General features: G+C 39.0%; 40 protein-coding genes. 8 read left to right on the top strand and 32 right to left on the bottom strand.

Annotation, left to right across the window (positions count from 1 at the left end; genetic code table 11):
• Positions 1–281: 281 nt before the first annotated feature.
• From D2910_RS15610 to D2910_RS15640, 7 genes are all read right to left on the bottom strand, one after another.
• A complete protein-coding gene (locus D2910_RS15610; RefSeq protein WP_117314136.1) occupies positions 282–899 on the bottom strand; it encodes a sugar transferase in 618 nt (205 codons plus the stop codon).
• A gap of 59 nt (positions 900–958) precedes the next feature.
• A complete protein-coding gene (locus tag D2910_RS15615) occupies positions 959–2,233 on the bottom strand; it encodes an aminotransferase class I/II-fold pyridoxal phosphate-dependent enzyme (RefSeq protein WP_205854619.1) in 1,275 nt (424 codons plus the stop codon).
• Positions 2,234–2,535: 302 nt separating this feature from the next.
• Complete coding sequence (gene murJ, locus D2910_RS15620) at positions 2,536–3,792, bottom strand: murein biosynthesis integral membrane protein MurJ (RefSeq protein WP_117314138.1); 1,257 nt, start codon at positions 3,790–3,792, stop codon at positions 2,536–2,538.
• A complete protein-coding gene (locus D2910_RS15625) occupies positions 3,789–4,814 on the bottom strand; it encodes a glycosyltransferase (protein WP_165850199.1) in 1,026 nt (341 codons plus the stop codon). The genes murJ and D2910_RS15625 overlap by 4 nt, the downstream gene beginning before the upstream one ends.
• Positions 4,815–4,822: 8 nt before the next feature.
• A complete protein-coding gene (locus D2910_RS15630; protein WP_117314140.1) occupies positions 4,823–6,121 on the bottom strand; it encodes an O-antigen ligase family protein in 1,299 nt (432 codons plus the stop codon).
• 4 nt (positions 6,122–6,125) lie between these two features.
• Entirely contained in the window at positions 6,126–7,292 is a 1,167-nt protein-coding gene (locus D2910_RS15635) for a glycosyltransferase (RefSeq protein ID WP_117314141.1), read from the bottom strand.
• 20 nt (positions 7,293–7,312) lie between these two features.
• On the bottom strand, positions 7,313–8,713 hold the full coding sequence (locus D2910_RS15640; RefSeq protein WP_117314142.1) for a nucleotide sugar dehydrogenase: 1,401 nt from the start codon (positions 8,711–8,713) through the stop codon (positions 7,313–7,315).
• Between the two features lie 712 nt (positions 8,714–9,425).
• Between D2910_RS15640 and D2910_RS15645 the strand changes: the two genes are divergently transcribed.
• Positions 9,426–10,025: a DsbA family oxidoreductase gene (locus D2910_RS15645; RefSeq protein WP_276310426.1), complete on the top strand. Its 600-nt coding sequence runs from the start codon at positions 9,426–9,428 to the stop codon at positions 10,023–10,025.
• A gap of 483 nt (positions 10,026–10,508) precedes the next feature.
• Here the strand turns inward: D2910_RS15645 and D2910_RS15650 are convergent, their stop codons facing one another.
• Positions 10,509–12,077, bottom strand: a complete 1,569-nt coding sequence (locus D2910_RS15650; RefSeq protein ID WP_117314143.1) for an Ig-like domain-containing protein — start codon at positions 12,075–12,077, stop codon at positions 10,509–10,511.
• A gap of 317 nt (positions 12,078–12,394) precedes the next feature.
• On the opposite strand from D2910_RS15650, the gene D2910_RS15655 reads away from it, so the two are divergent.
• Both D2910_RS15655 and D2910_RS15660 read left to right on the top strand, forming a co-directional pair.
• Positions 12,395–13,756 carry a hypothetical protein gene (locus D2910_RS15655; RefSeq protein ID WP_240633636.1) on the top strand — a complete coding sequence of 454 codons (1,362 nt, stop codon included), beginning with the start codon at positions 12,395–12,397 and terminating at the stop codon, positions 13,754–13,756.
• Positions 13,757–13,780: 24 nt separating this feature from the next.
• Positions 13,781–14,077 carry a hypothetical protein gene (locus D2910_RS15660; protein WP_117314145.1) on the top strand — a complete coding sequence of 99 codons (297 nt, stop codon included), beginning with the start codon at positions 13,781–13,783 and terminating at the stop codon, positions 14,075–14,077.
• Positions 14,078–14,323: 246 nt separating this feature from the next.
• On the opposite strand, the gene D2910_RS15665 is transcribed toward D2910_RS15660, so the two are convergent.
• Entirely contained in the window at positions 14,324–14,809 is a 486-nt protein-coding gene (locus D2910_RS15665; protein ID WP_101802620.1) for a GyrI-like domain-containing protein, read from the bottom strand.
• Between the two features lie 215 nt (positions 14,810–15,024).
• On the opposite strand from D2910_RS15665, the gene D2910_RS16980 reads away from it, so the two are divergent.
• Both D2910_RS16980 and D2910_RS15670 read left to right on the top strand, forming a co-directional pair.
• A complete protein-coding gene (locus tag D2910_RS16980; RefSeq protein ID WP_165850202.1) occupies positions 15,025–15,186 on the top strand; it encodes a hypothetical protein in 162 nt (53 codons plus the stop codon).
• Positions 15,187–15,402: 216 nt separating this feature from the next.
• The gene (locus D2910_RS15670; RefSeq protein ID WP_117314146.1) at positions 15,403–15,801 is read left to right on the top strand and encodes a VOC family protein; all 399 of its coding nucleotides are present in this window, start codon (positions 15,403–15,405) and stop codon (positions 15,799–15,801) included.
• 110 nt (positions 15,802–15,911) lie between these two features.
• On the opposite strand, the gene D2910_RS15675 is transcribed toward D2910_RS15670, so the two are convergent.
• The 3 genes from D2910_RS15675 to D2910_RS15685 form a co-directional block, all read right to left on the bottom strand.
• Positions 15,912–16,226 (bottom strand): YrhK family protein, encoded by a 315-nt coding sequence (locus D2910_RS15675; protein WP_117314147.1) that lies wholly within the window; start codon positions 16,224–16,226, stop codon positions 15,912–15,914.
• Positions 16,227–16,469: 243 nt separating this feature from the next.
• Complete coding sequence (locus D2910_RS15680) at positions 16,470–17,153, bottom strand: alpha/beta hydrolase (RefSeq protein ID WP_117314148.1); 684 nt, start codon at positions 17,151–17,153, stop codon at positions 16,470–16,472.
• Between the two features lie 5 nt (positions 17,154–17,158).
• Complete coding sequence (locus tag D2910_RS15685) at positions 17,159–17,533, bottom strand: hypothetical protein (protein ID WP_117314149.1); 375 nt, start codon at positions 17,531–17,533, stop codon at positions 17,159–17,161.
• Between the two features lie 422 nt (positions 17,534–17,955).
• On the opposite strand from D2910_RS15685, the gene D2910_RS15690 reads away from it, so the two are divergent.
• Both D2910_RS15690 and D2910_RS15695 read left to right on the top strand, forming a co-directional pair.
• On the top strand, positions 17,956–18,177 hold the full coding sequence (locus D2910_RS15690) for a hypothetical protein (protein WP_117314150.1): 222 nt from the start codon (positions 17,956–17,958) through the stop codon (positions 18,175–18,177).
• Positions 18,152–18,661 (top strand): hypothetical protein, encoded by a 510-nt coding sequence (locus D2910_RS15695; protein ID WP_117314151.1) that lies wholly within the window; start codon positions 18,152–18,154, stop codon positions 18,659–18,661. The genes D2910_RS15690 and D2910_RS15695 overlap by 26 nt, the downstream gene beginning before the upstream one ends.
• A gap of 91 nt (positions 18,662–18,752) precedes the next feature.
• Here D2910_RS15695 and D2910_RS15700 read toward each other — a convergent pair whose 3' ends face one another.
• From D2910_RS15700 to D2910_RS15720, 5 genes are all read right to left on the bottom strand, one after another.
• Positions 18,753–19,322, bottom strand: a complete 570-nt coding sequence (locus D2910_RS15700) for a DUF7713 domain-containing protein (RefSeq protein ID WP_117314152.1) — start codon at positions 19,320–19,322, stop codon at positions 18,753–18,755.
• A gap of 401 nt (positions 19,323–19,723) precedes the next feature.
• Complete coding sequence (locus D2910_RS15705) at positions 19,724–20,620, bottom strand: DUF4839 domain-containing protein (RefSeq protein ID WP_165850203.1); 897 nt, start codon at positions 20,618–20,620, stop codon at positions 19,724–19,726.
• A 155-nt stretch (positions 20,621–20,775) separates the two neighbouring features.
• Positions 20,776–21,249: a hypothetical protein gene (locus D2910_RS15710; RefSeq protein ID WP_117314154.1), complete on the bottom strand. Its 474-nt coding sequence runs from the start codon at positions 21,247–21,249 to the stop codon at positions 20,776–20,778.
• Positions 21,246–21,929, bottom strand: a complete 684-nt coding sequence (locus tag D2910_RS15715) for a hypothetical protein (protein WP_117314155.1) — start codon at positions 21,927–21,929, stop codon at positions 21,246–21,248. The genes D2910_RS15710 and D2910_RS15715 overlap by 4 nt, the downstream gene beginning before the upstream one ends.
• Positions 21,930–22,233: 304 nt before the next feature.
• Positions 22,234–23,331: an acyltransferase family protein gene (locus D2910_RS15720; protein WP_117314156.1), complete on the bottom strand. Its 1,098-nt coding sequence runs from the start codon at positions 23,329–23,331 to the stop codon at positions 22,234–22,236.
• 487 nt (positions 23,332–23,818) lie between these two features.
• On the opposite strand from D2910_RS15720, the gene D2910_RS15725 reads away from it, so the two are divergent.
• Entirely contained in the window at positions 23,819–24,991 is a 1,173-nt protein-coding gene (locus D2910_RS15725; RefSeq protein ID WP_117314157.1) for an O-antigen ligase family protein, read from the top strand.
• 221 nt (positions 24,992–25,212) lie between these two features.
• On the opposite strand, the gene D2910_RS15730 is transcribed toward D2910_RS15725, so the two are convergent.
• The 15 genes from D2910_RS15730 to D2910_RS15800 form a co-directional block, all read right to left on the bottom strand.
• Complete coding sequence (locus tag D2910_RS15730) at positions 25,213–26,214, bottom strand: GNAT family N-acetyltransferase (RefSeq protein ID WP_117314158.1); 1,002 nt, start codon at positions 26,212–26,214, stop codon at positions 25,213–25,215.
• A 154-nt stretch (positions 26,215–26,368) separates the two neighbouring features.
• Complete coding sequence (locus tag D2910_RS15735; RefSeq protein WP_117314159.1) at positions 26,369–27,544, bottom strand: DegT/DnrJ/EryC1/StrS family aminotransferase; 1,176 nt, start codon at positions 27,542–27,544, stop codon at positions 26,369–26,371.
• Between the two features lie 18 nt (positions 27,545–27,562).
• Complete coding sequence (locus D2910_RS15740) at positions 27,563–28,213, bottom strand: acetyltransferase (protein WP_117314160.1); 651 nt, start codon at positions 28,211–28,213, stop codon at positions 27,563–27,565.
• A 1-nt stretch (position 28,214) separates the two neighbouring features.
• Positions 28,215–28,820 carry a sugar transferase gene (locus D2910_RS15745; protein WP_117314161.1) on the bottom strand — a complete coding sequence of 202 codons (606 nt, stop codon included), beginning with the start codon at positions 28,818–28,820 and terminating at the stop codon, positions 28,215–28,217.
• Positions 28,804–30,057: a glycosyltransferase family 4 protein gene (locus D2910_RS15750; protein WP_117314162.1), complete on the bottom strand. Its 1,254-nt coding sequence runs from the start codon at positions 30,055–30,057 to the stop codon at positions 28,804–28,806. The genes D2910_RS15745 and D2910_RS15750 overlap by 17 nt, the downstream gene beginning before the upstream one ends.
• Before the next feature lie 10 nt (positions 30,058–30,067).
• The gene (locus D2910_RS15755; protein WP_117314163.1) at positions 30,068–30,775 is read right to left on the bottom strand and encodes an N-acetyltransferase; all 708 of its coding nucleotides are present in this window, start codon (positions 30,773–30,775) and stop codon (positions 30,068–30,070) included.
• 50 nt (positions 30,776–30,825) lie between these two features.
• The gene (wecB, locus tag D2910_RS15760; protein ID WP_117314164.1) at positions 30,826–31,896 is read right to left on the bottom strand and encodes a non-hydrolyzing UDP-N-acetylglucosamine 2-epimerase; all 1,071 of its coding nucleotides are present in this window, start codon (positions 31,894–31,896) and stop codon (positions 30,826–30,828) included.
• Complete coding sequence (locus tag D2910_RS15765; protein ID WP_117314165.1) at positions 31,893–33,002, bottom strand: DegT/DnrJ/EryC1/StrS family aminotransferase; 1,110 nt, start codon at positions 33,000–33,002, stop codon at positions 31,893–31,895. The genes wecB and D2910_RS15765 overlap by 4 nt, the downstream gene beginning before the upstream one ends.
• A gap of 19 nt (positions 33,003–33,021) precedes the next feature.
• Complete coding sequence (locus D2910_RS15770) at positions 33,022–34,110, bottom strand: glycosyltransferase family 4 protein (protein WP_117314166.1); 1,089 nt, start codon at positions 34,108–34,110, stop codon at positions 33,022–33,024.
• A gap of 140 nt (positions 34,111–34,250) precedes the next feature.
• Positions 34,251–35,390, bottom strand: coding sequence for a hypothetical protein (locus D2910_RS15775; RefSeq protein ID WP_117314167.1), 1,140 nt, complete (start codon positions 35,388–35,390; stop codon positions 34,251–34,253).
• A 38-nt stretch (positions 35,391–35,428) separates the two neighbouring features.
• On the bottom strand, positions 35,429–36,757 hold the full coding sequence (locus tag D2910_RS15780) for a phenylacetate--CoA ligase family protein (protein WP_117314168.1): 1,329 nt from the start codon (positions 36,755–36,757) through the stop codon (positions 35,429–35,431).
• Positions 36,758–36,767: 10 nt separating this feature from the next.
• Positions 36,768–38,210: a lipopolysaccharide biosynthesis protein gene (locus D2910_RS15785; protein WP_165850204.1), complete on the bottom strand. Its 1,443-nt coding sequence runs from the start codon at positions 38,208–38,210 to the stop codon at positions 36,768–36,770.
• A 44-nt stretch (positions 38,211–38,254) separates the two neighbouring features.
• Positions 38,255–39,577 (bottom strand): nucleotide sugar dehydrogenase, encoded by a 1,323-nt coding sequence (locus D2910_RS15790; protein ID WP_117314170.1) that lies wholly within the window; start codon positions 39,575–39,577, stop codon positions 38,255–38,257.
• A 26-nt stretch (positions 39,578–39,603) separates the two neighbouring features.
• The gene (locus tag D2910_RS15795) at positions 39,604–40,614 is read right to left on the bottom strand and encodes a Gfo/Idh/MocA family protein (protein ID WP_117314171.1); all 1,011 of its coding nucleotides are present in this window, start codon (positions 40,612–40,614) and stop codon (positions 39,604–39,606) included.
• A 17-nt stretch (positions 40,615–40,631) separates the two neighbouring features.
• Positions 40,632–42,464: a nucleoside-diphosphate sugar epimerase/dehydratase gene (locus tag D2910_RS15800; RefSeq protein ID WP_117314172.1), complete on the bottom strand. Its 1,833-nt coding sequence runs from the start codon at positions 42,462–42,464 to the stop codon at positions 40,632–40,634.
• Between the last annotated feature and the right edge of the window lie 345 nt (positions 42,465–42,809).

Raw genomic sequence — 42,809 nt, forward strand, 5'->3', positions numbered from 1 at the left:
TCACCAAACGAAGTGCGGTAGGAATTTTAATGAGAATTTTATTAGAAACTACTGTCCACTTTCTTGACTAAAGTCCAAATATATCCGCGCTCAGGAAATTATATCCGCGTTCAGCGATTTATATCCGCGTTCGCCTTTTCCTCAACTCATCAATCTCTTTCTACACTTCTTCCACTAAAATACTAAAGCCGCGTCTTGTAACCTTTTCGGGTTACAAAACACGGCTCCTTTCACTTCCAAACAAAACAGTAATCTCAAACCACACAATTTTTCACTCCCCGTCACTTAAACAACATCACTACTGTCAGCAAAATCACTTTCAGGTTTCCCCACAGGGACCTTCTGGACATGTACTCCAGGTTTATTCTCAATTTGTCCCGCATCACTTCGTTGATGTAAATGTATTCCGGATCGCTGGCCTCGCCCAGTAAATCGCATTCTCTTCTGTATAAGATGGAGGCGTAGTCTGTTATTCCCGGGCGCACCGAAAAGATGTCATTTTCAGCGTCGAGATAATGCTTCACATATTCAGGCACTTCAGGACGCGGGCCGACTAAAGCCATGTCGCCTTTTATCACGTTGAACAATTGCGGCAGTTCGTCCATTTTAGTGGCCCGCAGAAATTTTCCGATTCGGGTCACGCGGCAGTCTGCGCCAACTGTTATTAATGTGCCGGCCGAATTATTCGTCATGGTCCTGAATTTCAAAATACGGAAATGCCTTTTATGAAGTCCGACTCTTTCTTGTTTGAATAAAACCGGATACCCGGAATCGAGAATAACCGCCAGGGCAATTAATAACAGAAGCGGCGACAGAATGATAATTCCGGCTATGGAGAGGAAAATGTCAAATACTCGGATCATAACTTCTTTCACGTATTCAGCAGGCTTTTTTCTCATGAGTACAACTCCTTTAAGAGCCACGATCTCATAAATCATTCACATGAAACTTCACAGCGTCAAGACACCAACCGATTCAGCAGCATTGAATTCAGGCTGTCACAAATATATAGAACATCTTCTTCGCTCAATAAGGTATGAACCGGCAACGAGATTTCATTGAGATACTGAAGATGGGCGTACGGGAAATCTTTGATATCAAATCCCATGTTTTTGTAAGCTGTCAGCATTGGCAGCGGTTTATAATGGATATTCGTAGAAATTCCTTTCTCAGCCATTGCCCGGATGATTTCACCGCGTTCGGCTTCAGACATGCCGGTCATGCGCACAAGATATAAATGGCCGCTGGATTCAGAAGCAACTGTGAAATGCTCCAAGATTGCTACATTGCTGTTCGCCAATGCCCGGTCATAGGTTTCAATGATCTCCCTTCTTTTCTTCAACAGTTCAGGGTATCTGCTGAATTGTGCCAAACCGATGGCCGCTGCAATGTCGGTCATATTGCATTTATAGCCCGGATAGATGATGTCATAATCGCAGGAGCCGGTCTGCGCTTTGGCCAATGCATCTTTCGACTGGCCGTGAAGTGACAGCAGCATGAAATGACGGTAGATTTCTTCATCCGGCACACTTGCAATGCTGTTCCACGTTACAGCTCCCCCTTCGCAGGTAGTCAAATTCTTCACTGCGTGGAAAGAGAAACAGGTAAAATCAGCGACTTCGCCGCTTTTCCGGCCATTGTAGCTGGCACCAAAAGAATGGGCGGCATCTGCAATAACCGTTATTCTTCCCATTGCCTGCTGCAGATCGCTCGCGGGAACGAAAAGATGTTTTTTATTGTTCACCGCTTCGAAGATCCTGTTGTAATCGCACATCACGCCTGCGATATCCACTGGCAGGATGGCCTTCGTCTTGCTTGTAATCGCCTGCTCCATCAAATCGTAATTCATCTCATAAGAATCAGGTGCCGTGTCAATGAGCACAATTTTGGCTCCGACATGCTGAATCACACTGGCGGTGGCTGTATAGGTATAAGCGGAGGTAATGACTTCGTCCCCTTCCCCGACACCCAAAATCCGTAAAGTCAGTTCCATGGCAGCTGTTCCTGAATTCAGGCAAACCGCTTTCGGCGTATTCACATACTCGGCAATCGTTTTTTCAAACAGTTTTGTCTTGGGTCCTGTGGTAATCCAGCCGGATCTGAGAACTTCTATAACAGCGTTGATTTCCGCTTCTGATATATCCGGTGGGGAAAATTGAATATTCATTTTTATGACCTCCTCTGATCCCAAGTCAATGTGAAGGCGCCGCTTCAATCTTCGATTTCTGTCCATTTCCATAATCAAAAAAATTGGGCATAAATTCCCAAAAATTCCGATTACACCAAAAATAAAACCATCAGAAAACTGCTCTGTTCTGCTGCTCTAACATCCTCCTCCTTCTGCTATAATCAGTGTTTTATCTTAGAAATATTCTATAATCCACAGGTTAAAATAAGGTTAAAAATAGGTTAAATAACGCTGATCCTTAAAAATGAAGCAATAGTTACATTAGGACTTTCAGTTCATGCTTAATATTGTTTATGTTTCTATATTTAATTTCCAAAAAACTTTACATCCTAAATGAAAAGCCGCTTTCACACTGCTGATGCTTTTTTATAATGATTCAGGAAGAGCCAGGAAACCAGCAGAAACGCAAGCCCGGTACCAAGCGGCAAGCCGTAAATATTCAAAAATACTGAAAAGAAAAATGAAAAGATGAGATTCGCAAAAGTGATGAGCAAGATCAGCAAATATATACTTTTCTTGTCACCTTTCATATAGAAAATCCGGCTGATGATTTCGTACAGGCACATGCCGATAACGAGCGGAAAATAGTAAATGACGATTTTCGCTAATTGCTGAATTTCTTCTGCCCTGAATTCACCCCGGTAGAAAAGCAGCCTGAGGACGGGCTCCACGAAAGGCAGCGCGAACAGCATCGCCACCGACAGGTAAAGCAAGTATTTATAACTTTTGCTGATGATTTTTGTAATGGTCCTGTTTTTCCTTCTTTGAATCAGTCTCGCCAATAAAGGGAAATAGACAGAGAAAATGTTTGTAATGATCAGGCCGAGCGGAATCGCAATCAGATTATTGGCGTAGTTGATCAGTGAAATGCTGCCTTCCCCGTAATAAGTGGCGAGCACTCTGTCAATGACCAGGTTCACCGGCAGAATGATGCTTCCGGCAACCACAAAAGGCACCAGTCTAAGAATAGCCAAGGTGTTATTCCCTTTGATTCTGAATCCGGCAATTTGAAATAAACCATGTTTTCTCGCTGCGGCATACAACCATAAGGTCTGGAACAGAACTCCCAATGCTGTACCGGCTGCGAGAAAGTAAATATGCTGATCGCTCCAATTGAACAAAATGGCAAATAGGATAATGAACAAATTATAAGGCAGCGCAACGAAATTCGACAGGTAAAAACGATTGTGGTAATGCAGCAAGCTTTTAAAATAACCATTGAAGACGAAAAATGTGACGGACGGCAACATGATGAGAAACAGCAAGAAAACAGGCATCGAAACAGCATCGCTGGCATACAGTATTAAGCCGGTTATTAAAGCGGCACTTGACAGGATCAGACTGAGAAAAATTAAGCTATTGAATAATTCCGTGCTCTGTTTCTTGGCTTCACCCGCTTTGGAGATGTGTTTTATTCCTACGATATTAATCGAAGATGCCAAAGATGACGCTAAAATGATCGGAAAAAGCGAAGCCAAGACGTACTGGTCCAACACTGCGCTGACGCCGAAATATTTCCCGATCACCACTTCCCGGAACAGGCCCGATACTTTTATCAGTAAAGAAATCGCCATCATCACCGCACTGATTTTCAGCAGTTTCATACAAGGGACCTTTTAAATAGCGCAAGGTATCCTGTGAAAGGAAAACCGAATTTGACGTATCCGGCGTAAGAGCCGATGATCCATGATGACTGGACAATAAATATAATCGTGAGGCCGATGGCGATGTCTTTGGGTTTAAAAAGAGCCATGCCGAGTGACAGCATATAAACGGCATATAACGAGATGCTCAGAATGGCAAAATAAAGGAAAAGCTCCGGATCCAAGACCAGCAAGCCGCCCGCTGCAAGCAGCCAGAATAAGACGAACAATGGCAGAATATGTGATAGCCGGATTGACTCCTGATGGGCATTTGCTGTTTTGATCCGCCAATACCCATAATTGAAATACTGTTTCACCAGACCGCCCATGGTATTGCGGGGAAAATAGAAAATCTCGATGCTCGGATTTAACATGATTTTTTTCAATGTCTCTTTTCTTAACCGGCAGTTCAGCTCGACGTCTTCATTGATTTTCCATTCTTCGTTCCAGCCGCCGACCAGCAACAGGTCCTGTTTGAGCCAGGCTCCCGGAAACAAAGTATCCACTTCTTCGACTTTGGAGCTGTAGCGAAACTTGGCGCCACCGATCACCCATTTATTCGATAAGGCTTTCGCGACAAGGGTTGAATACGGGTCATAGCCTTGAGTGACTGTCCGCCCGCCAACGTTGCAGTACTTCAAGGGCTCGCTTTGCAGCAAAAGGTAGATTTCAGACAAATAATTGACTGGAATTCTACTGTGGACATCCAGCCTGACGACATAGTCACCGGCACATTCTTTCAGGCCCACATTCAAAGAAGTCGCAATCATCCGCTTCGGATTGCTCAAAATTTTGATCGCCAAATTTTCGTTCCGCTCTTTGATCTTGTTCAGTTCCTCTAATGTATGATCTGTGGAATTTCCGTCGATGAAAATCACTTCGTAGCTGTCACTCGGCAAATCCTGCTCCTGTAAGAAGTCCCAGAACGCGTTTATAAATTTCTCTTCATTATATACAGGTATGAGTATACTGAGATTTATCATGGCTCTGATCATTCCTTTTTAGTATTCAATGACAAAAGGGATAAGAGTATACCGATAAAAGGTGTATATAAAAAATTGATGATTTCCGGTTCGGACAGCGACGCAATCGACAGACCGATGATAAAAGAAAAGAGGACAATTGCCAGATTGATTTGCTCTTTTGTGAAATCCGCTTTCCTGATCTGTTTCAAAAATAATTTATAGAATATGCTGGCCACTACAGCCAATATTATTCCAAAGCCGACAAACCCGGATTTGAACAGGAAGAAGTAGACGATATTATGGATATAATTTTTTGACACCATATGGCCGGCGCTGTGTGAAAACGACATGTACTCGGCACCGAGCCCACTGCCGAATAAGGCATTTTCTTTGACCAGTTTGCCCAGTTCTTTCATTTCCTCCATTCTGGTGAGTACAGAAGGATCCTGGAAGCTGGCTGCGAGATAGATCCTTTCAAAACCGTAATCCAGAAATTCCACATCATACACTAAAGTATAGAAATACAGCGCCACTGCACCTGCAGCCAGTCCGATATTCAATAAAATCCTTTTCGTGCTGATCGTGATGCCTTTAGTGGCGAGGAAATTCAGCAAATAGATCATAAACACGGTGGATACAAAGCCCAGCCAATAGGACCTGAAATGTGAAAGGTAGACAAAAAGCAGGAAAGGCAGAAGATAAATCAGCAGATGGAAATTTCTTTTATTGGTAAAAGCGAGCTCCTGGATGAGATAGGCGGCGATAAACCAGGAAAAAAGCGGCGCTGACAAAACGATCCTGAAATGCTCCATGGGGGTAAAAACCGTGGTCGGCGGAAAAATTCCAATAGCCACTAAGACAGCGCCGGCACAGACGGAAAACATCAAAACTCCCACAAACTTACGGATAAACTTCTGAAGGTCGATCCCATACAAAAGGTTATAAGTGATAAAGTAAAAAATCACGATTTCCGCAAAGATGAATAATTGCCCCAATGAGTTGGTGATGCTGTTCCCTCTGATGGTGCCGATTCCAAAGAAAAACACAGCGAACAGCAAGAGGAACAGCATTTCCTTTGCAAGGGGGCCTGTGCGGACCACCATGTCATCCGCCAGGAACCGCGGCAGATATTTCAGCACCAACACGAAAAACAGCAAGAGAATGATTCCCGTCTGATAATAATGTGTCAGTGAAGGCGTCGAAAATATCCGGTAATACGGTATCCAAGTCATCACAAACAAGCATATAAGGAATGTCTTTTCTTTGGTGACGGCCAAACTGGAAACGGCAAACATCAGCAAAACCGCAGATATCAAGATGAGCATATGATTACCCTCTTTTTTGGATCAATTCTTCCCACACTCCCACATATTTCGAGGCGATTTTATCCCACGTATAGTCCGTGTTCGCCTTTTCAAAAGCTTTTGCCTGTAAGATTTCATTCAATTGTTCATCGTCAATCAGCAGTTTCATCTTAGCTGCCAATTCTTTCGGATTTTTCTGCCGGAAAATCAATCCGGCATCTCCGATGACCTGGGGAATCCCGCCGCAAGTGGAGCCGATCACCACTTTTCTGCAGGCCATCGCTTCGACCAGCACCCTGCCAAACTGCTCTTTGACCAAATGCGGCTTGAATTTCGGCATGAACTTCAGTTTGTTTTTCCTTAAGTAATACGCTTCTTCGGAAGGCAGGATCAAAGCGTCGATCTGGTTCAGGAACTCGGGCAGCCGGGTTTGCGGTATCAAATCATGGACATGGATTTTATCCTGGATGTTCATTTTTTCCGCTTGTTGAAGAAATTGTTCTTTTTCGTTGCCTTTGGCAATCATCGTCAGTTTAAAATTTTCGTTCTCCAGGATTTTCAAAGCATTCAACAGGGTGTAGATCCCTTTATAATGTTCAAAATAGCCGACAAAGCCAAAATGATATGGCTCGTTCCGGACAGCCGTTTCACTCGGACGAAATAAATGATGGTCAAATCCATTGCCGATAAAATACGTTTTGCCCAGATACCCTTTTTGGCGCAGCACTTCTTCCTGATCTTTGAATAAAGGAATGATGGCGTCGAATTGCTGATAGCTGTATTCTTCTATTTTTTTGAATGGATAAGGGAAATGCTTCACGACATTCTGCGCCGCCCGTATCGTCGTGACAGTTTCCGGGGCCAGTTTCCGGATGCTTCTTAAAAACTGGTAAGTGCCGATATAAGAAGCTTCAGCGATAAAATGGACCGCATCAAAGCCGGAACGGATCAAATTGCCGATTCCTTTGCCGTAGACGGTACTGGCTTCAAAACCGGTCCATTTACCTGGTATGGACTTGAACATGACCGTTTTTATTCCGACATCATTGAGCTTTTGGATCCTGTCCATCGTGAAACTGTTGCCTTTTGTCGTAGCGACGGTCAATTCAACGCTGTCTTTCTCCCCTATGGCTTCGATGAAACTGGCCCACCGTTCCAGCCAGTCCCCGCTGCAGACGATTAACACTTTCATGCCCCATCATCCCTTTGCCTTTATTTTCTGATCTGATATGTTCGAAAATATCCTTTTCTATGGATGACCGCTGTTTTCACAATGAAATTCTTTTCAGCGTTATTGGTAGGAGCGCCCAGTTTTACGACATTGCTTTGATGTTCGAACGCATTTCTTGTATCGACGATTATCTTCGCTTTTTCTCCGATGATCCGGTAATCGTAATCGGAATGCTTTGTCAGCAGGAGGATGCAGTCATATGCGCCTATATGGGCATAGTCCAATTCCACAGATTCCACCTTATCCCCGTTTTTATCCTTGAAGCTCCGGGCATATGGATCGTTATAATCTAAAATTGCCCCGTACCCTTTCAGCAGTTCATAGATTTCCAGACCCGGCGACTCCCGGACATCGTCAATATCCGGTTTATAAGCCATACCGAGAATGAGGATCTGGGATCCCCTGATGGAGCGGCTGCGTAAATTCAGCGCTTCGCTCACTTTGCTGATAACGTAATTCGGCATCCCTTTATTGGTTTCTTGCGCGATTTCAATGAACTTACTGTAGAAATTGCTGGCTCTGGCTTTCCAGGATAAATACATCGGATCGAGCGGAATGCAATGGCCGCCAATTCCGGGACCCGGCGAGAATTTCATGAATCCGAAAGGCTTCGTATCAGCCGCTTCGATCGTTTCCCATATATCAATCCCGAGCTTATCGCTCATCATCGCCATTTCATTGATAAATGCTATGTTGATACTGCGGAAAGTGTTTTCCAGCAATTTCGTCATCTCCGCCACTTTCGGACAGGACACAGGAACGATCTGTTCAACTATTTGCTGATATAAAAAAACCCCATGTTCTGTACAGGAAGCTGTTGTTCCGCCCAGGACCTTGGGTGTGTTTCCAGTATGAAATACCGCGTTTCCAGGATCTATCCGTTCCGGTGAAAAGCACAGGAAATAATCTTTCCCGACGGCATACCCTTCTGCAGCAAGCTCTTTTTCAATCAATTCTTCCGTAGTCCCCGGATAAGTCGTGCTTTCCAATGTAATCAAAAAATCAGTATGCATATTTTTCTTGATATCGTTCACCGCTGAAATGATATAAGACATGTCCGGCTCATGGGATTTATTTAAAGGAGTCGGTACACAAATACTTACAGCATCCAGCAGCCGAATATCGGAAAAATCAGCAGTCGGCTTAAAATGCCCGCTCTCCACAATTGCAGCAACGTCTTCGTCTTTACTGTCGATGACATACGATTTACCGGCTTTCAAAGTTTTGATTTTTTCCGTGTCCACATCAAATCCATAGACGGTAAATCCTGCTTTCGCGAATGCAATAGCCAGCGGCAAACCCACATACCCCAGTCCGATCACTCCAATTACGGCCTTTTGCTGACGGATTTTTTCCATTAACCGAGTTGACTGTATTTCCATATTCCGTCCCCCCTTTATCTTCGTGCAAAATGTAAAAGCGGTTGATTTTACAGCAGTTACAGACAAAGCATCCATAAGCCGATCAGTTATTGAAATATGAAATAAATACAAGTTTGTCAATATCGATGGGAAGCCGTTCATACAGTGGATTTCCTGTGCAATCCAGCCATTCGTGTTCGTTTCGGCAAGCGTAGCCTATAAAGGTTAAAAAGCGGTTAAAAAAATGGGCGGATAGAATATTTACTGGTTAAAATAGCATAGAAAAAGCGAAGCATAACAGTTTGTTAAGCTTCGCTTTGCTTGGCCTTCATTTTATTGATTTTTTCCTTTCTTTTTCGCTTTTCGCCTGCGAAAAGCATCCATTCAGGTCTTTTGATCTTAAGATTTGAAGCATAGCCGGTTCTGCCAGTAAGTTGCTATCTTTTTTAACTTTCTCTTTTCGGAAATTAATGCGGATATCCGCATTCAGGGAAATATATCCGTGCTCAGAAAATTATATCCGCGTTCAGCAGTTTATATCCGCGCTCAGAAAATTATATCCGCATTCGCCAATTCCCCTCTCGTCCAGCTACTTATCGATGCAGTCATCCTCCAAATCTAATCACGTGTAATTCCCCCCAATTTCTTATATCCTATTATTTAACGACATTTTTGGAGGGATATGACCATGAAGATTGAAATGTGGACAGACTTTGCTTGACCATTCTGCTATATTGGCAAACGGCGTCTGGAAGACGCCATTCAGAAGATTGACCATCCGATCGAAGTGACGTACAGAAGCTTCGAGCTGGATCCGACGATAGAGCGGGATATCAAAGAAAATATGCACGAGAAACTTGCCAAGAAATACGGCATGACGATCGAGCAAGCGAAAGCGAATACAGAAAATATGGTCCAGATGGCGAAAGAGTCCGGCCTGGATTATAAAATGGATACACTGATTCTAACCAACACCTTCGACGCCCATCGCCTGACCATGTTCGCGAAAGAACACGGCTTGATGGCCGAAATGACCGAACGCATTCTCCATGCCTACTTCACGGAGTCCAAGCACATCGGCGATCACGAAACCTTGGCGGACCTCGCTGCCGAAGTTGGCCTCGACCGCGAAGCCGTCAAAGCGATGCTTGCCAGCGGCGACATGGCGGATGCCGTCCGCGCGGATGAAGAAGAAGGCCGTCAGATCGGCGTTAACGGTGTGCCATTTTATCTGATCAATAAAAAATATGCTCTCACTGGCGCACAGCCGACTGAGCTGTTCGTCCAGGCTTTGCAGCAAGTGATTGCTGAAGACGAAGCGGCTGACGCGTGACCAATAAAACAAGAAGAAGAGCTGTCGCCAGAAACCCTATGGGCTTTCTGGCGACAGCTTTTTCATATACGCAATTAGTATGGAAATTCTGCAATCGTTCTAAACTAGTATCTAAATCTTTTATCGCTTTTCGCCTGCGAAAAGCATCCATTCAGTCTTTTGAATTTGATATTTGAAGAAATGGCCACCTTAATGGGGCTAATTAGGGTTTTATACAGCATTTTTTCATATTAGCGTCTGAATATCAGGAGATATCTGTAATCTTGGCATTAATCGGGCGTTCAGAAAATTATTCAGGCGCTCAGCGAGTTATTCGGGCGTTCAGAAAATTATTCAGGCGTTCAGTGAGTTAATCGGGCGTTCAGGGAATTATATCAACGCTCAGCGAATTATATCAACGCTCAGGAAATTATATCACCGCTCAGAAGATTATATCGACGTTCGCCAATTTCCACCCAATATCCTCACCCCACCACCAACAACCTACCTCCCGCTAATCCCCAAATACTCCTCCAGCGTCAATCCGCTATTATAAACAGCCGTCGCGTTTTCGACGCCCAGGTAGCGGAAATGCCACGGCTCGTAAATGTAGCCGGTGATGGCTTCTTTGCCTTTCAGATAGCGCACAATAAAACCATATTCATGCGCATTCGAAGCGAGCCACTTGCCAGCCGGCGTATCGCCGAATGAACCGCTCAGCCAATCACCCTCGCTTTCGGTACCGCCGAGATCAAACGCCAGCCCCGTCTGGTGTTCACTGTGACCCGGCAGTGCCGCAAATCGCTTGGCCTGTTCCTCGCCATGCGTGGCTACATAGCGATTATATAAATCCTTCTGGTACGAATAAGACCGGTAAGAACTGATGATGCTCAATTCGTGGCCCGCTTTCGCCGCATCCGCAAGCATCCGATTCAACGCTGACTGGGCTGTCGGATCGACGCCTGGCGCATAGCTTGGCGGAAGACCGTATTTTTTATTGGCGACCAGAATGCCGTCGATATATGTCGGCTCAATCGCCGCTCCCTGGCTACTGCCCACTTTTACAGTCCGCGCACCGCTTTTATTGCCAGCCGCATCAGTGGCCGTAACCACCAGCTCCGTCCCGCTCGCCTGCTGAGTAATTTTAACCTCGAATAAACCATCGGCACCAGAAGTGGCCTCGCCTATTTTCTCATCCCCGGCAAAAACACGAACGACAGCTCCCGCCTCCGCTTTCCCGGAAACGGCCGTCGCTCCAGCTGCCACCGCATTGACTTCCGGTGCAGCCGGCGCGGTTCCATCTTTGACGGTCACAGTCACCGCCTCACTCTTATTGGCTGCCCCGTCCACGGCATACACCAGAATTTCCTTCCCGCCCTCTAATCGTTCGACCGGAGCAGAAAACTTCCCATCTTCCGCTTCCATCTCAGCAAGCTTGTCGTCACCCGCATAGATGAAAACGGTCGAACCAGCCTCCGCCTGTCCTTCAATCCGATCATCGCTGTCAGTGACTTCAGCCACTTGCGGCGCATCCGGTGCTGTGACGTCGCGCACTTCAACCTCAGTCATCGCACTTTGGTTTCCCGCTGAATCAATTGCCGCAATAAAAACTGCAGAACCCTCAGCAAGAGCAGCCAATGGCAAACTGAACCTGCCGTCATCATCCGACATCCCAACCGCCAGGAGTTCCTCATCCGACCACACTTTCACTTTGCTGTTCGGCTCAGCACTTCCTTCTATCGTTTCCGTCTTATCATCCACTTCACCGACAGCCGGCTTTTCCGGCGCCGTTTGGTCAATCGTAAATTCTTTCACAGCCGCATTTCCATTGTCGTCTGTCACTTCCAGCGTATAAGCGCCGTCTTCCGAGATGGCCGTACCGCTAGCGAACTCTTCACCATTCAACTCACCCGTACCTTCACCAAAAATCGGCGTAACCGGTTCATTATACAAATCCTTTTCAACGCCCTGCACTTCTGGCGGCGTGTTGTCCGCTTCCCTCGTCATCACTAGAACCGCATCGACAAGGATCAGCACCATTAATACGGAACCCATTAAAATTCGCTTTCCCAAAGGAGCCCTCCTAAATTATCAGAATTAATAACCCATTAAAATATCAATAATTATATCATAGTGATGATTTTGGTAAGAACAGCTTCTAAGGAGTGCTTATAAAGAAGAAAATAAAAGCTTATTATAAAGTAGGTATAAAGGTTCATAAAAAAATTCTAACAGTGCCTATTGTCATTGAAAATAGGCTATTTTACTGGATAAATTTAGTGGTTTGAATTCATTCAGATGGTATAATATTTGAGGGAATGAAACTTAAGAGACCCGAAATAGATAGAGAAAGTGGTTTATCATTACAAGGGGGAAGTCATCTAGTGACTATGCTGCGTGAAATTTCTTCAAGTACTACTGTATACAGTAGTGAAGGAGCTGGTATATACAAATCAAAACTCGAAAATTATGGCAGAGGTTTAAGGATAAAGTATCATCGCATTGAACAAGGATTATCTTTAAAAGAACTTGCTGCAGGAAACCTTTCGCAAGAAAATTTACGACTAGCCGAAATGGAACAATTTCCAGTAGAGGACAAAGTATATAAAAAGCTCTGTCTTCGATTAGGTATTCCTTTAGATCCTTTCGTACTGCCTTTAATGGAAAATGGTATTTTGGAGTTGAAGTCATTACTGACACACATTAAGAGCCGCTCGAAAATGATTGAAGCGTTCGATTATGTTCAAAATCAAAATAAAGAGCATTTGAAAGAAATTTACCGTGTTGAGTTATTGGTACATACAATCCGATACTATATCGTTACGGGCGATGTAAATGCGGCTTTAGAAACGTATGAACAGGCTTGTAAGTTTAAAGATTTGATGAATAGTCATCAGTTATTCTTCCTAAACAAATACAGAGGAAACATTTATTATTCTGAAGGTGATTATCAAGAGGCGATGAATATATATCAGGGCTGTTTGACATCCGCCCCTTTAGATTTGCCTTCGCCTGAAATGGCAGACCTTTATTATACGTTGGGTATTACATCCGGACAACTTGTAAAACCACGGGATGCGGTATATTTTGCGGAAAAAGCGCTTGAATTGTATCATAGTATGTTTTATCCAAAGAGAATAGCAGAATGTCATGTTTGTATTAGTTTGGCGGAACATAGAACACGTAATATCAAAAATGGTCTAAATCATTTACAAATGGCAGCGAAGGTAATTGAAGAGGTCAATCTGCCGGAACTTGAGTTTATTGTTGAGTACAACTTTGGTTATCTTTACTTTTTATCCCAAGATTTCGAAGCGACGATACGGCATACGGAAAAGTGTTTGAGAATTATCGAATCAGGGAGCATCATCGAGGAACTTCGTTGCTATACAACTCTGATTAAAGCCAACTGGGAATTGGGGAGGAAAGACAAAGCCTTGAAATGGTGTGAACGCGGTACGCAGACTACGTATGAAATGGAAGATAGTATTTTATCCAATCAGTTTGTCGCTGAAGTATTCAATCAATTCCACTTGATGAAGGCATTGTTGTATGAGAACCATGAACGCTTTGAATATCTTGCTGAAATGGAAGTGCTTCCACATATTTTTGCCAAAGGTTATGATATGGATCAAGCCTACTATTGCACACTTGTGGCTGACCATTACCGCAGTGTTGACCAAAAGGAAAAAGCAATGGAATTATATCGGAAAGCCGGAGCCATTTACAGAAAAGCAATATCTATTGATTAATCAAAAAACAGGGGGAATATCAACATGATAAGAAAAGTCGGTTTAACTTTAGCGGTAGTTACATTCGGATTGGTTGGCGTTCTAGCAAACGACGGGTTCACTACATATGAAGATAATAATACAGCTACAATTAAAGAAGTTTCTGGAGTGACAGTCGAAACAGCGAATCCTTGGTCTGTTAAACACGATGTAGCTATTCTTTGGCCGCAGCCTTGGTCTATTAAACATGACGTAGCTATTCTTTGGCCGCAGCCTTGGTCTGTTAAACATGATGTAGCTATTCTTTGGCCGCAGCCCTGGTCTGTGGGAATAAAAGCATAATATAATATAATTTACGATACACCCAGGAATCCAATCGATTCCCGGGTTTTCTTTTTATTTATTTATACTACTTCACTCTATGCAAAAGTTACGGTCATTGCCTGACCAGAAATTGATGGTTATGAGGCTCTTAACAATCCCGAAAAAAGAAAAGGCATCTCCTGTAATGTCGGCTACTACCAGCAGCTCGACGGGAGACGCCATCTCAAAAAAATATTTACTTTCACTATGACACTGTGGCACCATTCACTTCCTCACAACCGGCACATAAACCTCAAAATGCGGATCATCCGGATCCTGGTCCGCCGGATAATACTCATGCTTGATCGGCATATACGGATCCGAATAGTCTACACCAGCTTCCCTCAATGCCGTGTACTCGCTGTCGAACAGCCACTGATGCAAATCCGTATACGTCTGCTGGACATCTTCGCCTTTGGGATGCGCCGTCATCACATAAGTCCATTCCGGCACCCAGATCTCAACCATCCCCTCCGGTATCTCCTGCTCCTCACTCACTTCATACACCGCGTAATGCGCAAAACCATCCTCGACCACATGATACGATAAACCAAGCTGAACGCCGGGATTCACCTTATGCTCCAATTCATCAGCACGCTCTTTGGCCTGCCGAATAACATTCTTTAAATCCGGCACGATTTCAGCAAACGTTCCCTCCCATTTCAACCCCACTGCCCGATAGGACGGCAGCGTAACAATCTTGTAGCTCAATTAAATTCCTCCCTTTTATACACACTAATTTCGAATAAGCTTCGAAAGCCCTCACCTCTTAAAATAAATTCAACAATCAAGGAAATTATTCCTTCTCACACACGATCATTCATTACACACTCAGCATTTATCTCGCATCGCCGACGAACCGTTTATCTCATAACCTAAATGGGAAATAAAACACTAAACTCTATCAAACGAAAGGAGCTGCCAAAATGAGCGATAAGAAACAGTGGGATGAAGAGTTGACCGGAGACGAAATGGATGTCAACGCAGCTCAGCAGATCGCCGAAGGTGCAAAACAGGCTTTTTACAAAGAAGATTACAAGCCGAAAGATGATGAAGAAAGAGAACGGAAAAGCGAAGACGAAGAATAGATGACAGAAAGCATCCGCTCCTAACATTTCTTTACTCTTAGGAGTGGATGCTTTTGCAGTCCATCTTGGTTTATTTCCCAGGCAGGCAAACATATTTATATTTATTTCAGCTGAATTTAACAAGCCTTGTTGAACTAACGCGCAGTTTCAGTGTAGAAAGGATAGAATAGTTAAAGAGTAATATAAAATACGGATACTAAAAGGAGTGGATTGATAATGGAAAAAGTCACACCGTTTTTAATGTTTCAAGAGGGCAAAGCAGAAGAAGCAATGAATTTTTACACATCACTGATTGAGGATTCAGCAATTTCAAACCTCATTCGATATGGTCCAAATGAAGGGGGCGATGAAGGAACTGTTATGCAGGCAACTTTCACCCTGAAAGGCCAGGAATTCATGTGTATAGACAGCAATATAAAACACGAGTTCTCTTTCACACCTTCGTTCTCACTCTATGTCACTTGCAGCACGGAAGAAGAAATTGACAGCCTTTATCAAAAACTGAATGAAGGCGGACAAGCTCTTATGCCCATAGGTGATTATGGATTCAGTAAGAAATTCGGCTGGCTGAATGACCGTTATGGAGTTTCGTGGCAACTGAATTTACCCAAATAATAAGAAGAGCTTAATCCAGGCACTCCCTGTGTTTGGCGCAGGGAAGCGATTATTAAAAAACATCCGATGCCAAGAATGCAATACTCTTGGCGTCGGATGGTCATATGCTTTCAATCCCAATTCGCACCTTCCACTTCAATTCCCGGTTCATCAAAACTCTGCTGCTTCACTTCATGCTCCACCCGAATGTTTTCCCTGATGCTGTAGACGGCACGGGCGGCTAAAATCGAACTGCCGAGAAGATACAGCACATTGCCATAGAATTCCGCTGCTCCGAGAAAATTGAGCAAGCTGCCGAACACGAAGAAGATCCCGACGAGCAAATCATTGATCGTCCTTGTGAGTTTGCACTGTTTCGTAAAAATCACCCGCGAGGCTCCAGTTGTAAATTCGAGATAATCTCCTCTGTCTTTCATGCTCGGCATAAATAATCCTCCTCTATGTCCAAAATCTCCTGCTGCATAAGTCCAGTGGCTCCAAGGGTTCCAGCACCGAAAGATTGTAGTTTGTTTCTCCGTAAATAACCGATTCTCCTTCTTCTAAATCCTTTTTTACAGAAATAAAATAAAAGTAATATTGGGGAAATTAACTGCATAAAAATCAAAACTCCCCCACCCTGAACAAACAGTTCAAGGCGAGGGAGTTTTTTTATCCAAATTTATTAAAGTTTACCGCAGCTCCTCTAAAAAGTGGCTGGCAATTTCTTTTATAGCATCCGCTGCTTGAGGATAGTAGCCCAGCTTTCTGACGAAGGCGTGGTCCATTCCTTTGTATTCAATATGCCGTACCGGGACGCCGGCATTTACCAGCTGTGCTGAAAACTCTTCTCCCTGAATGCGCAGAAAATCGAATTCTGCCGTCACGAGCGTGATTGGCGGCAAGGTAGTTTTTACTTCACGCAGCAAAGGAGAAACGAGCGGCAGCAGCACATCTTCTAAATTTGTAAGATACAGCGACTGAATGAAAAGAAGCGAGTCCTTCATGGTCACAAGCTCCTGATATATCAAGTCGTAATCCTTTGTCGTGTCGTAGTGGTTGATATTCCAAGTATTCCGGGAGACGTCAGATAAATCCACAAGTGGACACAGCAACCCTATGTAACTTATCTTCCACTCTTCCTCTTCACTTAATTGATGCACGCCAAGTGCGAAATTACCCCCTACGCTATCTCCGACAAGACCGATTTTTTCAGCATCCACATTAAACTTTTCGGGGTTTTCATAAATATAGCGCACTGTTTCCAGACAGTCGTCCAACCCTTCCTGATAAGGATGCTCCGGGGCAAGGCGATAGTTTACACCTACTACTCCTGCATTGGCCTCTTGCGCCAACAGTTTGCATATATTTCCCATGACCTCTACATCCCGCTCAAAAAATCCGCCCCATGAAGATAAATAAGCACCGGCTTTTTTTCCTCTGTCTGGTTATAGATCCCTAAGGGAACTTCATGATCTGCATAAACAAACTTCGCAGTTTCCGAATGGATGCCTCGGCTTAAATCTTTGTTATTCACTTCTGTTTTGCTCCGAGTAACCTCCAGGTCATCGATTGTGAGGGGACGTCTTGCATTCGGGTCGACTTCGTTTGCCAGAAAGTTCCTCACCCTTGGATCCAAACCGCGGCTCTCTTCCTCAAAAGGAATTTCCTTATTAATAATATTCAAGCTGCCTTTTTTCGAATACATTACATTGTCTTTCAATCTGGCGGTGAGTTCTTCCTGCGTATGTTCCATAACGGACATCCCTCCTTGGCAAAAGCCGAACTATAAAAAAGAATTGTTAAAGATCGATAAGACCTGCCCTTTTATAACGGGGCTGTACAATAAAAAACTATTGCTTTTAATGAACAGCGCTCCCAAAAAATTATATATTTTACCAAATTCAATTTTGCATAGAAAAAATACCTATATACACTTATATTGACCTAAATATCTCCATATAAACCTACACCAATTTATAGTTTGGCGGCTCTATACCTCTATACAAAGAAGCTGCCTCCAAAACCATTAGGGTTTTTGGAGGCAGCTTCTTTTGCATACAATTGTCGTGAATAAACTGAGTTGTGTCTGACACAGGGGCGCGATTTTAACACCGAACTGCATACATATTGAATACCACAAAAATATGCTATTATAGAGGAAAGAGGTGATCGACCATGGGTTCAAAACGGAAACTCGAAATTGCCAGCATTGCAATGAAGAAACGTCGAAATTCCAAGTCGACGCTGCCGGATGATTTTCTAAAAACCTTAGAAGAAAGGACAGAAGAAGTTATTTCTGATCTAAAACCGGGCAGACAACGTCCCCGTTCTGAAGATGAGACAAAAATCCTTCTGATGTTTGAAAAAGAGTATGGAAAACAAAACGGAAGAATATAAAGAAAAATTAGCTCGATTAAAAGGCCTGCCCTTAGCAGAGAAAAATATCCGAGTTGCCGGTCTTGTTACTGAATATATTGAGAGTAAACATCCCAATATACAGCTGATAGTAGTCGGCGGTCTCAGTGTCGAGTATTATACCACCGGCCAATATGCAACAGCTGATATTGATTTTGTTGCAACTTCCCATGAAAAAATTATGGAATCTCTTGTGGAGTTAGGTTTCGAAAGACAGGGAAAAGACAGCTATTTAAAGGAATTGCAAGTTTCCGTCGAAGTACCTGACAACCATCTGGCTGGCAGTTACGAAAAAGTAAGAGATGTGCTGACTGATGACGGTTGCATTGTTCATATGATCAGCCCGGAAGATATATTCTGTGACAGGTTACGGGCACTAGTGCACTTGAAAGAGAAAGAGCAGCTCAAATGGATGACGAAACTCTATGAAGCAAACGAATTGGATCAGGATTATATCTATTCCTAATTAGAAGGCAAAAAAGAAATAGAGGTAGCCGATGTATTTTTCGAAACGATCAAAGAGCAAGGACAGTGAAATTACTGTCCTTGCTCTTTTTCTATTTATCTTTGTTCCATTCGATTTCTTCTCCAGGATCCAATATCTCCATCTTCAACTGAAATCCTTCATAGTGCATCAGCAGCTTCCCAATTTGTTCCCACATATAGGGTTTTCCGTCCACCACCAGCAACGGAATTTCTTCAGCTGCCGGATTCCATTCGATTCGCCCCGCTAACCGCTCGTTACGGAGACCGTGGTAAGTGGTTTCATCTTCAAATAATTTCTCCTCAACGTATGCTTCAGCCATCCCCTTTTCAGCTTTGGCCAACAATTTCATCAACAGTTTCTCCTGATCACAATCTATGTCACCAGACAGCTGAAAGAAATAGCCACCTTCTTCCACCTGCTCTTCCGCCTCCATGATGACACCAATCGGATCCAGGCGCTTACGTAAGCGATAACGATGCACTTCTCCTAGACCATCCCTTATAGACAGCGATTTCGGATAGCTGGTGGCCTCTACACCGAGTTCCTCTGTCATCAGGGTATTGTAGCATGTTAAACAGAACCGTTCTTCCCCGTAACGAATAGTGGATTCATCCTTTTTACACGTTTGGCATTTTTCCATGCCGCTTCACCTCTTTGCCGTTCTCGTTCTCTCTATACAATAAAACAAGGCGGAGCGCTGTGCAATCCAAGGTGTAAAAGTTGTTTGACAGACCCGATGTTCTTAAATGATGGAATGGCTGCTCAGGATTGGAGGGAATCGCACTTTCGTCCGATGTGGGTCTTTTCACGAGACGGGTGGCTCGCGAGCTATTTTCGGGTCTGCACCCAAAGCCATTTCCAGCAGTTCCCAGATTGTCCCTGTGTCCGGTACAATTATGACTATTTATCCGCTTCGATAAAAATTCAAAAGCCGCATCCTCTAACCCAAGTGGTTTTAGGATACGGCATTTTTTAATGCATTTGTCATGAATAAACTGAGTTGTGTGTGACAAAGGGGACGATGCGCAGGAATCTTATCATTCATCTTATCTCAGTAATCACCGGCTCAAGAAAAACAATCCCCATATCTTCATCAAATTCTTCAACCACAGCAGTAACTCGAAGATTTTGTCCCATACTTAAATAATCAGGTATCTCAGAACCAGTAAGGTTTAAATCTATCATATTTACATCTTCGAATTTAAAATTCGGCCCACTGAATGTAGTTTCATTGAAGTCACCTGAAAACATTAAAATGTCATATCTGGTATCAAAACTTCCATGATTCATCATGTTGACAATATTCGCGTCAAATTCAATCGTTTTACCAGCATATTTTTTGGTGAACTCGCTGATTATCGGATCGTATTCATCTTTCACTGCCAACAGAGCTGCCAATTCTTCGTTGTTTTCAATCGTCAACACTTGCTGACTGCTTTCTGCTTTTGTCTTTTCAGTTACCTCTTCCTCTGCGGTTCCATCATTGGCTTCTTTATCATTTTCTTTCTTGCCAGACTCTTCACTAGCACTTTCTTCTGCTGCCTCTTCTTTACTGGATTCTTCATCTTTTTCAGAACTTTTTTCTTCAGCTGGGTCATCAGCTTTCTCTTCTGCAGGGAAAGTATGATAAGTGATGATTATCTTGGAGTCTTTCTGAAAATTATCCTTTGCATTAAACTCTGCTTTCCCGTCAATCTCAACTTGCTCGATTTCCCCATCTTTCGTTAACCATCCAGTAATCAAATCATCGAGGACCTTTGTCTCGATATCAGTAAAGCCCGTTGCTTTTAAATCCGTAATAACCGTTTCATAGTTTTCTCCTACTATTTCGTCTGACGACTTACTTATTTTCAATACGTTGGGATCTGCTTCATCAGAACAAGCTGCAACCACAATAGCTGCAATCAATAAAGACAGGAAAAACATTATTTTTTTCATAATAGCCTCTTTCAATGAATTATTTTCATCAAACTTATTTACTGCAAATAATAAACGATTGCATCTAACTCCTGACACCATTTCCATTCAGTGAATAAAGATTTGGTGTAAGCTTTAAATACAATCGCATGTTTATCAATATTTTCTATTTGAATCTACAAATGATTATATGAAGACCTCAATATCTTACTTTCTCCTTTAGTTAATATTCCTTCTTCATATAACTTCTCAAAATAATCCTGTTTCACTGAAACTCTATTTACAGGTGAGTTATCCGAATAGCTTTGCTGGACTGGCTGTCTTTGCAAATCTTCTCTTCGTCTATTTTCAATATTCTTTTGGTCAGCAAACGTCATAATAGCCGCAATCAGCCAAAGAATTCCATAGACTGTCCAAATCGATAAGATCCCCATTATGAGCGCGAATACCGCCCAACCCTGGCTGCCATTTTTAATCCCTTTTGCCGTTTTGAAATTTAGTGTTATACCAATAACACTGATTACTAACATGAAAAATGTTAAAACAGCATCTCCTGCGGTAAGACTCGTCGTGAAAAAGAAGAAGATTATTAATACAGTATTTAACCAGCTGCCGATGAGGGCAAGAATGTATTGAGTTGAATTTTTCATATCGCAACTTCCTCCAACGCCGAATGGACTTGTTCCATTGCTTGATTCCATTGAGGCTCCGCTGTATTATTTTTTTCATCTAATATATTCAATGTATCAAGCATCAACTTGCGCTGAAGTGAAATCGTCCGTTGAATGGCGTCATGGAGAATGAACTGTTTCGTTTTGATACTGTCTCGTTCTTCAATAGTTTTTTCGATAGTATATTCTTCTAACTCACCAGAAGTGATTTTACTTTGATAGACGTTATAGGCTCCATTGACACCCTGCAATTCCTCAGCTACACCTAATTCAAACAACTGGATGAAATAACTTACCGGGATGATAGATCTGAAATATGAGCTAATATTCGCATCGCGGTACTTACTTTCCAGTTTATTATCCAATTTAAATTGCAGACCTTCCAAAAAACTATATTTGCTCTTTATATCGTTCGATAACGCGATTACTTTGTTCAATTGTGATAATTGAATATCATCACTATCACCAACAACAGAATGCTTTGGTTTTTTCTGAGATAGTTTTAGAGCTTGAACACGATCTATTTCCTGTTCAATTAAATTCCTTTTCTGTTCCAACATTTTTTCCAGTTCTTTAAATGACTGGATGGACCTCATTGCAGCAACTTTAACGATTTCTATTTCTAAGATTTCTTGAAGAACAGCTTTAACAGAATTCATAATGAGCTCCCAACTCCATTACTATTATTTTGATGATAAACCAATATTATCCTGCTTTTTATCTAAAAACAATACCTCCTAAAAAATATAAATTTGATATCTCATCCCCAAATCGTTTCTTCACTTTTAATATGGCTGTCTCTCTTCATGCCACTTTGACTCATTTAGCAAGCTGCTCTTCGAGCAGCTATAATTTTGCATTCTTTAACTCTCACCATTTGATCAAATGAAAAAGCCGTATCCAAAACCTGATTAAGGTTCTGAATACGGCTTATTACATATATTCATTATTAGTAACTTCAAATCAATTATTCACATACTCCGGCTCTCTCTTCTGAGTAGTTTGCTTTTTAGGAGTTTTCACAGCCGGCTCCAAATACTTAATCTTCCCAGTAAAATGCCTGGTCAACTTACTTTGATACAACAAGAACGCCACACCTATACAAGATGCAACCGTCAGGAACGCCATCGAGATTACGTAGCTGAAGAAGTGATCGCCGAATGTCATGGATAGCTTCACGAAGTATGGCAAGAAAATCATGTGCGTAAGGTAGATAAAGAATGAGAAATTACTGATCATCACCAGCGTATGATTATCGAAACTGAACTTCCGGATCAAAGCCACCAGCAGGAAGAAAACACTCACAGAGAACAGGAACATGTCGTAGCGTTCGCTCGAGATTCTTCCATAGTCCATAACTTTATAGTTGAACACAATGACAGCATAGCTGCCTACAGTCATTAGGATCGGCACCCAGATTTTGTTGGTCAGGAAAGTGACGAGCTGCTCGTAATACTGGCCGATGTAGAATGCCACGATAAAGTAGAACAACCACGTAAAGATATGCGTCTTATACCAGAGCGGATATTCGTTCAGGATGAAATTCTGGTACGCCTCCACATGTACATAGCAGTAGACATGGGCAAACGAGATGACGAACGAAATCAGGATCGGCCCGATCGGATTGACGCGTGCCAGGTATTTCCCGATCAGCCAGTGCAAGATATAGAACTGGAAGATGACGATGACAAAGAAACCGTACCACTGGCCATAGAGCACCTTCTTCTGGATCACATCAATAAATACGGCCAGGTCCCCCCCGGCACTCTTGTAGCTGACAACTAAACCGACCAATAGATAAGGAATCAAAATAAACTTGATCCGTTTCCAGAAGAAACCTTTCTGCAAACCGTCCGGGTAGTTTTTGGAGATCAAGGTTTCCGACAGCAGAATAAAAATTGGGGTTGAGCATAGAAGCGCAAAACGGATCCAGAGGATATATTGATCGTAGGCAGCCTGGTCGACTTCTACATTGCGTAAATAATTCGAGATGGAATGTGTTAAAACAATCGCAAGACACATGATTGCCCGTATGATATTAATTTCATTTAGATTTTTCACGTTCATTCTCCATTTACTAACTTATGTAAGGAATACTAAGTTGTTATTTTGTGACAGAAGAAGAGATTCTTTTGCACACATTATTATAGTATAGAGATTCTCTTTAACGGTGTCTAGGATGTTTTAATAAAAAGCATGTCTACTTAGTATTTTTTTGGTAAATGACTACTCTCGAAATTCATCACTCCGAATAATATTGGTTAATTTTCCTATATTTACAAGCTATTTCTGCAGAATTTACTAATTCAATGCTGCAAAAAACTAAGCACTACTAATTTATAAAAATTGTTATATCAGTATAAATATATCTATTGAAATCAACTTACATAATAAGATTTATCATTATAAATACAGTTTAATAATTTTCTCCTACATCGTTCTTCTACAAAAGAAATTGTTATATAATAGTAAAAGTGTGATTTTGGAATACTGCCTTCTAATTAGAGAATGGATTCCTTATTGCAAAATCGATTTTGAGGTGAAGAATTTGGAGTCAACACGAATAAGACCTGTTGCACAACTCATTGCAACGGCCAGTATATTTGCTACTCTACTCGTCATGGGAATGCAGTTCACAGTACATCATTTTACAAGCAAGGAGTCTTTAATCTTTCCCACCATTATCCTTTCCATTGTTTTGATCTATCACTTTCTTATCGATAGAAAGTTGATCACAAACAAGAACAACTTACTCGTCTCTGGTTCTCTAATACTTTTCGCTACCTATTATGTATTGAATATCAACCGAGATGCACCGTTAAAACTCGAATACATAACATACTTTCTCACTATCGTTTTGCTCTTTACAGCAATCGTATTTTTCAAGAATAGAATTGTAGATAAACGTATGTGGATTATCTTTGTTTTTATATATGCCAATGTATTCTTTTTACCAACTTTGTTATCCATCAATAAATTAATTGCTGCTAATTCAAATGGAATAATCGCTTTTCTTTTATTGTTCTTCTGTTTAATTAATCTTAAAGAGAAGAATGTCATCTTGAAATCGTTAAATATTTATACTGCCTTTTTATTGGTTGTTACACTTTTCACGGCAACATCCAGAGCTGCCATAGTAGCGTTTTTCATAGTAATTCTTATGTTTTTCGCAATAAAATATCTACATAAATACACATTCCATATTCTAGTTTCCATTATTATAATGAGCCCGATAGTAACTGCTCTTTATGTTTATCTAAAACACACCTCAATTGGACAATCATTGAATGGTCTCAGTCTTCAAGTTACTGGCAAAAACTTTTTTTCCGGCAGAGACCGAATTTGGGGAGAAGCTGTAGAAAGTGTTTTTCAAAACAGCTTTTTTTGGACAGGCTCAGGAGTTAATATGGAATTTAAAGAGCTTGGCGGTTATCTTCATAATCTTTATATTCAAGTGTTTTATCAATCCGGTTTGATCGGTCTCATGTTAGTCGGTGGACTGCTCCTTTCGATAGCTTTTGCTGTCGGAAAAGCAAAAGTAATTGATACAGATTTTCGAATACTTATAGGTTACTTCACCGCAATCTTATTTTTACAAGTTTTTGAAGGTCATCTTATATATAAGTTTGAAATCATATCTGTTTTAATGTGGATTATTATTGCTTTTCTGATTAGAAAATCTTCTCATAGTTTGCCTGTTAACGCAGCACTTGAGAAATAAAGATAATATAAGTTTGACGCAGGAATTTTACGTGATGTAAACTCATACCAATTAATCGGTCAATTCTAAGAAAATATAAAATAATGAAAACCGTATGCCCTTAACTTTTCACTAGGGATACGGTTTTTACAATAATTCAGTTGTTTTACTTCAATTAGAAAACAGTTTAATTAATCTTATTAAAAAAAGATATTCTCTTCTTAAATATTTTCAAAATTTCATTAGTCTATAAAAGGAGAGAACCCTTGCCCTCTCTCATCTACACGATAAGCCGGAAAATAATCTACATACCTTTTAATTCTTGCTTTATCGCACAACTCTTCATAAACCTCTTCATTCCAAATTTTTCTTCCTATACAATACTTATAATCTGAAAGTACTCCAAAGTTATTTCTAAAACTTGCGTTCTCTTCTGTGTTTTTTTGAATCCAGTTCCCAGCTAAATGAATTAATTCTATTCCATTATTCCTGCACCACACTGTCAATCCATAATGCAACACAAATGCCGCATCCAAACTATCGCCGGTTCGGTCGGTTACAAATAAATGAGTTGTTAAAACCTTATCAGTAAGAATGTTCACTGACATTCCTACAACTTCTCCATCAAATTTCACTTCAACAAATATCAGCTGATCTTCCAGTAAATCTTTACAAAACTCGATATATTGTGGACTTTTATTTTCTTTACTATTCTGAACTTTAGTTAAAAATCGACTGAAGTCGCCTATTCTTTCTTTCTCTGTAAAAATCTCATAATCTAATCCACTTTTAAAAGCTTCTAGAACCTTAGCTATAGCCCCTACTGAAAACCCTTCAGCTACGGGATTAGAGTGTCTTGATATATCTATCCCTCTAGAATCCTCCACATAATCCAGCTCATAGCAATGTAAAAAATCCATCGAATTAAATAGCAATGGATGAAAGCGGATAAATTCCGAAACGATATTATTTTCCTGGCAATACATCATAAATTCATTTCGAAAATCATTGATCAAATCCCATTTATCTTCTTCTTTACATCCTTCAATAACTGGACCTCCATAAGTGAAGGGTGTGATTAAATCGTAGTAAATCACTCCTTCAAGCGGATTAGGCACTTCTCTTTTTATAAATAAATGTTTTACGGATCCCAAGGAGTTTTGGAATTCAAAAACCTCACATTTCCCCTTATAGACATCTTCATATAGCTTCCCATAATTTTGGTTCAGAATAAGATTTTTCATATCATTCCCTCCAATAATTGGTCGATTCTAATGCAGAAATCCTTTGTAGGAATAGAATATATAAACCAGGTTAAAAGAAGGTTAACTTCTCAATCTTTTATATCAAAAGAAAAAAGCATCTAATAACCGTGATACCGGTCATAGATGCTTGTAGTTAATTGCTTTTACTAGTCTGCAGACTTTGCTTTTCTTTTTGTAATACTTCAAAAAACTTATCAATAACTCTTTCCTGCTGTTCTACAGTCATGTTTGATCCGCTTGGCAAGCATAGACCTTGTTCAAATAAACGCTCACTGACTGCTCCGTTTTGATCATGTGAATAGAACATAGCATTTTCAAATAACGGCTGAAGATGAAGCGGTTTCCATACTGGACGAGCTTCTATGTTCTCTTTAGCGAATTCTTCAATAAGTTCATATGGTGTTGCCTTAATCTTTTTAGGATCCAAGGTCAATGTCGTTAACCAGCGGTTTCCATATGTATTGTCGAGTTCAGGCATAAAGTCTATTCCGTCTATATCTGCAAAAGCTTCCACATATCGATTAAAAACAGCTCTTCGTGCTTCAACACGCTCGTCAAGAACTTCTAGTTGCGCGCGTCCAACTCCAGCTAGTATATTACTCAATCGATAGTTATAACCGACTACGCTATGCTGATAATGCAATGCATTATCACGCGCTTGGGTGGCCAGGAAACGAGACTGCTTCAATGCAGCAACATCATTGGATACTAACATTCCGCCACCGGATGTTGTAATAATTTTATTGCCGTTAAATGAAAAAACACCGAACTTGCCAAAAGATCCACTGGCTTTTCCTTTGTAAGAAGCTCCAAGGGACTCAGCAGCATCTTCAATAACTGGCACATCGTAATGATTACAGATATTCATCAATTCATCCATCATAGCTACTTGACCATACAGGTTTACGATAATAACGGCCTTGGGCAACTTGTTGTTTTCATCTGCTTCTTTCATTGCTCGCGCTAACGCATCAGGCGACATATTCCACGTGTTTTCTTCAGAATCTATGAATACTGGAGTAGCTCCTGTATAAAGTATCGGGTTAGCACTGGCTACAAAAGTTAAGCTGGAGCAAAATACTGTGTCTTCTTTTCCAACGTTCAACAATTCTAGCGCTAAATGAATCGCCGCGGTACCAGAACTCACAGCTGCAGCATCTTCCATTTTAACGTAACTAGCAATTTCCCGTTCAAATGCATCGACGTTGGGTCCTAAAGGAGCAATCCAATTCGTTGTGAATGCATCTTTAATATAGTCTTGTTCCCTCCCGCTCATATGAGGCGAAGAAAGAAATATACGTTCTGTCATTTATATCTCTCCTAATTTTTAACGGTTAGCTGCGTTTGTTGTTTTCGATTCTTTTTTTATAACTTTAGCTGGCACTCCAACCGCCGTAGAATATTCTTCGATGTCATCTATAACAACAGATCCTGCTCCTATTACACTCCATTGTCCTATCGACTTTGTGGGAATTACGGTTGCTCCTGCCCCAACATGAACCCCTTTATGAATCGATACTCCACCAGTTATCATAGCACCAGGAGATACATGGACATAATCATCAACCAAGCAATCATGCTCTATCACCAAACGAGTATTCAAAATAACGTGGTTTCCTATTGTAGCAGCCGCGTTAACTATCACTCCAGGCATAACAACTGAGCCGTGCCCAATCGAAGCGCTTGGACTAATTATAGCTTCTTTATGAACAACAGTAGCGTAATGACAATCCTGTAAATTAAGGCGATCAACAATTTTTTTGCGAATTGGGTTAGACCCAATCGCAATTATAACTTTGGCATTTTCCCGGTCAATTAAACCGCGGACTTCTGAAACCGGTCCAAGCCAAGTTTCGCCTTCTTTGAAAGGCTCTTCATACTTATCATCCAGACGAGCTATCACTTTGTTTCCAGAGGAAACGACATTATCAGCTATCACACGGGCATGCCCGCTGTCGCCTATCAAAATTACATTCATGTTATTGCCCCCTGCTGCTTTTGTTTCCCTTGAACTTTGTCATCGTCGCTTGACCATCCTGAGAAATTCCTTCCGACTTGAATACTTTCAATACAGTCATGAAGAGAATTTTTATATCCAAGAAAAATGAACGGTTTTCTACGTACCATACATCATATTCAAACTTCTTTTCCCAGGAAATTGCGTTTCTCCCGTTGACTTGGGCCCATCCAGTTATTCCAGGTCGAACTTCATGTCTCTTCAACTGTCTCTCATTATATAAACTCATGTACTCCATTAATAAAGGCCTTGGCCCGACGAAACTCATGTCTCCTTTAAGTACATTTACTAATTGTGGCAGTTCATCCAAGCTAAGTTTTCTCAAGAGTTTGCCAAAAGAAGTTAGCCTTATGTCATCTGATAACAGGGTTCCTTTATCGTCACGTTCATCCGTCATTGTACGGAACTTATAAACATAAAAGGGACTTCCTTTAAGGCCAGGTCGTTCTTGTTTGAAAATAACTGGACTGCCAATTTTTATTCGTATCAACAAAGCAGTTATCAAAATGATTGGAGAGAATATAGTGAATGTTGCTAAGCTAACGAAAAAATCAAATGTTCTTTTCATAATTTAAAACTCCACTGTTTTCCTTATGACTCTTTATATCAGAATTTACTATTTTTAGAAAGCCTTCATTCAGTATATTCCATGAATAATGATCATAAGCAAAATTTTTTATAGCTTCCCTGTCAATTTCCGAAGCATTTGTTATACCTTCCTTTAAGAAGTCCAACGAATCTGAGTTAATAATTCCCTGCGTGTTTTCTAGATTTCCTAAATCTTTTAAATTCGAATAAGCTATTATGGGAAGCCCTAAAGAAAGGTAATCATAAATCTTATTCATACTGAACCCCCAATTATATAACGGAGAATCCTTCATTGAAATTAGGCCACAATGAGCATGTGATAAAAGAAAAGGAATTTGTTCTTTTGGTATCGGATCTAAGAAAGTAATATTTTGCAAATCCAATTTTTGAGAAGAATCAATCAATCCAGCTTTCAAAGCTCCTCCTCCTACAAACAAAAAATGGTATTCCTTTTCTTCTTTCATTTTCTCTACTAATTCAATTAATGGTGTGAGATGGTTCGCTTCACCAAAACTTCCAACATACATACATAGTTTCTTGTTTTCAAAAGTATTTAATACACCATTTAATTCAGATGACTCTTTTAAATGCGACACTCTTTCAGCATTATATCCATTTGGAAGATAAATGGGTTTCTTATTGTATAAACCTTTTGAAATTGCATATTTATGTGCTTTTTCAAATAAGAAGATTACTCTATCAGATTCACGATATAACTTTTTTTCAATTGAGAAGAGTACCTTTGAAACAATATTTTTTTCACTTATAATACCAAAATCAATAAAAGTTTGTGGCCAAAGATCTCTTTCTTCGAAGTAAAATAGTGATTCCACTTTTTTTGAGTTCTTTAATCCAATTAGAGCAGTAAGAGGATGAACGCTGGAACCAATAATCAAATCCGGAATCTCTCTTTTCAATACATCTTTCATAATTTTATTTAAACGAAAAGAAAATACTGAAATGTTAATTAATCTTTTGAACGGATTTCCGTACGGTGGTGTCTTAATCCAAGTAAATATTACATCATCAATTATTTCATCTATAAAATTTTCTTTCTTGTACGTAACAGTTTCTCTTCTTTCAAAATGATTAAAAGAAGATGCAAAAATACGTACTCTATGACCTTCTTTGATTAATTGGCTAGCCAGGTCATAATGACGAGTTCCACCAATAGTACGAGGAGCAACAGCGTAGTGATTTAAAATCCAAATATTCATAATCTCTTCCTTACTGGTTTCTTAAGAGTTGGTTTTCTGGAACTTTTCTTACTTCTTTTGCAGGAGAACCAACAACTAAACTTTCTTTTTCAACGTCTTTAGATACAATGCTCCCAGCTGCCACTGTTCCATCTTCATGAATTATTTTTCCGGGCAGTACAGTTGCATTAGCACCGATTCTGCCACCATCTTTAATAGTTACACCTTTAAATTTATCGTAGCGGTCTTTGCTTCGAGCCATATAGTTATCATTAGTAGTAACTACATAAGGAGCAATAAATACATAGTCCCCTACTTCAGAGTAAGCGGTAATATAACTATTAGTTTCAAGCTTGCAGTTACTTCCTATTACACAATCGTTTTCAATCGCCACTCCTCTGCCTACGATTGTTTTTTCTCCAACAGTTACTCGTTCACGAATAGTAGCCAAATCAGCAATAAATACATCCTCATTAATTTCAGCATTCGCGTATATAATTGCTGAAGTTCCAACTGTCACCCCTGACTCTATTTTTGCAGGTGGTAGCTTTTTAACTTCTGGCAAAATCGAGGCTTTTGCACGTGTTGGTTGTTTTCCTATAACCGCGTTATCCTGAATAATAACATTGTTGCCAATTTCAGTTCCTTCATAAATTACTACATTGTGTCCCAAAGTAACATTTATTCCAAATTTTACATTTTCATTTACTACAGTATTATTGCCTTTAGTGATCGTCATGTTAACTCCTCCTAAAAAGAAAGCTAGCCTATGTGTAGACTAGCAATTTTTTATTTAAAATACTTTTTCATAGTTGATACAATTTTTTTAGCTGCATGTCCATCACCGTACAAACTTTCAACTGGTTTTCCAATTTCAAGATTAAGAAGTTTTTCTGCCAAATTGTCTGTTAACGGGTTGACCAATTGGTTCCATCCAGCTTCAACTGTTTCAACCCATTCAGTTTGGTCTCTTAGAGTAAGGCATGGCACTTTAGCAAAATAAGCTTCTTTCTGAACTCCGCCTGAATCCGTAACAATCATTTTTGCATTTTTTTCTAAAAAGAGCATTTCCAAATATGAAATAGGCTCAACCACTCGAATGTTCCCTGAATTCACCAAAATACTATTGAAACCATTTTCTTCAATCATTTTCTTTGTTCTAGGATGTAAAGGCAGAAATACTGTCTCTTTGATTTTAGAGAAAGAATTTAATATTGCGCTTAGCTTTTTAGGATTATCGGTGTTATCAGCTCTATGAATAGTTCCAAGAATATAATTCTTCTGATCCAATCCATAATCTTTTAGAGAATATCTTTCCTCAGCTAATCCTATATTAAATTTAACTGCATCATACATGACATCTCCAACTTGATAAACTCCTGCTGTAATTCCTTCTGTTTTTAAATTTTTTACAGCATTATCAGTCGGAGCAAATAGTAATGTGGAGATGTGATCCGTTAAAACTCTGTTTATTTCTTCTGGCATTTCTTTGTTATAGCTTCTTAGTCCTGCTTCTATGTGCACTATTGGAATATGAAGTTTTGAAGCAACAATTGCCCCAGCCAAAGTTGAATTTGTATCCCCATAAACTAGAATTACATCTGGTTTTTCTTTTTCTACTACTTCTTCCACCGCTATCATCATTCGACCGGTTTGTCTGCCATGTGGAGCTGATCCAATACCTAAGTCGTAATCTGGTTTCGGTATTTTTAATTCATCAAAAAATACTCCAGCCATTTTATAGTCATAATGTTGACCTGTATTCACCAAAACTTCTGTAAACGATTCGCGTAATACTCGTGAAACCGCTCCTACTTTAACTAGTTGTGGTCGAGTACCAGCTATTGTCAAAACTTTCATAAGTAAAACTCCATAATTTTATCAACAATATATTCTTGATGTTCTACAGGCAGTTCGGGATACATCGGAAGGGAAATGGCTTCTTTGGCTGCCTTTTCCGTTTCAGGCAAATCACCATCTTTATATCCCAACTCTTTAAATACTGGTTGTATATGCAATGGCATCGGATAATATACCATAGTAGAAATCCCTTGTTCTTTTAAGTATGCTTGTAACTCATCTCGTTTTGGAACTCTTAATGTATATTGATGGAATACGTGATGGTTTCCTTCTTTTACTATTGGTGTTTGAATAATGTGCGACAGTTTTTCATTTAGTAGCTGTGTATATGTTTTTGCATGTTTTCGTCTCATATTTGACCAATCTTCTAGATGAGGAAATTTCACATTTAGTATTGCAGCTTGCATTTCATCAAGTCGGCTATTATAGCCTAAAACGTGGTGATAATATTTCGGTTTACTACCATGTACTCTAATTACTCTTGCTTCTTCTGCAAGGTCATCATTGTCTGTAACAATCATGCCTGCATCTCCATAAGCACCGAGGTTTTTAGTAGGAAAAAAACTATAAGTTGCAGCTGTTCCTAGTTCACCAACTCTTTTGCCATTTTGTTTAGCTCCGATAGCTTGTGCTGCATCTTCTATAACAATTAGATTATATTTATCTGCAATCGCCTTAATAGCTTCCATGTCTGCCATCTGTCCATAAAGATGAACTGGAATAATTGCTTTCGTCTTATCAGTTATTACTTCTTCAATTTTATTAGGATCGATATTGAAAGTAATCGGATCAATATCCACATATTTTGGGTTAGCACCCGCACGAACGATTGCTCCACCGGTCGCAAAGAAAGTAAACGCTGTAGTAATTACTTCATCTCCTTCTTTGACACCTGCTGCTTGAAGAGCAATATGTATAGCATCGCTTCCATTTGCTACTCCTATGCCATTATTTACATTGCTGAAAACCGCAATATCGGACTCTATCTTTTTTACATTTCCACCCAATATGAATTGTGAGGAAGACATAACCTCATCAAGTGATTCTATTATTTCATTTTTAAGTTTTTTATACTGATCTGATAAGTCTAACATTGGAATATTCATTAAAATCCTTCTTTCTTATTTAAAATTTTTTATATATGTCAATCAACTTTACACTTTCCGCTTCCCAATTATACTTTAATTCCACAGCTTTTCTTCCATTCTTACCCATTTTCAAAGCGATTTCAGGATTTTCAAAAACATAGTTAATTGCATCAGCGATAGTTTGAGCATTTTCCGGATCTACACACAATCCACAATCAGCATCCTCAATAATAGAACGCCACAAAGGAAAATCGGAACAAATTACAGGAATACTAGCTGACATGTATTCAAACATTTTATTTGGTTGAGCATTTATATGATTTGGCTCTGGTAAAAAGGTAACCATTCCTGCTTTTGAACGTGATAGTAAATTCTTTACTTCATCTCTACTGAGTATCCCTAAGTACTCTATATTTTCGCTTCTTTTCAAATCATTTTTTAAGTTCTCTGTGTTAATAGGGCCAGCAACTTTAATATTTCCCGAAATTAATCTTGCACTTTTTATAAGTTCTGACGAACCTCTAATGGGTACTAACCCTCCAACATAACTAACATAATTAATTTCAGTTTCCTGAGATATTTTGTCACTTGATTGAAGTTCTTTAAGTAAGGGATAATTATTTACGTTAATGGTTCTGTCGTTAATTTTTTTAAATCGCTCCGTTATATATGGAGTTGCTGTTATTAAATAATCAAATTTTTTAGCCGCCCTATTTTCGTAATATTCAAAAATAGCCGATAAAGGCTTTCTTACCATTGGACTAATCCATTTTTTCGACAAAATTGCACGAGGTAAATCTTCATGAATATCATATAAAACTATCTTTTTATTTTTTTTTAGTTTAAGGGCAATCGGAATAAGCTCAGGATCATGAAAGTGATAGAGACTTGCGTTAATTTCTAAAGCTTTTTTATATACAGTATCTACCGTTTTCGTCATTCTATTTAGTCTACTTCCGTCATTGACTTTGACACCATGAATTTGAACGCCATTAGAAGTAGAGTCTACTGCCCCGGGGACAATATAGTGAACTTCGAATCCTGCTTGAGCTAATGAAGTACATTCTTTTAAAAAAATTCTTGTATCATTTTCAGAATGTACAGAAGTAATATGACAAATTTTCATTTTTTCTCCTTTTTATACAATAAATTCCCCATAATTAATAGGGTTAATAGTGAAACTAAAAAGCCATGAGTTAACAATGTAGTGAATAATGCAGAGTTCACTAAAGAAAAAGCTGGTATGGCTATTAATGCTGAAATTAATTAAGAAGGAAGCATAGTTACAAAACTATCAAGTATTCTTAAAATCAATCCTAAAATAAACGCAAATAGGAACATTCCTAAAAATCCGAAATGACTATAAGCGTCACCTAGAAAACCTACATTTGGTCCAAAATCTCGATTCCAATACTCCCAAGATATTATTCTAGTAACGCTAGCTTGGTAAGGATATTCCAGAAAAGAACTAAAAATTGAATTTGATAAATTTATATAAGGATTATAGTCTTCTTTAAAAAAATCATAGTAAATTAAGTGTAAATTCGACGGAACAAAAAATTGTCTTCTAATAAACATTGAAGACCATTGATGATCATTATAAAAAATAAAAAATAAATAACTAAACATAAGAATCATGGTAATAGAAATTGTAGAATACAATAACAGGCTTTTTCTTTTAGCTAAAAAGTATAAACTCATAACTAAAACAGGAGCAAAAAGAAAAGATTTGAAATTTGTCATTCCAAATAATAGAAGTTGTAATACTATTGCTAGAATTATTATATTTCTATTCTTTTTAAACAGCCCCCACACCAGTGCCCCCATATTAAAGGAATTTCCAACCCACGTTATGAAATATCCGAGAAGTGGTCCTTTAGCAGCCATCGTTACATACTCTGCTCGAACGTCATAAACTTCTTTTAGATTGAAATTAAAACGAGTAAGTCCACCGGTAAAGATTAAATATGAATAAACATAAATGTAAATAAGAATTATACCTAGTAGTAATGTATTCATTAAACTTGCATGTAAAATTCTAAACTTCAAAATAGGAAAATACATTATTTGTAAGATGATAAGTATAAAACTGATAACAATCGCTGCTACATAGTAATTATCAGCATCTTGGTATGCGTATAATGTTAAAATTGGAACAATAATGGATAAAAACAGTATAAGTATTACAACTCTGCTTGGCTTATTTGGTTGATTTATAAGTGGGATTACAAAAATACTTACTATGACTAAAAGTATGTACGAATATAGGTGTTTTTCAGAAGAGTAGTTTAAATAAAATAAATCTCCCATAAAGTACTTTGAAACGTAGACAAAATAAAGATAATCAAAAATAGCTTTCAAAAAAATTATTGATAAAAATTGAATGAAGTAATTTATTTTATGCATAACATCACATTTCTTTAATTTTATTTGCTAGCGCTTTATTATTTAAAATCATCATTAATTATAAATTTATGTTTCTTATTATTTTCACTAAACCCTTTACTATCATCTAAATAGTTAAAGTCGATTTTAATTTCATTAACATGTTCTTTTAAAGAATTTGAAATAAAAAGTTCTTGCGACATATCGTATTTTTCCCCCTTTACAACATTTATCTTTACACTGTCTTTTCCAGTCTGTATAATTTGATAACTTTCAATATCAATTTTCCCCATAAGAACTGTTAATACCGGACTACCAATATATGTCTCATTGATTTTTAAATAGTCAGTAGTTCTTCCTGCAATGCCTTTTAAAAGTGGTCTCTTACAGCCACATTTGCAATCTTCTATATAAATTTCTCCCAAATCTCCAGTATCATATCTTATTAAAGGCATAGCGTAATTAAATAAATTTGTAGCTAATATTTTTCCTTCTTCCCCAATAATTTGATCTGTGCCATCATCGTTGGTAACTTCTAAAATCGCCCGTTCAAAGTCAATGTGCATCCCATTATGATAATTGCACTCGAAGGCCGTAATACCACCGTCATTTAAACCATAATTATCAAAGACTTTAGCTTTAAATACTGATTCAATAATATTTCGTTGATTAGGCATTAACTTTTCTGAAGTCGAAAAAATTGCTTGAATTTGAAATTCTAATTGCATATTGTTATCTCGTAAATAAGATGCAAATAAAAATAATGAACTAGCGTATCCTCTTAAAAATTTCGGTTTTTTCTTATTTATGTCTCGAAAAAATGCTTCAAAATCTTTTTCATTCATTCCATAAGAAGAAAAATGGTTGAAGTTCATTAGCCAGTCTTGAATTTTCGACTTTAAGGATTGCGTATTCGAAGTTAGAGAGGAACCAGCTATTATGGACATTGAATCTCCTAATTGATAATTCCCAAATTCAAAACCTCTTAATAATAAGGCTACACCTTTAGAGTAATCTGTCTCACTCATTAAAAACTTTAAAGGAACCCCAGTAGAGCCACCTGTAGAACCTTTAACTATTTTTTCATTATAATTTTTTGGAATAAATAGTTCTGGATTTTTCTTTATAATTTCTTTAGTCAAAATAGGCAGCTTAATTAAGTCTTTAGTTGTTTGAATATCACTAACTTTTAAGTTCAATTCGCGAAATAAATTACTATAATAAGGTATTTCCTTAACTACATAAGAAATCAATTCTTTCAATTTTATATTTTGATATTCCTTTTGTCCATTTCTATCAAGACTTTCTAGCTTTTTTATTTCTTTATATGCCTTGATAACTTTTGGTCGCTTAATGTAGTATGCTGTTATAAATTTTAATTTGTTCATGCTAACTCCTTTATTTATTATATTTTGAGAGCTTAACTTCGTTTAATCTTTTTTGGAATCTAATTAAGAAAAAAGTAATTATAATTAAGAAACTTAAGGTTATTAGCAAAATCGAGTTGCTATTTATAATTTTAAATAAAGAAATTATAAATATGAAAGGTAAACCAATGAGACTTTCTATAATAAGTACTGCAATAGTCGTCCGAATTTTTGTTCCAGTCTTTTTCAATAACCAAGTTATTTGAATAAACCAAAGTATTGCGCCGGTGATTCCAAACATCGCAATGGTGAGGAGATCATTTCCAATTGTTCCTCCTATAGCTAGCACAGCAACCCGACTTATAAATAGTACTAAATTAAAAAACAGACTCTCCTTTTGGAGCTCAAGAATGGTGAAAATATGAGATAAAGGAGAGGAGATAAATACAAACAACAACCAAGTAGCAATTAGCTGAACATAAATACCTGCTTTAACCCATTCAGAACCGAAAATAATCATAAATAATTCGGGCGATATTATCGCTACTACTATAATTGGAACCAAACCTATACTTAAAAGTGTTTTAAAAATTTGCAAACTAAAAATTTCAAGTTTATTATCATGACTTTTTTCAACAGCTTTTTGTAAATAAGGTTGTGCAATTGCATTTCCTACTATAGAAATTGGCGCTGCTAAGACACGGTTTGCTAAAGTATAATACCCTACTATAGTTGGATTGAAATAGAAAGCTAACATAAATAGAGGCAATTGAACTGAGAGCGTATTTAAAAGAGCCGAACCAGAATAGAATAGAGGAAACCTTTTATACCTAATTAACATTTTTTTTAAATTTAACTTAGTTATAAATCCCTTATTCTCTTTTAATTTATTGATTGAAGTATATCCCATTTTCAAAACTGCAACGAGTTGACCCACAACTTGTGCTGTTATCAATATCAAAGAGCTTCCACCTAAGAAACCCCCTCCAATTTGATAGGTTACTATGGTTGAAGATCTATAATATTGAGTTGCAGCTATTAACTTAAAATCCTGGTTTCGAATATTCCAATTCGATAACGCTTGAAATATACCTAAAAGTAGCACCGCAACTGGAAATAACCAGACATAAGTCGCAAAGTGTTCATCAATAAACTTTATTTCCATGGTATTGTGCACAACTACAATTGCTGTCATCAGTACAGCACTAAAACTCATAGCAAATAATATTGATAATGCAAATATATTTACAGCATCTTCCTCTTTCTTGGGGAGAGCTATTGCGAGTTCATATTTAAAACTTGCAATAACAGAAAAAACTCCAAGCAATGCAATAAACAATCCAAGTTCACCAAATTCTTCAGGTGTATATAAGCGTGTCAAAATCGGAGATGCTAATATTGGAAGAATTTGAGCAAAAGCAGTTCCAGTTATTAGTGTTATAACATTTTTAGAAAAAGATCTTTTTTCACCCACAATTTATCCTTCCAATCTATTAACACTGAATCTTAGATCGATTATTATAATTTATAATAATTGTCGTTAGAAACGCCGGTATTACGCGTATCTAAGATAATTTTGCTATTTTCACCAATCTTTTCATAGTCAAAGGCGCTATGATTAGTAGCAATCAAGACTAAATCAGTTGAATTTAACTTATCAGCAGACAATTCAACAGTTCGTATTAACTCACCGTGCAACTTGAAATCGGCTATATAAGGATCAACAACTTCCCATTTGCAGCCTGTACTTGTAAGCCTATCCAGTATAGGTAGTACTGGGGATTCTCTGTAATCGTCGATATCTTTTTTATATGCTACTCCAAGAACTAAAATTTTTGAGCCGTTTAATGCTTTCCCCTGAGTATTTAAAATTTCAGCGCAACGTTGTACTACAAAATCAGGCATACTATCATTAATCTCTCCAGCAGTTTCAATTAACTTTGTATGGTAATTATATTCACGTGCTTTCCAAGTTAAATACCAAGGGTCTATTGGAATACAGTGTCCTCCTAATCCTGGTCCTGGATAAAACGGCATGAACCCATAAGGTTTAGTGGCCGCAGCATCAATTACTTCCCATACATCAATACCCATTTTGTGACAAAGAATTGCCATTTCGTTAGCTAATGCTACATTAATGTTTCTAAAAGTATTTTCTAAAAGTTTTTCCATTTCTGCTACTGCTGGGCTTGAAACTTCATGGACATCGCCTTCAAGTACTGCTCTGTACATAGCAGCCGCAACTTTAGTGCAGCTTTCTGTAATTCCACCGACAACTTTAGGCGTGTTTTTTGTATTGAAATCTTTATTACCGGGATCTACTCGCTCTGGAGAATATGCTAAAAAGAAATCCTCTCCACAAATCATTCCTGAAGATTCTAAAATTGGTTTAATCAATTCTTCTGTGGTACCTGGATACGTGGTACTTTCCAAAACTATTAATGTTCCTTTAGTAAAGTTAGCTGCAATTGCTTTTGCTGAACTTTCTACATAATTCATATTCGGCTGCTTGTAAATATCTAAAGGTGTTGGGACACAAATGGCTACAGCATCCACTTCTTTTATAAAAGAATAATCAGTAGTAGCTTTTAATTTTCCGGAAGCTACCAGTGACTCCAAATCAGCAGGCAATACATCACCAATATAGTTTATTCCCTCGTTTACATTGCTTACTTTTTCTTCTTGAACATCAAAACCGATAACATTGAATCCCGCTTTCGCTTTTTCCACTGCTAAAGGCAATCCTACATAACCCAGACCTACAACTCCGATTGTTGCATTTTTAGTATTAAGCTTTTCAATTAGTATCATTTCTAATTTTTCTAATGTGTTTTGTTTCATATAATTACTCCTCTAGTTTCTAAGTTTTAAATACTTATTATTTTTTTTGATTCAGCAGATTCATAAAATGCTAGAACCAGCTTTAATGCATTTTTACCGTCTTCTCCTGTTACAGCCGGATCAATGTTATTCTCTAGAGCAAATATCATTTCTTCAATAATTCTTTGATGTCCTGGGGTTCCCCAAGGATCTGATTCTACTTTTTCAATTATTAATTTCATATCAGATTCTGATAAATCTTGTATTTCAAGATGTTCAAAGTACAAAGCATTAGATCCGCCGATTTTTAATGTACCCTTTTCCCCGAAAATTGTAATGGACTCTTCGAAATTTTTAGGATAAACAGTAGTCGCAGCTTGGACATTAGCTATGGCACCATTTTCAAATCGAATAACTCCTGTCGAAACATCTTCCGCTTCAATATTCCGTAATCTTGTAGCTTCCATACTGAAAATTTCAGCAGGTGTTCCCATAAACCAGAGCAGCAAATCCAAATTATGTATAGCTTGATTCATTAACACTCCACCGTCATGAGTTTTAGTTCCACGCCAAGGTGCTTGATTGTAATATTCCTGCCCACGATTCCAGTTAACTATGCAATTAGCATGACTGATTTTTCCTAGCAAATTCTGATCGAGGATTTTTTTTGTTTCTTGGACAGCTGTTCTAAATCTATTGGGGTGTACAATTGTGAGTTTCACATCATTCTCTTTAGCTGCATTAATTATTCGATCTGTTTCCTCTAAAGTCATTGCAATAGGTTTCTCTAACACAATATGTTTTTTAGCCGCTGCTACTTCTTCTGCTATGACTGCATGCAATCCACTAGGAGTACATATGCATACCACATCAATATTCTTATCTTTCAGCATTTCAACTGAATCTAAATACGGCTTAGCACCATATTCATTTTTATAAAACTCCATCGTTTCTGGAACTCTGTCACATACCGCAATTAATTCAGCATTAGATATATTTTTTATTGCTAATGCATGTTTTTTTGCAATAAAACCACAACCAATTATAGCGAAATTCATAATTATCCCTCTGTTTCTTATAATTTTATAGCTACTCTATCTGAACTTACATTCTTTCTATTAGCTAAACTAATTAGTACATCTTTAACTTCTTCGCTGCTCATATTAGGCAGTTTTTCAAGTAACAGCGTTAATTCAAGCTCTGCTGCCGGATTCGCTCTCCCGACATAAATCTTCGGAAACACCATCTCGCTCTGGATTTCGTCCTCATTCAGCAGTTCTTCAAATAGCTTCTCCCCAGGACGGATCCCCGTCTCTTTGATCGGTATATCCAACTCTGTATACCCAGATAATCGGATTAAATTACGCGCAAGATCAACAATCTTAACAGGTTCGCCCATATCCAACACGAAGACTTCCCCGCCCTCTGCTAACGTACCTGCCTGTATTACGAGACGGGACGCTTCGGGAATTGTCATGAAATAACGGGTCATCTTACTGTCTGTGATAGTAACCGGACCACCTGCTGCAATTTGCTTCTTGAAAAGCGGAATAACCGATCCCCTTGAACCAAGTACGTTACCGAATCTGACGGCTGCAAATTTAGTCTCACTGCGTTTTGCTAAGTTTTGTACAAGCATTTCAGCAAAACGCTTCGTCGCTCCCATTACATTCGGCGGGTTAACGGCTTTATCAGTAGAAACCATTACGAAGTTTTTGACCCCACTGATATGGGCTGCATCCGCAACATTCTTCGTCCCAAAGATATTGTTCTTGACCGCTTCCATTGGATTTCCTTCCATTAAAGGAACATGTTTATGCGCTGCGGCGTGATAAACTACATCCGGCTTGTACTGCTCCATAATTGTAAACATCCGGTCTCTGTCTTGTACATCCGCGATAATCGGAATGATTTCAGTGTCAGGAGTCAGCTTTTTGCGCAACTCCATATCAATCAGGTAGATCGAGTTTTCACCATGTCCGAGAAGAAGAAGTTTCTTCGGACCAAAGCGCATAATCTGTCTGGAGATTTCGGATCCGATCGAACCGCCTGCACCAGTTACCAGAATCGTCTTACCCGTTAACTGGTTCGCGATTTTATTCATATCTAACTGCACTTCATCGCGCCCGAGAAGATCTTCGATTTTGACATCGTGCATATCCGTTACAGAAACTTTTCCGGTCATGATATCTTCAATCATCGGAATTGTTTGAGTATGGATACCTGTATCGACGCAGCGCTTCATAAGCTCGGCGCTTTCCTGTCTGCTCATGGATGGAATCGCCACGATAATCCTTTCGATTTCATTGTCTTTAACAATTTCTTCGATAGAGTCGGTGCCTGAGTTCGCTACGCGGATGCCATGAATTTCATAACCATGCTTTTTGACGTCATCATCCAAATAAATGACAGGTACTAAACCGTTTTCCGGATTGGTCAATAATTGTCTTGCTACCATCTGCCCTGCTTGACCGGCTCCAATAATCATGGTTGGCTTTAAATCACCTGTTTTCACACGGTACTTCGAATCCCTGAAAATTCTCCAGGACAAACGAGATCCTCCGATTAATAAGAGATGAAGCATCCATGTAATTGCCAAAGCGCGCCACAATACTTCACCTTTAAAAAGAAACTGAACTATACCCACAGCAAGAATTGAAAAGCCCACAGCTTTAAAAATCAGCTTCAATTCACCGATTGAAGCATATTCCCATACTTTACGATAAAGGCCGAAATAAGTTGCAAAAGCGTGATGGGCTGCAAAAATCGTAATAGCGCTTGCTATCAGGAAAGGCCTTTCGAAGGGATTGACTAGCGGGTGGAGGAGGAAATAACCGATAAAAATAGAGAAAAATACAATTAAAGAGTCCACCACAGCGAGTAATGATGTTCGGTTTTTCAAAGACATACAATCGCTCTTTTCTGTTATGAAATAATATTTTTTTGCATAAACAGTGAATATATAACAAAAACTTAGTTTATCGTAACACGACTATTATCCTAAGTCACTGTCGAATTGTGTCGATTGTGTTGGGAAAATCCTAGAATGGGCTGAAAACGCTAGACATTTTCAGCCGTCCATAAAAATTCATTAGAATATAGGTCTAAAGACTATATATTTAATATAAATTATATCAAGAAAATATTTTCCACCATTTCCCTTTTTGAACAGTTTACGGCTCCAGCACATGAAGATTTTCATTGAGCAGGATTCGATCGTTGTTTTCAAGGAAGATATCGACAAATTCATGTA

Origin of the sequence: Planomicrobium okeanokoites, assembly GCF_003428875.1 — a bacterium.
Taxonomy (GTDB): domain Bacteria; phylum Bacillota; class Bacilli; order Bacillales_A; family Planococcaceae; genus Planococcus; species Planococcus okeanokoites.

Bases quoted from the DNA above. Each gene is read 5' to 3' on its own strand.
- D2910_RS15670 (WP_117314146.1), top strand. From the start codon at position 15,403: ATGGAAAAAGTCACACCGTTTTTAATGTTTCAAGAGGGCAAAGCAGAA.
- D2910_RS15640 (WP_117314142.1), bottom strand. From the start codon at position 8,713: ATGGAAATACAGTCAACTCGGTTAATGGAAAAAATCCGTCAGCAAAAG.
- D2910_RS15675 (WP_117314147.1), bottom strand. From the start codon at position 16,226: ATGCCGAGCATGAAAGACAGAGGAGATTATCTCGAATTTACAACTGGA.
- D2910_RS15625 (WP_165850199.1), bottom strand. From the start codon at position 4,814: ATGATAAATCTCAGTATACTCATACCTGTATATAATGAAGAGAAATTT.
- D2910_RS15610 (WP_117314136.1), bottom strand. From the start codon at position 899: ATGAGAAAAAAGCCTGCTGAATACGTGAAAGAAGTTATGATCCGAGTA.
- D2910_RS15615 (WP_205854619.1), bottom strand. From the start codon at position 2,233: ATGGACAGAAATCGAAGATTGAAGCGGCGCCTTCACATTGACTTGGGA.
- D2910_RS15780 (WP_117314168.1), bottom strand. From the start codon at position 36,757: ATGAACAAATTAAAATTTATAACAGCATACTACATTAAGCGACCAAAA.
- D2910_RS15765 (WP_117314165.1), bottom strand. From the start codon at position 33,002: ATGAATATTCCAATGTTAGACTTATCAGATCAGTATAAAAAACTTAAA.
- D2910_RS16980 (WP_165850202.1), top strand. From the start codon at position 15,025: ATGAGCGATAAGAAACAGTGGGATGAAGAGTTGACCGGAGACGAAATG.
- D2910_RS15795 (WP_117314171.1), bottom strand. From the start codon at position 40,614: ATGAATTTCGCTATAATTGGTTGTGGTTTTATTGCAAAAAAACATGCA.
- D2910_RS15735 (WP_117314159.1), bottom strand. From the start codon at position 27,544: ATGACAGAACGTATATTTCTTTCTTCGCCTCATATGAGCGGGAGGGAA.
- D2910_RS15730 (WP_117314158.1), bottom strand. From the start codon at position 26,214: ATGAAAAATCTTATTCTGAACCAAAATTATGGGAAGCTATATGAAGAT.
- wecB (WP_117314164.1), bottom strand. From the start codon at position 31,896: ATGAAAGTTTTGACAATAGCTGGTACTCGACCACAACTAGTTAAAGTA.
- D2910_RS15745 (WP_117314161.1), bottom strand. From the start codon at position 28,820: ATGAAAAGAACATTTGATTTTTTCGTTAGCTTAGCAACATTCACTATA.
- D2910_RS15790 (WP_117314170.1), bottom strand. From the start codon at position 39,577: ATGAAACAAAACACATTAGAAAAATTAGAAATGATACTAATTGAAAAG.
- D2910_RS15710 (WP_117314154.1), bottom strand. From the start codon at position 21,249: ATGAAAAATTCAACTCAATACATTCTTGCCCTCATCGGCAGCTGGTTA.
- D2910_RS15755 (WP_117314163.1), bottom strand. From the start codon at position 30,775: ATGACGATCACTAAAGGCAATAATACTGTAGTAAATGAAAATGTAAAA.
- D2910_RS15700 (WP_117314152.1), bottom strand. From the start codon at position 19,322: ATGGAAAAATGCCAAACGTGTAAAAAGGATGAATCCACTATTCGTTAC.
- D2910_RS15660 (WP_117314145.1), top strand. From the start codon at position 13,781: ATGATAAGAAAAGTCGGTTTAACTTTAGCGGTAGTTACATTCGGATTG.
- D2910_RS15680 (WP_117314148.1), bottom strand. From the start codon at position 17,153: ATGGGAAATATATGCAAACTGTTGGCGCAAGAGGCCAATGCAGGAGTA.
- D2910_RS15695 (WP_117314151.1), top strand. From the start codon at position 18,152: ATGGAAAACAAAACGGAAGAATATAAAGAAAAATTAGCTCGATTAAAA.
- D2910_RS15630 (WP_117314140.1), bottom strand. From the start codon at position 6,121: ATGCTCATCTTGATATCTGCGGTTTTGCTGATGTTTGCCGTTTCCAGT.
- D2910_RS15740 (WP_117314160.1), bottom strand. From the start codon at position 28,213: ATGAATGTAATTTTGATAGGCGACAGCGGGCATGCCCGTGTGATAGCT.
- D2910_RS15685 (WP_117314149.1), bottom strand. From the start codon at position 17,533: ATGGAACATACGCAGGAAGAACTCACCGCCAGATTGAAAGACAATGTA.
- D2910_RS15635 (WP_117314141.1), bottom strand. From the start codon at position 7,292: ATGAAAGTGTTAATCGTCTGCAGCGGGGACTGGCTGGAACGGTGGGCC.
- murJ (WP_117314138.1), bottom strand. From the start codon at position 3,792: ATGAAACTGCTGAAAATCAGTGCGGTGATGATGGCGATTTCTTTACTG.
- D2910_RS15775 (WP_117314167.1), bottom strand. From the start codon at position 35,390: ATGCATAAAATAAATTACTTCATTCAATTTTTATCAATAATTTTTTTG.
- D2910_RS15690 (WP_117314150.1), top strand. From the start codon at position 17,956: ATGGGTTCAAAACGGAAACTCGAAATTGCCAGCATTGCAATGAAGAAA.
- D2910_RS15655 (WP_240633636.1), top strand. From the start codon at position 12,395: ATGCTGCGTGAAATTTCTTCAAGTACTACTGTATACAGTAGTGAAGGA.
- D2910_RS15750 (WP_117314162.1), bottom strand. From the start codon at position 30,057: ATGAATATTTGGATTTTAAATCACTACGCTGTTGCTCCTCGTACTATT.
- D2910_RS15715 (WP_117314155.1), bottom strand. From the start codon at position 21,929: ATGAATTCTGTTAAAGCTGTTCTTCAAGAAATCTTAGAAATAGAAATC.
- D2910_RS15705 (WP_165850203.1), bottom strand. From the start codon at position 20,620: ATGAAAAAAATAATGTTTTTCCTGTCTTTATTGATTGCAGCTATTGTG.
- D2910_RS15800 (WP_117314172.1), bottom strand. From the start codon at position 42,464: ATGTCTTTGAAAAACCGAACATCATTACTCGCTGTGGTGGACTCTTTA.
- D2910_RS15770 (WP_117314166.1), bottom strand. From the start codon at position 34,110: ATGAAAATTTGTCATATTACTTCTGTACATTCTGAAAATGATACAAGA.